Below are 57,671 nucleotides of genomic sequence, written 5' to 3' on the forward strand. Positions count from 1 at the left end.
TAAGACAAGGGCTTCCGTAAGGAAGCCCTTTTTTATTAAATGTGAGAGGTAAGAGGTGAGACGTAAGATGTGTGGAGTGGCCCCGATAAAGTAGACACTTAAGTTAAGCGGCAGCTGCGTAGGCATTGGGAGTTATTCCTCCCAGCGCCATGTGGCGCCGCACTTTCGGGTAATACTCGTCCGTATAATACCGGACTTCATCTGCCATTTCGTCTCTTCCGAGCATTCCTAATGGATGTGTCCATTCCTTCTTGAGCAGCGCGAAGAAGCTTTCCGAACAGGCGTTATCCCAGCAGTTACCTCGGCGTGACATGCTGATGGTGATTCCCCGTGTATTGAGCCATCTCATCACCTCTTCGCTCCGATACTGACTCCCCTGGTCCGAGTGGAACAACAGCTGTGTCCCATCTGGCAGCTGATGTTGCCATGCCTGCTCAAGGGCCTCCAGCACCAGCTGAGCGCTATTGATCGCACCCATGGCTCGGCCCACCACGCGGCGTGTGCCCAGGTCCAGGACTGCAGCAATGTAGAGCCAGCCTTCACTGCACCGGATTTGGGTGATATCTGATACCCAAACTCGGTTCGCTGACCCCACCGAGAACTGGCGATTCAGCAGATTCGGCAACACAGGCAAGGATGATGCTGGCTTTTGATATCCTGCTTTAGGAGCCGTGCATGAACGATAACCAGCGTCTTTCAGCAAGCCCTGAACCTGGTTCTTGCCGCAGCAGAACCCGGCATCCCGTGCTTCCAGCCACATCTTGCGATAACCCGGCACATTCTTCAGTTGCCTGGCTCGCTCGAGCAGGAAGGTGCTCAGCGTCCGTCGCTCGATGGTACGCGCTCCCGGCGAGTGCTGACGTGCTCGCCAGCGATAATATCCCGCTCGTGACACATCGAGTACTTCACACATTATCGAGACCCGCCAGCGTTGACTTCGGTGAGCCTCGATAAAGGCAAACCTTACTTGCCGTGCTTGGCGAAGTACTCTTGTGCCTTTTTTAGGATTTCGTTCTCCAGCTCTTTCCGCTCAAGCTGCTTCTTCAGCCGAGCCACCTCGCGCTCCAGCTCCTGCAGGCTTTTTTCTGGTCCGATGTTTTCAACTGCTTTGTCAGATGATTTCTTGGTCATGATCCACTCTCTGCGCCAGCGACTCAATTGGTTAGGATGGATCCCGAGTCTGCCAGCAAGCTGAGCTTGTGTCTCTGTGGTGGATAGCGAGGCCTCGACGGCCTCACGTTTGAATGCATCGCTAAAGTGACGGTGGGGTTTGTACTTCATAACACCTTCTCATTAAATGAAGGTGTCTACTTTTTTCGGGCCAGTCCAGTAAACTGTCTCACGTCCACACGTCTCACGTTAAAGTCATATTCCTTTAACGAATAAAAAATCACCCTTTATTCTTTATTGTTTTTCCTTGCCCTGGCTTAAGCTATGTCCACTCTGGAAAAGTGGAAGGCAATGTCATGCTTTTAAAAGAACTCGCAGCGGCCGCCAGCCCGCTGAATGAACAACAGGTGCACAAGCTCACCCAGGTGGCGGCCGAGCTCAACGCCACCCAGCTGGCGTGGGTCAGCGGTTATTTTTACGGCATCAGCCAGCACGGCCAGGCCATTGCGGCCGCGCCGGTGGCTGCCGCGCAGCCGGCAGGCAAGCTGACCATTCTCTACGCCTCACAAACCGGCAACGCCAAAGGCGTGGCCGAGGCGCTCAAGGCCCAGGCCGACGCCGCCGGCGTGGCCGCCGAGCTGTTCAATGTGGCCGACTACAAGATCAAGCAGCTGAAGAAAGAAACCCATGTGCTGATCGTGGCCAGCACCAACGGCGAGGGCGAAGCGCCCGACGACGCCATCGAGTTTCACAAACAGCTCAAGGCTGGCAAGGCCGGCAAGCTGGATGGCCTGAGCTACGGCGTGATTGGTTTGGGTGACTCTTCCTACGAGTTCTTCTGCCAGACCGGCAAGGATTTCGACAAGTACCTGAGCAAGGCCGGCGCCAAGCCGCTGCTGGCTCGCCTCGACTGTGACGTGGACTATGAAGGCCCCGCCGCCGAGTGGAGCCAGTCCGCCCTTGAGCTGCTCAAGGATGCCCTGGCCGGTGAGGCCGCCAACGAGGTGATCCCGGGCGCGCCCGCCACTCAGGGCGTGGCCAGCCTGTACAGCAAAAAGCATCCCTTTGTGGCCGAGCTGTCCACCAACCAGAAGATCACCGGCCGGGATTCCGACCGGGATGTGCGCCACATTGAGATTTCGCTGGAAGACTCCGGCCTGACCTACCAGCCGGGCGATGCGCTTGGGGTCTGGTTCAGCAACGACGAGGCGCTGGTCGATGGCTTGCTGCAACTGGTTGAGCTGTCCGGTGACACCCAAGTCAAGGTCGATGACAAGGCGTTGTCCCTGCGCGAGGCGCTGATCAACCACTACGAGCTGACTCAGGGTTATGCCAGCTTTGTGCAGGCCTATGCCGAACTGTCCGGCTCTGCCGCCCTGAAGGCGCTGCTGGATGACAAGGCCGCATTGCGCGAGTACTGCGCCAGTCACCAGATTAAGGACATTATCGCCGGGCAGCCGGTGGCGCTGACCGCCGAGCAACTGCTGGCTGCCCTGCGCCGGCTGACGCCGCGCCTGTACTCCATCGCCTCTTCCCAGGCGGAAGTGGACGAGGAAGTGCACCTGACCGTGGGCGTGGTGCGTTTTGATCACGACGGACAGCCCCGCGCCGGTGGTGCCTCTTCCTACTTGGCCGACCGGCTGGAAGAAGGCGGCAAGGTACGGGTGTTCGTCGAGCACAACGACAACTTCCGCCTGCCCGCCGACGACAACACCCCGGTGATCATGGTGGGGCCGGGCACCGGCATAGCGCCGTTCCGCGCCTTCATGCAGGAGCGGGATGCCCGCGGCGCCGAGGGCCAGAACTGGCTGTTCTTTGGCAACCCGCACTTCACCCAGGACTTCCTGTACCAGCTGGAGTGGCAGCGTTACGTCAAGTCCGGCCTGCTGAACCGAATTTCTCTGGCCTTCAGCCGGGATCAGGCCGAGAAGGTCTACGTGCAGCACAAGCTGAAGGAAGAAGGGGCCGAGGTCTATGCCTGGCTGGAGCAGGGCGCGCACTTTTACGTGTGCGGCGACGCCACCCGCATGGCCAAAGACGTGCATGAAGCCCTGATCGAGCTGGTGGCCGAACACGGCGGCAAGACCCGCGAGCAGGCCGAAGACTATGTGGATGCGCTGCGCAGCGCCAAGCGTTACCAAAGGGATGTTTATTAAGATGAGCGAGCAAAAACTGTCCGACAACGAACGCCTCAAGCGCGAGAGTAACTTTCTGCGCGGCACCATAGCGCAGGATCTGCAGGATCCGCTCACCGGTGGCTTTAACGGCGACAACTTCATGCTGATCCGCTTTCACGGCATGTATCAGCAGGACGACCGGGACATTCGCAACGAGCGCACCGCCCAGAAGCTGGAGCCGCTGCACAACGTCATGCTGCGCGCCCGCCTGCCCGGCGGCATCATCAAGCCCGAACAGTGGCTGGTGATCGACCAGTTTGCCGCCGATCACACCATGTACGGCAGCATTCGCCTGACCACCCGCCAGACCTTTCAGTTTCATGGCGTGCTCAAGCGTGACATCAAGCTGATGCACCAGACCCTGAACAAGACCGGCATTGACTCCATCGCCACCGCCGGCGACGTGAACCGCAACGTGCTGTGCACCAGCAACCCGGTGGAGTCGGAACTGCATCAGGAAGCCTACGAGTGGGCCAAGAAGATTTCCGAGCACCTGCTGCCCAAAACCCGCGCCTATGCCGAGATCTGGCTGGACGGCGAGCGGCTGGAAACCACCGACGAAGAGCCGATTCTGGGCTCCACCTACCTGCCGCGCAAGTTCAAGACGACTGTGGTGATTCCGCCGCACAACGACATTGATGTGCACGCCAACGATCTGAACTTTGTGGCCATTGCCGACAACGGCAAGCTGGTGGGCTTTAACGTGCTGGTGGGCGGTGGCCTGGCCATGACCCACGGCGATACCAACACCTATCCGCGCAAGGCCAGCGACTTCGGCTTTATTCCGCTGTCCCATACCCTGGAGGTGGCCGCCGCCGTGGTCACCACCCAGCGCGACTGGGGCAACCGCTCCGAGCGCAAGAACGCCAAGACCAAATACACCCTGGAGCGGGTGGGCGTGGATGCCTTCAAGGAAGAAGTGGAAAAGCGCGCCGGCATTAAATTCGAGCCGGTACGCCCCTACGAATTCACCAGCCGGGGCGATCGCTTTGGCTGGGTGGAAGGTATCGACGGCAAGCACCACCTGACCCTGTTTATCGAGAATGGCCGTATTCTGGACTATCCGGGCAAGCCGCTGAAAACCGGCATGGCCGAGATTGCCAAGGTGCATCAGGGCGATTTCCGCCTGACCGCCAACCAGAACCTGATCATCGCCGGGGTGCCGGCGGAGCAGAAAGCGCAGATTGAAGCCCTGGCCCGTCAATACGGCCTGCTGGACGACAGTGTGTCCGAGCAGCGTCGAAACTCCATGGCCTGTGTGGCGCTGCCCACCTGTCCGCTGGCGATGGCCGAAGCCGAGCGCTTCCTGCCGGAGTTCGTCACCGAGATCGAAGGCGTGCTGGCCAAGCACGGCGTGAATGACGACAGCATCATTTTCCGCGTGACCGGCTGCCCCAACGGCTGTGGCCGCGCCATGCTGGCGGAAATCGGTCTGGTGGGCAAGGCGCCCGGTCGCTACAACCTGCACCTGGGCGGCAACCGGGAAGGCACTCGCATTCCGCGCATGTACAAGGAAAACATCACCGACCGCCAGATCCTGGAAGAGATCGACGGTCTGGTCGCCCGCTGGGCCGCCGAGCGTGAAACCGGTGAAGGCTTTGGCGACTTCGTGATCCGTGCCGGCATTATTGCGCCGGTGGTCGACTCCGCGAGGGATTTTTATGCAGTCTAGTGTGTTGCCCGCTCTTGACGAGCTGACCAGCCTGTCGCGACAGGAGCAGGTCGAGGCCCTGGCGCCGCTCAATAAAGAGCTGGCCGCCATGAGCGCCCCCGAGCGGGTACGCTGGGCCCTGGACCATCTGCCGGGAGAGCCTGTGCTCTCCTCCAGTTTCGGTATTCAGGCGGCGGTGATGCTGCACCTGGTGACGCGAGCCCAAGCCGATATTCCGGTGATCCTCACCGATACCGGTTATCTGTTTCCCGAAACCTACCGCTTTATCGATGAGCTCACCGAGCGCCTGGGGCTCAACCTGAAAGTGTACCGGGCGGCGGAATCCGCCGCCTGGCAGGAAGCCCGCCATGGCAAGCTGTGGGAGCAGGGGGTGGAAGGCATCAGTCGCTACAACCATCTGAACAAGGTGGAGCCGATGCAGCGCGCCCTGCGTGAGCTGAATGCCGGCACCTGGTTTTCCGGCCTGCGCCGCAGCCAGTCCGACACTCGGGAAGGGCTTGAAGTGCTGGGTATTCAGAACGGGCTGTTCAAGTTCCTGCCGATCATCGACTGGAGCAACAAGGACGTGCACTACTACCTGAAGGACCATGAGCTGCCTTACCACCCGCTGTGGGAAGAAGGTTATGTGTCGGTGGGCGATGTGCACACCACCGCCAAGTGGGAGCCGGGCATGAGCGAAGCGGACACCCGCTTCAACGGCCTCAAGCGCGAATGCGGCCTGCACGAAATACCCGAGTCTGACGGCAGCGGTATTTGACAAGCCTGTGAGCCCTTGCCATGTCGAGCAAAGGGCTCACTCCACCGACACGCCGTAAACCCCTCCCTGGGGGCTCCGCTGCGCCATCCCTGGCGCAGAGGGTACGGTGGAGCGAATCCCTTTACTCTCCTTGTTAAGTCTCACGTTGTCTGTATGACTCGTTCCCACGCTCTGCGTTGGAATGCATGCCGCTTATCCTGATATTTTCACTGGCGCTCAAAGACTTGTTACCGGCGAAGTCGATGCCGAAGAGGGAGAGCAAAGGTGTCTGCTTCACGACCGATCAAATGCCATGGATGGCATTTGCCGAGCGGCCCAGGGAGGGGCTTGAAGCGTGTCGTGAAGTAGTGCCTTTGTACGACCGTCATGGGGAACTACAGATACTCTTAATGCATTAAAAGTATAAAAAATCATTTTTTATTATTATGTGGCTATATGGCCCGCGGTTTATAGTTGGCCTGTCTATCGTTACCCGCGGAGCCGGCCATGGAACACCTGCCTCTTTTTATCAGCATTGAACAACGCTCCTGCCTGGTGGTGGGCGGCGGCCCCGTGGCGGCACGCAAGGCCCGGCTGCTGCTGTCCCGCGGGGCCAGGCTGACCGTGGTGGCCCCCGAGCTCTGTGCCGAATTGAGCGCACAGCTGCCCGCCTTTGAGTGGCTGCAGACACACTTTGAAGAATCCCATCTCGACGGCCGCTTTCTGGTGGTCACCGCTACCGACAGCGCGGAGGTGAACGCGCTTGTGTATCAGCTCGCCAACCAACGCGGCATCCTGGTCAACAAGGCCGATGACAGCAAACGCTCGGCGGTGATTTTCCCTTCCGTGGTGGAGCGGTTTCCGCTGCAGGTGGCGCTCAGCACCGGCGGCAAGGCGCCCTGGCTGGCCCGGCTGCTGCGCGCCCGCATCGACGCCCTGCTGCCGTCCCACTGGGGTGCCCTGGCCGAGGTGGCCGGTCGTCTGCGTCAGCGGGTGAAAAGCAGCCTGGGCAACAGTGACGAGCGGCGCCGGTTCTGGGCCCGTACTCAGGACGACAACACCCTGAATGCCTTTCTCAAACACGGCAATCTGGCTGCCGCGGAAAAGTGGCTGCAACAGGAAGTACAGCAGCCTTCAAGGGGAGAAGTGATCCTGGTGGGCGCCGGTCCGGGAGACCCGGATCTGTTGACCGTCAAGGCCCTGAACGAGCTGCAAAAGGCCGAGGTGGTGCTGTTTGATCAACTGGTGTCCGACGAGATCCTGGCGCTGATCCGCCCGGAGGCGGAGCGGATCTCCGTGGGCAAGAAGGCGGGCAACCACAGTGTTCCTCAGGATCAAATCAACCAGCTGCTGGTGGATCATGCGCTGGCGGGCAAGCGGGTGGTACGCCTCAAGGGCGGCGATCCCTTTATGTTCGGCCGGGGAGCGGAAGAGCTGCAGACCCTGGTGGAGGCGGGCATTCGTTATCAGGTGGTGCCCGGCATCACCGCCGCCGCCGGTGCCACCGCCTATGCGGGCATTCCGCTGACCCACAGGGATCACGCCCAGAGCGCGGTGTTCATTACCGGTCACAGCAAGCAGGACGGCGAAGAGCCGGACTGGGCCAGCCTGGCCAGCGGCCGCCAGACCCTGGTGATCTACATGGGGCTGATGCGCTCGGCGCACATTCAGCAGCGCCTGCTGGAGCACGGCCTGAGCGCCACCACCCCGGTGGCCCTGATTGAGCGGGGCACCACGGCACAGCAGAAGGTGGTGCGCGGAGAGCTGAACTCGCTGAGTGAGTTGGCCGCTCGCGTAGAAAGCCCGGCGCTGATGGTGATTGGCTCGGTGGCGTCACTGGCCGACAGCCTTGCCTGGTTCAATACCGGTGCCGAATTCCACGACACGCCCCTTGAGCGCGCCGGTTAAGCCTTTCCTTCGCTTCCTTCCAGCTGGCCCAGCGGGGCCAGTAACTCCATCAAGTCCGTGACATATTCCCTGGGCGCCGCCTCTGTCATCAGGGCGGCGAGCTCGTTGCCGGTGCCGGTAAAACGGTAATACAGTAGCCGCACGCCTTTGCGTCTGGGGCTGAGTTGCAGCTTTCGGCCGCCCAGTACCAGCGTCAGTGGCTGGGCGGCGTTCAACTCTCCCGACTCCAGCTCGGTCTGGTGCAACAGCCCCAGCTCAAACAACTGCATCAGCCCCGCATAGGGCAGCCGGTATTTGCCCGGGCTCAGCTTTTGCTGGCGCAACCCCTGCCAGAGTCCCTTTTGCCGGTAGCCGAGGAGCAGCCGCAGGTTGTCGTCGCCGAAATGGCAGCCCAGCGCCCCGGCCCGTTGTAGCAGCAGAGCGTCTTTCTGGGTCATGCGCCGCAAGCAGGTCAGTGCCTGCACCGAGCAGCGGCCGGGCTGGGCGATTTCCCGGGCCAGTATGCTGGCCCAGAACTGCTGCATGGCGGGGTGACGGATATTTTCGGCCAGCGCCAGAAAATGGCTCAGCCAGTCGGGATCGGGCTCGCCGCCCACCTCGCTGCCGCATTGCTCATGGGCCTGGCGCACTATGGTCTCCAGGCTTTTCTGGCGGGCGGCTTCGTCCAGTTGCTGGCGCATGCGGTAACGTTCGCCAAAGCTGTGGGGCGAATCCCCGTGCAGCAGGCCGGCCAGCCCGCGCTGCTCGGCGAGCTCACGCAGCAGGTGTTTGCTGTTCTTGATCCTGGGATCCTGGGGGGCAGGTTTGGCGGTCATGGCGTCGATTCGGCTTGTTAATTATGTTTTCATCATGTTAAAATTCGGCTGCAATTTCGAAAGGAGCACCGAATGCAAAAAGACAAGTCCAGGATGACTTGGTTGCTTCTGTTCATTGGCTACGTCTCAAGCCTCGGGATCCTGGCCGTCATGATATAGGGCAACCGGTCAATCTGCATACAGCATAAGGCCCGTTCAGGGCCTTGTCATTACTGTTTATTCAAAGACCGGCTGACCGCCACACCAACAAAAAAAGAGCACCGAAGTGCTCTTTTTTTGTGTTTACAAGGCGAGGTTATCAGGCCTTGTTGTAACGCTCGGCAGACGCCAGAATTTCGGCTTCGGCGGCGGCCTTGTCTTCCCAACCGTCTACCTTCACCCACTTGCCCGCTTCCAGCTCCTTGTAGCGCTCGAAGAAGTGCTTGATCTGGGCCTTGAGCAGCTCGGGCACGTCGTTGATGTCCTGAATGTGATCGTATTCCTTGGTCAGCTTGCTGTGGGGAACGGCGATCACCTTGGCGTCTTCACCGGACTCGTCGGTCATCTTCAGCACGCCCACCGGACGGCAGCGGATCACGGCACCGGGCACCAGCGGGTGCGGGGTGGGCACCAGCACGTCGACCGGGTCACCGTCCAGAGACAGGGTCTGGTTCACGTAGCCGTAGTTGCAGGGGTAGAACATGGGAGTGGCCATGAAACGATCCACGAACACGGCGCCGGTGTCCTTGTCGACTTCGTACTTGATGGGATCGGCGTTCTGGGGAATTTCGATAACAACGTAGATATCTTCGGGCAGGCTCTTACCGGCCGGTACCAGGTTCAGGCTCATGACGTTTCCTTGTGTATGGTCAGTTGCGGACTTGTGAATCGAGTGTACCACCGCGGCCGCTTTGCATCTGTTATACAAATGGGTAACGGCGATGTCAGGCCGGCATTATAACCGGGCTGTCGTGTCAATCGCCAGACGCAGTGCCCAAAGTGCCGGCACATTGCTAGAATGGCTGCAATTTTCAACGCCGAAGGCAGTCTCATGCATATTCATATTCTCGGTATTTGCGGCACCTTTATGGGCGGGCTGGCGGTACTGGCCCGCCAGCTTGGCTACCAGGTCACCGGCAGCGACGCCAATGTCTATCCGCCCATGAGCACCCAGCTGGAGCAGCAGGGGATCGAACTGATCGAAGGCTATGATCCAGGCCAGCTGGATTCAGGCCCGGATCTGGTGGTGATCGGCAACGCCATGAGCCGGGGCAATCCCTGCGTGGAGGCGGTGCTCAACCGGCGCATTCCTTATACCTCCGGCCCCCAGTGGCTGCTGGAGCACGTATTGCAGGGGCGCTGGGTGCTGGCGGTGGCGGGCACCCACGGCAAGACCACCACCTCCGGCATGCTGGCGCATATTCTGGAAGACTGCGGCCTGAAGCCCGGCTTTTTGATCGGCGGCGTGCCCGGCAATTTCGAGGTATCTGCCCGGCTGGGCGAGGCGCCCTTCTTCGTGATAGAGGCGGACGAGTACGACAGCGCCTTTTTCGACAAGCGATCCAAGTTTGTGCACTACCGTCCCAGCACCCTGATCCTCAACAACCTCGAGTTTGATCACGCGGATATCTTTCCGGATCTGGCGGCGATCCAGCGGCAGTTCCATCATCTGCTGCGCATGGTGCCCGGCCATGGCCGGATCCTGATGCCCACCCATACCTCGGCGCTGGAAGTCGTCAAGGACATGGGCTGCTGGAGCGAGCTGGAATACGTGGGCGACGACGGTCTCTGGCGTGCCGAGCTGCTGGCCGCCGACGGCAGCCGCTTTGCGGTCTGGCTCGACGGCGAGCGGGCAGGGGAGGTGAACTGGTCCTGCATGGGGCTGCACAACGTCAACAATGGCCTGATGGCGCTGGCCGCCGCCCGTCATGCCGGGGTGCCGGTGGCCGACGGCATCGCCGCCCTGTGCGGCTTTGTGCCCCCCAAACGGCGCATGGAGCAAAAGGGCGAGGTGGCCGGTATTCGGGTGTGGGACGACTTTGCCCATCATCCCACCGCCATCGCTACCACCCTGGCCGGGCTCAAGGCCCGCAGCGAGGGGCGCCGTGTGCTGGCGGTGCTGGAACCCCGCTCCAACACCATGAAAATGGGCGTGCATCAGCAGGAGCTGGCCGAGTCTCTGCAACAGGCAAACGCCACCTACCTGTTTCAGCCACCGGAGCTTACGTGGGATCTGCAGGCGGTGGCCGATGCCTGTCCGCAAGGCCGGGTGTTTGACGACCTGAACGGGCTGATTGCCGCCCTGGTGAGCGAGGCGAAGGCCGGTGACGAAATTCTGGTAATGAGCAACGGCGGCTTCGGCGGCATTCACGGCAAGCTGCTGGCGGCGCTGGAGGCGGCTCATGGCTGAATACGCCCGTCATCAGCAGCTCACCCTGGCCCTGAGTGGTGCCTCGGGCGCGCCCTATGCCCTGGCGTTGCTGCAGTGCCTGGTCAGGGCCGGCATGCAGGTGCACCTGCTGGTGTCCAGCGCCGCCCGGGTAGTGCTGGCCACCGAGCAGGGCGAGCAATGGCCGGGCAAGCCGGAGCTACTGGCCGCCTACCTGTGTGAGCGTTACGGCGCCGGGCCCGGCCAGATAAGGGTCTACGGCAAGGAAGAATGGTTCTCGCCGGTGGCGTCCGGCTCGGGCGCACCCCGGCGCATGGTGATCTGCCCCTGCTCCATGGGCACGGTGGCCTCCATTGCCAGTGGGGCCTCCGACAACCTGATTGAGCGGGCTGCCGACGTGGTGATCAAGGAAAAAGGCCAGTTGATCCTGGTGCCCCGCGAGTCGCCCTTGTCCGAGATCCATCTGGAAAACCTGCTCAAGCTGGCGCGCATGGGCGTGACCATCATGCCGGCGGCACCGGGCTTTTATCACCAGCCCAAATCGATCGACGATCTGGTGGACTTTATGGTGGCGCGGATCCTGGATCACCTGGGGCTGGATCAGGATCTGGTCAGCCGCTGGGGGTATGGCGCAAGCCAAGCTTGAAGCTGGAAACTTGAAGGTGGCCTGAAGTCGCCAGAAAGTCTGCAATGCGAAGCAACAGTGGGGTTGCGCTACGCCGACACGCTTCAAGCCCATCCATGGGACGCTCGAAAATGCCATGGCATTTTATGGTCGGCTACGGCAATCCCCACTGCTGCTTCGGGCAATCTCGGTGTTGTCTGCATGCGGTCAGTCAGCGGCAAGCGTGCTAAGGAGGACAAAGGGTGTCTGCTTCGCCGTGCCCTCTGCGCCAGGGCCGAAAATTGCTCCTGCATTTCCGGCATTTCCCCCATCCATGGCGGTCAGATGCGCAGCGGAGCCGACATGGGGCGAGCTTGCTCGCCGTGATGAAATGTATCAACCCGACCGAGCATCCAGTGAATGCTCGCAGCGGGTTGAGCCATTGAATGGCAAGCCTTTACGGCGTGCCTTCGAGCAGTGTGCTTTGGCCGACGGTAGTGCACTGCTCTGCAAACGATAATGTTTGTGACTGAGGGCAAGCTTCCAGCTCCCATGCAGATGGGACGGAATTCCGCTAAAATACCGCTTTAATCACAGCCGGGTGTCAGTCACCCGAACGGAGCAGTAACAATGAAACACCGAGTGGATGTGCTGATCGGCACCGATGAGGTCAATGCCAGAACCAGGGCCCTGGGTGAGCAGATTAACAGCCACTATCAGGGCGTGGACGAAGTGGTGATGGTGGGCCTGCTGCGGGGCTCCTGTGTCTTTATGGCCGATCTGTGCCGCCAGCTCACCGTGCCGGTACGGCTCGACTTCATGACCGCCTCCAGCTATGGCAACAGCATGGACAGCAACCGGGACGTACGCATCCTCAAGGATCTGGACGACGAAATCCACGGCAAGCACGTGCTGATTGTGGAAGACATCATCGACACCGGCTACACCCTGAGCAAGGTGAAGGAAATACTGTCCCTGCGTAACCCGGCCTCACTCACCATCTGCACCCTGCTCGACAAGCCCGAGCGGCGCGAGGTACAGGTGCCGGTAGACTGGGTCGGCTTTACCATTCCCGATGAATTCGTGGTAGGTTATGGCATCGATTATGCCCAGTTGTACCGCAATCTGCCCTACATCGGCAAAGTGGTGCCGCTGGAATAACGCACTCTCTTTGTTTCGAACCAATTCAATTTCTTCATATGCCTGGTCCCTGCCCAGGCATATGTTTTTCATTTGGAGCAAACATGACCAAAGCACTGGAGATCCAGGGCCTGCGTAAAACCTACGCCGGTGGCGTGGAAGCGCTCAAGGGGATTGATCTCGGGGTGGAAGCGGGAGACTTCTACGCCCTGCTCGGCCCCAACGGCGCCGGCAAGTCCACCACCATCGGCATTATTTCCTCCCTGGTCAACAAGAGCGGCGGCACCGTTAAAGTGTTTGGCCACGATATCGATACCGAGCTGGAGCAGGCCAAGGCCTGCATCGGGCTGGTGCCCCAGGAGTTCAACTTCAACCAGTTTGAAAAAGTCCGCCAGATTGTGGTCAACCAGGCCGGCCTTTATGGTGTGGAGCGCAAGGAAGCTCTGAGCCGCGCCGAGCGTTACCTCAAGCAGCTGGACCTGTGGGACAAGCGTGATCTGCCGGCGCGTACCCTGTCCGGCGGCATGAAGCGCCGGCTGATGATCGCCCGGGCCCTGATGCACCAGCCCAAGCTGCTGATTCTGGATGAGCCCACCGCCGGGGTGGATATCGAAATCCGCCGGGCCATGTGGGATTTCCTCAAGGAAATCAATGCCGAGGGCATCACTATCATCCTTACCACCCATTACCTGGAAGAGGCCGAGATGCTGTGCCGGCACATCGGCATCATCGACAAGGGCCGGCTGGTGGAAAACACCACCATGAAGGGCTTGCTGGGCAAGCTCAACGTGGAAACCTTTATTCTCGATCTGGCCGCCGACTGCCGGGAGCCGTTTCTGTCGGGTTTTAACTGGCAGATGGTGGACGACCACACTCTGGAAGTGGAAGTGAAAAAGGAGCAGGGGCTCAACGGCGTGTTTGACCAGCTCAACGAGCAGGGCATTCGCGTGCTGAGCATGCGCAACAAGGCCAACCGGCTGGAAGAATTGTTCGTGACACTGGTCGAGCAGGGGAGAAAAGCATGAGCACCAGACAGTATTACATCGCCTTCAACAGCATACTGCACCGGGAAATCGTGCGTTTTACCCGCATCTGGGTACAGACCCTGGTGCCGCCGGCCATTACCATGACCCTGTATTTCGTGATTTTTGGCAACCTGATCGGCAGCCGCATTGGCGAGATGGGCGGTTATTCCTACATGGCCTTCATCGTTCCGGGGCTTATCATGATGTCGGTGATCACCAACTCCTATTCCAACGTGGCCTCGTCGTTTTTCAGCAGCAAGTTTCAGCGCAACGTGGAGGAGCTGCTGGTGGCCCCCGTGCCCACCTACGTGATTATCGCCGGCTATGTGGGCGGTGGCGTGGTACGGGGCCTGCTGGTGGGGCTGATTGTCAGCCTGGTGTCGCTGTTCTTTGTGGACTTGCAGGTCAGCCACCTGTTCAGCGTGATTTTCACCGTGTTCCTCACCGCCGTGCTGTTTTCCCTGGCGGGGCTGCTCAACGCCATCTTTGCCCGCACCTTTGACGACATCAGCATTATTCCCACCTTTGTGCTGACCCCGCTCACCTACCTGGGCGGCGTGTTTTACTCCATCGAGCTGCTGCCCGGCTTCTGGCAGGGCGTGTCCCACGCCAACCCGGTACTCTATATGGTGAACGCCTTCCGCTACGGCTTTCTGGGCATTACCGACGTGCCCCTGACCGTGGCCTACGGCATTATTATCGGCTTTATTGCCGCCTTTTACGCTGCCGCCTGGTACCTGATCCACACCGGCCGCGGCCTGCGGCACTGAGCCGCTCGCGTCTGTAATGCCGTTGCATTCGGACAAAGGGCACTGCTTCGCCGACACGCCGTGACCCCCTCCCTGGGGGCTCCGCTGCGCCCTCCCTGGCGCAGAGGGTGCGGCGAAGCAGACACCCTTTGTCCTTCTTGGACACTCGGAGCTGATTGGCAGCATGCAGGCAACGCCGATGTTGCCCGAAGCAGCAGTGGGGATTGCCGTAGCCGACCATAAAATGCCACGGATGATGAGATGGACACCTCTTGGGTAAGCAGCGTCGTAATGCGCCATATTTGGGTTGAAGCTCAAATAACCACAAAAGGTGTCCACTATGAACATTACGCTCATTGGTCTCGATTTGGCAAAGAATGTGATTCAGATTTGTGGTGTTAATCAAGCTGGCAAAGCGGTATTCAATCGCAGCGTGACCCGTCACAAGGTACTGGAGCTGCTTAGTCAGTACCCTCAGGTACCCATTGCAATGGAAGCCTGCAGTGGCTCCAATTACTGGGGCAGAGCCCTGCAGCAGCGGGGTCACCCAGTGATGTTGCTGCCACCTCAGCACGTGAAACCCTTCGTTAAGGGCAACAAGAACGACCGTAATGATGCCTTTGCTATCTGTGAGGCGGCACGCCGCCCCAATATGACGTTTGTCCAGCCGCGTACGCTGGAGCAGACCGACATCAGCCTGGTACACCGGCTGCGAGAGCGCCGCATCGGCGAGCGAACCCGGTTGATTAATCAGTTACGGGGCTTGCTCAATGAGTACGGCATCGTTCTGGCTGGCGGTAAAGAGACGTTAACGCAGGCCATGCCCTTGCTGCTGGAGGATGCCAGTAACGAACTGACGCCACGGGCTCGGGTCTATTGTCGTGACATCTTGGAAGAATGGCAGCAACTGGATGAGGCTATTCGGTGCCTGGATAAAGACATCGAACAGCAATGTCGCGATAACGAGGCCTGCGCCCGACTCACTGACATTCGAGGTGTGGGCCCGGTGACCGCGACCGCCATGGTCGCCTTTGTCGGCAACGGCAGTCAGTACCGCAATGCCCGGCACTTCTCCGCCAACCTGGGGCTGGTACCGAAAGAGCATTCCAGTGGTGGCAAGCAAAAGCTGGGCAGCATCACCAAGCGCGGCAATGGGTACTTGCGCAAGCTGTTGATACAAGGTGCCTGGTCGATTATCCGGCACCAGAACAAGGCGACAGACCGGTTATCGCAGTGGGTCAAACAACTGGTCGAGCGCCGAGGAAAGCAACGTGCGGCGGTCGCCACGGCCAACAAGCTGGCACGGATTATCTGGGTCATGCTGTTCCGGCAGGAGCGCTATCGGGCAGCCTGAGCTGACCTAAAGAAACCGAATTAACCCTCGTTTGGCAGGAAGGAAAACAAGAGGTTATCACCCCGACGAAACGCGATGTGGAAAACGTGAATGAGGCAACAGGTTAAACCGGCCCTTGCAAACGCCGAGAAAATGTCAGGAGTCTGAACTCCGTAGGGACGATAGGCAGCAAGGGCGCGGTTCTCATTAGGGCCAGAGTGAGCCAATGACTCCCTCATCAAGACAGGCCGAATATACGGGTGCAGTTAATCCTGGTCGCCAAAACACGGAAACCCCACTGGCGAAAAGCGAGGTGTCCATATATGGCATTTTCGAGCGTACATGGGGCGAGCTTGCTCGCCGTGACGAAGTAAAAAGCCTGAACGAACATTAAATATGTTCGCAGCAGGCTTTTTAATGAGTGGCCTTCAATGAAGCGTGTCGGCGGAGCGCAACCGCATTGATGCTTTGTTGCACGACTTTTCCGGCTCGTTTAAGCAAAAAGGCAGCCATTCGGCTGCCTTTTGTTGTTTACTGCGGTGAAAACCGGTGATCAGGCCAGTTGCAGCGGAATGTTCTTGCTGGTGCGCACGATATTGTTGCCGGCGTCCAGGTAGACCAGATTCGGATCGTAGGATTCGATCTGCTGCTCGGTCATGGGGGCGTAGGCGCAGATGATGATACGGTCCCCCACGGCGGCCTTGCGGGCGGCGGCGCCGTTCAGGGAAATCATCTTCGAGCCCCGCTCGCCGGCAATGGCGTAGGTGTGAAAACGCTCGCCGTTCTCGATGTTGTAAATGTCGATCTGCTCATATTCACGAATATTCACGGCATCCAGCAGATCCTGATCGATGGCGCAGGAGCCTTCGTAATTCAGCTCGGCGTGAGTGACCCGGGCCTGGTGCAGTTTGCCCCTGAGCATGATGCGTTGCATGTCCATGTTTAGCTTGTCTCCGTAGTTACCGCCCTGGAGGCGCAAGGAGCAGTGCTGGCCGGCGTTCAGCCGAGCCGCACTACCTGGTTGTCTATCAGTCTGGCCTTGCCCAGAAAGGCGGCCATCAAAATTACCACGGCCCGGCTGTGTTCGGTCAGCCCGGTCAGGGTGTCGGCATCCACCATGTCGATGCCATCAGTACGAAAACCGGCGTTATCGAGCCGGGCGCGGCCCTCGGCGGCCAGTTGCTCGAGGTCGCGCTCGCCGGCGGCTAGCCGTTCTGCCAGCCAGTTCATGGTGGCGGCCAGTTCTGGGGCCAGAGCCCGCTCGGCGTCGGTCAGGTAACCGTTGCGGGAGCTCAGCGCCAGGCCATCCTCGGCGCGTACCGTGGGCACACCGATGATCTCCACCGGCAGGTTCAGATCGGCGGTCATTTTACGGATCAGCGCCAGCTGCTGGTAGTCCTTTTCCCCAAAGCAGGCCAGGTCGGGCTGTACCAGGTTGAACAGTTTGCACACCACAGTGCTGACACCGTCGAAATGCCCCGGACGCAGGGCGCCTTCCAGCACCTCGGACACCCCGGGCACGCTGACCCGGGTCTGTTGCTGCTGGCCATTGGGGTACATCAGCTCCGGCGTGGGGGTAAACACCAGCTCCGCCAGCTCGCCCAGGCGCTCGCAGTCCTGGGCCAGGGTGCGGGGATAGGCGTCCAGATCCGCCGCCCGATCAAACTGCAGGGGGTTGACGAAAATGCTCACCACTACTTTGTCGGCCCGTTCCCGAGCCCGGCGCACCAGCTCCAGGTGGCCGTCGTGCAGGTTGCCCATGGTGGGCACAAAGCCAATGCGCAGGCCGGCGCGGCGCCATTCGGTGATGGTGGCTCTCAGCTGCTCAATGGTACTGACCAGTTGCATGGCAATTCCTCAGTTGAAACTGTGCTCGGGGCCGGGAAAGCGGCCCTCGGCCACCTCGGCCACATAGGTCTCGATGGCGGCCTTCACATTGCCGCTGCCGGCCAGAAAGTTCTTGGTGAATTTGGGCACATAGCCGCTGGTCAGCCCCAGGGCGTCCTGCATCACCAGTACCTGGCCGTCGGTGCCGGCGCCGGCACCGATGCCAATCACCGGAATGGACAGCAGGCGGCTGATGTCGGTGGCCAGGGCGGTGGGCACACATTCCAGTACCAGCAGCTGAATGCCGGCGGCTTCCAGCGCTTTGGCGTGATGCTTAATCTGCTCGGCCTGATCCGCTTCGCGGCCCTGCAGCTTGAAGCCGCCGAACACATGCACCGATTGGGGCGTCAGCCCCAGGTGGCCGCACACCGGCACGCCCTGGCGGGTCAGTTGCTGCACGGTGTCGGCGAGCCAGTCGCCCCCTTCCAGTTTCACCATGTGGGCACCGGCGCGCATCAGGGCGGCGGCATTGGCGCAGGCCTGCTCCGGCGTGCTGTAGCTCATGAACGGCATATCGGCGACGATGAATGCCTTTTCGCAGCCGTTGGCCACACAACGGGTATGATAGGCCATGTCGTCCACGGTCACGCCCAGGGTGCTGCTTTCACCCTGCAGCACCATGCCGAGGGAGTCGCCAATCAGAATGGCGTGCACCCCGGCCTGTTCAAACAGGGTGGCAAAGGTGGCGTCGTAAGCGGTGATCATGGCGATCTTTTCCCCGGCCTGCTTCATGGCCTGCAGCCGGGCGGTGGTGATTTTGCTCATCTTGGGTTCCTGTTACTGCTCGGGCAGCGGGAGCATGCCGTTAAGCGGGCACTGTTGCAGCAGGGAGGAGAGGGAGGTACCGCAGGGAAGAACCAGGCCCGGGGCCAGATCCGCCAGTGGGTAGAGTACGAATTCCCTTTGCTTCATGCCGTAGTGGGGCACGGTCAGACGCTCGTCGTCGATGCGCTGCTCGCCATAGAGCAGCAGGTCGAGATCGAGCGCCCGGGGGCCCCAGCGTTCGTCCTTGCGCACCCGGCCTTCCCGTTGTTCGATGGCCTGGAGGGCATCGAGCAGGGCGTGGGGCGCCAGCTCGGTGTCAAACACCGAGACGCTGTTGAGATAGTCCGGCTGATCTGCGGGGCCCATGGGCCTGCTGCGGTACAGCCGGGCATGGCGCAGGCTGCCGGGGGTGGCCAGGGCCTGCAAGGCCTGCCGAGCGGCCCGAATGCGCGCCAGGGGCTCATTCAGGTTGGCGCCCAGGGCCACAAAAACGGTGGTCACGACTCCTTTCTCCGGCGCGGTCGGCGACGGGGGCGCTTGCGTGGTTTGCGCTCGCCACGCTCGTCGTTATCCTGGCGGGCGTTGCGGCTTGGCTGCTGGCGTTCTGCCGAATCGCGGTCCACCGGGTGGCGCTCCACCGGGTTGGCCTGCTGGAACTCGGTCCACCATTCGGCCAGCTCCTTCAGGCGCGGATCCAGCTCGGCCCGCAGCAGCAGAAAGTCGTAGCCGGCGCGGAATTTGGGATGCTCCAGCAGGCGGAACGGGCGCTTGCCGGCGCGCTTGGTCAGCCGGTCCTGCAATTGCCAGATGTCCCGCACCACAGTGCTGAAGCGGCGCGGTATGGCCACGCTTTTCACCTGGCGGCCAATCACGTCGTCGGCGGCCAGCATAAAGGCATCGTGATAACCAAGGCCCCCTTCGTTGACGAACTCCTGGGTACGGGTTTCCACCGGTCCCCACAGCAGGGCGGCATAGAGGAAGGCGGGGGTCACCCGCAGATCCTGGGCGATACGCTCGTCGGTGTTGGCCAGGGCCAGCTCGATAAAGCGACCGTAGCGGTTGTTGCCCCGGCCCATGACTTCGGCGGCTTCCGGAAACAGCGGTGCAAACAGGCCGTAGTGCTGCAACTGGCGGTAGGTTTCGACGCCCTGGCCGGCCAGCAGCAGCTTGAGGGTTTCCTCAAACAGCCGGGCGGCGGGAATGTCCGTCAGCAGCGGCGCCAGTTCCCGAATGGGGGCCTCTGTGCGCGGGCTGATGGACAGCCCCAGCTTGGCGGAAAAACGCACCGCCCGCAGCATGCGCACCGGATCCTCCCGGTAGCGGGTCTCCGGGTCGCCAATCAGCTCCAGGCGACGGGCTTCCAGATCCTTCAACCCGCCGGCAAAACCGTGCACGGTGAAGTCGGCAATGTTGTAGTAGAGGGCGTTGACGGTGAAATCGCGACGCTCGGCGTCTTCCTCTATGGTGCCGTAAACGTTGTCACGCAGCAGCATGCCTTCCTTGGAGCGGGAAGACAGCTGCTTGCTGGTGTTGACGCTGTGGTGATGGCCGCGAAAGGTGGCGACTTCGATCACGTCCCGGCCGAACAGCACATGGGCCAGGCGAAAGCGGCGACCCACCAGCCGGCAGTTGCTGAACAGCCCCTTGACCTGCTCGGGCGTGGCGCTGGTGGCCACGTCAAAGTCCTTGGGCTGACGCCCCAGCAGCAGGTCGCGCACGCCACCGCCCACCAGGTAGGCATCAAAGCCCGCCTTGTTCAGGCGATAGAGCACCTTGAGGGCGTTTTCACTGATTTGTCGGCGCGAAATACCGTGCTGGTCGCGCGTCAGTATCACGGGTTGCAAAGGCAACGCCTCCTGTTGTCGGGTCAGCAGCTTTTTACAAAAGCCGGCAATCTGGGAAAAAATGGGACACCTCGCGGGGCTCGGGGTTGAAAAATCGGCGCACTATGATAGCGCAGGGCGCTGGAAATGCGAACTGTCGGCGTCATCCAGCGCGATTTGCGGCCCTTTCGGTACCCGCTGCAACTGCCAGTGGGGCACGGCCCAGGCCAGCAGCTCCGCCGCCCCGGCGTTAAACAGTTCCGCCGGCGGTTGCTGGCCAAGAAAGGCCAGGGCCTGCCACAGGGCGGGGCCCGGTGCCCGCCTGTCGAGCGGCGGCGCGTGGTTCTGCTTTGACAGCTTGTGACCCTGGTGCACCGCCAGCGGCAGGTGCAGCCAGCCCGGTTCGGGGGCGCCCAGCAGCCGGTAAAGGGCAATCTGGCGCACCGTGGGCTCCAGCAGATCGGCCCCGCGTACCACCTCGGTAATGCCTGCATCCATGTCGTCGATCACCACCGCCAGGTTGTAGGCATAAAGGCCGTCGCGCCGGCGCAGAATAAAGTCTTCCTGTGCCAGCGCGGCCGCCACTCGTACCTCGCCCTGCAGCCGGTCGTGAAAACCATACACCGGCGCCGTCATTTTCAGCCGCACGGCGGCGCCCTGCGCCGGCAGGCCCAGCCCGCGGCAGTGGCCGTTGTAAAGCCCCCCGGCGGCGGCAATTTGTTTGCGGGTGCAGTGGCAGTGGTAGGTCAGACCACGGCTGGCCCAGTCGTCCAGCAACTCCTGATACCGGTGATGGCGCCGGCTCTGATAGACCAGTTCGCCATCCCAGTGCAGGCCAAAGGCCTCCAGGGTGCGCAGAATATCGTCGGCGGCGCCGGGCACTTCCCGGGGCGGATCCAGATCTTCAATGCGCACCCGCCATTGTCCCGCCTGGCGGCGAGCCTGCAGGTAACTGCCGAGAGCGGCAATCAGGGAGCCAAAGTGAAGGGGACCGCTGGGAGAGGGGGCGAAGCGCCCTGTGTAGCGGTCGGGCGCTGTGGTATTCATGGCGTGAAGGGCCGGTCAGTAACCGGCCATCTGCTTTTCCTTGATCTCAGCCAGGGTCTTGCAGTCGATGCACAGATCGGCGGTGGGGCGGGCTTCCAGCCGGCGAATGCCGATTTCCACGCCGCAGTGCTCGCAAAAGCCGAAGTCATCGTCTTCGATTTTCTGCAGGGTCTTTTCGATCTTCTTGATCAGTTTGCGTTCCCGGTCACGGGCGCGCAGCTCAAGGGCGAACTCTTCTTCCTGGGCGGCCCGGTCAACCGGGTCGGGGAAGTTGGCCGCTTCGTCCTTCATGTGGCCCACGGTACGATCCACTTCTTCGCGCAATTGATTGCGCCAGGCGCCCAGAATTTTGCGGAAGTGCGTTTTCTGCTCTTCGTTCATGTATTCTTCGTCGGGCTTGGCCTGGTAGGGCTCCACACCGGCAATAGCCAGAATACCGAGAGATTTTTTGGTTTCGACTGCTGGCATTCCGTATCTCCTAAAAAGCAAATATTGCGCCAACCAAATTTGAGAAGCGGCTATCTATAGCAGAAAGCATATTGGCAAAGCAATTTTACCGTGCGGTTTCTGCGAAAGTGGTCCCTGCACCACTTCGAAGGGTCAACAGGAGCCACCGACAAACCCAAGAGGCGGTCTCTCTTTGTGGTGAGCTCACCAGATGGGGGCGAGCCTTGCGCTTTTCAAGGCTGGAGCCCCGAACCTTGCTACGGTTACCATTTCATGTCATTCCCACAACTATAGGTATTATTTTGCGTTTTTCCTCTCCCCTGGGCCACGGCCGGCTGATTCAGCGCTATAAACGCTTTCTGGCCGATATTATTGTCGATGAGCGGGAACTGACCCTGCATTGCCCCAATACCGGCCGCATGACCGGGTGTGCCGGGCCGGGCTGGGCGGTGTATTACTCCACCTCCGACAACCCGAAACGCAAGTATGCCCATACCTGGGAGTTGTGCCGGGATGACGCCGGCCACCTTATTTGCGTGAACACCAGCCGGGCCAACCAGCTGGTGGCGGAGGCGCTGAGTGAGCAGCGCATTCCGGCCCTGGCGGGCTATAACAGGGTGCGTAGCGAGGTGCGCTACGGCGCCGAGCGCAGCCGCATCGACTTTCTGCTAAGTGGCCCCGACTTGCCCGACTGTTATGTGGAGGTGAAGAGCGTAACCCTGCATGAAGGAGAAGGGCGGGGCTTCTTTCCCGATACCCAGAGCCTGCGGGCACAGAAGCATGTGCGCGAGCTGATGGAGTGTGCTCAGGCCGGTCACAGGGCGGTGATGCTGTTTTGCGTGCTGCACACCGGCATTGCGCGAGTCAGCCCGGCCGAACACCTGGACCCCAAATATGCCGCGCTGGTGCGCGAGGCCGTGGCCGCCGGCGTGGAATGTCTGGCCTGGAAAGCGGATATTTCTCTCGAGGGCATGACCCTGTCCCAGCCGGTGCCGGTGGCGGTTTAAACACCAAGGTGCCGTGAAAGCCGCCTTCGGGAGCGGGGGCAGCGCTGCGATAACCGGGTTGCCTCCTTCGACACGCTTCAAGCCCTTCCTTGGGACGCTCGGCACATGCCATCCATGGCATGTGACGGTCGAATACGGCAATCCCGGTTATCACCGCGAATCACCTCTGTGCTGTTTGTGGTTACCCAGTCCCTAATCCCTCTTCAAGAGCCAGCGCTTAAGGCATTCATACACCGGCCCCTGGTCGGTGAGGGTGGAGCGGTACAGACACAACGCCTGGGGCCGGTAAGGGACCGGGGTGATGACGGGCAGATCATGGGTTTTGCAGTGGCGAAACAGGGTGATGTGAGGACGGTAGGCCTTGTGAGGCTTGCCAATGCCCAGGGCCCGGCATTTCAGCTCCACCGTCTCGGCCAGGGTCATTAACGCCGGCGGCGGCTGGCTCGGCCCCAGCCACACCACGCCGGCCCGGGGAAAGCAGCCCAGCCGGTCCAACTCCAGTTCAATACCGGGCAGGGGCAGGCGGTCCAGTTGTGTGAGCAGTGAGGACTGCTGCTCCGGGCTGCACTGGCCGAGAAAGTGCAGGGTCAGGTGCAGCTGGTGCGGTGGAATGCGCCGGCCGGGCAGGGCCAGCCGGTGTTGCAGTGCTTCAAGTGCCGGGGCCAGCTGCTCGGCGGGAAAGGCCAGGAACAGCCGGTTGTCATCATTTGCCATGATTGCTTCTCGCCTGGTTGTCCGTTGCTTTCGTGGCCATCATGAACCGGCGCTCAGCACACCGGCGTGTTCAGTATTGGTGGTGGCGTCGCTCCCCACCAGCTCCCTGTGGCCGTGGTATTGCAGCGCCTGCTCGGGGGAAAGCGGCCGGGCAAACAAAAAGCCCTGGCCGTAATCACAGCCGATGGCCTTGAGCCGTTGCATTTGCGGCCCGGTTTCAATGCCTTCGGCCACCACCTTGAGCTCCAGTTTGTGCACCATGGCGGTAATGGCTTCCACCATCTGCTGATCAACGGGGCAGGTTTCCAGCTCCTGAATAAAGGAACGGTCGATCTTCAGGGCATGGACCGGCAACTGGCGCAGTTGTGACAGCGAGGAGTAGCCGGTGCCGAAGTCATCGATGGAAATGCGAATCCCCAGGCGCTTCAGGCGCTCAATCAGGGCCATGGCCAGATCGACGTTTTCCATCAGCAGGGACTCGGTAATTTCCAGCTCCAGCCAGCCGGGCGGCACCTGCCAATGCTGCAGCAGGGCCGCCACCCTGTCCGCAAAGTCGGCCTCTCGCAACTGGCAAACACTGAGGTTGACCGCCACCGGCCGAACGGTGCGGCCGGCCTGCTGTTGCTGGCGCACAAAGCCACAGGCCGCTTCTATTACCCAGTAGCCAATGGGCACAATCAGGCCGGTCAGCTCGGCCACCTCCATAAAGCTGTCCGGCGCCAGCGTGCCCCGCACCGGGTGATGCCAGCGCAGCAAGGCCTCGAACTTTACTAGCCGGCCATTGGCCAGGGAGACGATGGGCTGGAACACCAGAGCAAATTCCTGCCGGCGAACGGCCTGACGCAATTCTTCCTCGAGCTGTATCGAATACAGCGCCTGCTCCTGCATGTCGGTGTTGTAAAAGGAAAGTTGGTTTTTACCCGCCCGTTTCGAGACATACATGGCCAGATCGGCGTTACGCAGCAAGTCGCCACTGCTGGTGCCGTCCTTCGGGGCCAGGGTAATGCCAATACTGGTGCCCACCACCGCCTCGTGCTGGGCCAGCGGCACCGGTTTGCTGAGGTTGCGAATGATTTTTTCCGCCACCCGGCGCGCGTTGCCGGCGCTTTTGATGTGTACCAGCACGACCGCAAATTCATCCCCTCCCAACCGCCCGACGATGTCGGTTTTCCGGACCGTGGCGGTGAGTCGCCGGGCTACTTCCATCAGCAACCGGTCGCCGTCGGTATGCCCGGTGGCATCATTGATGCGCTTGAAGTCATCCAGATCCAGGTACATCAGCGCCAGGGGCTCATCTTCCCGCTGGCTGTTCAGAATCGCCTGATCCAGCTGTTCGGTGAAAAAGCGCCGGTTGGCCAGGCCCGTGAGCTCATCATAAAAGGCCAGCTGCTCCAGCTGGGCGGTTTGTTGTGCCACCAGCTCCCGCAACCGCGCCGGCTCCCGCAGAATACGGTATATCAGCAGCGCGAACACGGTCGCGGTGATCAGGCTGAGGAGAATGCCCACCCCAATCTGCCAGGCGAAGCTGGCGGGCCGGCTCATGGCGAGGGTCCACTCGCCATTGGGCACACCGATGCGCTTGGTCACTCGCTGCTTATCCAGCGGCCGGGCGGAGTGGGCAAAGACGTCCACCTTGCCGGTGTCGGGATGCAGGCGGGACAGTTCAAAGGCGTAGCCTTTTTGCTGCAGTTGATCCAGCTCGGTAAAGGCCAGCAGGTCATCCAGATAAATCAAGGCCGTGGCAAAGCCCCAGAAACTCGACTCGCCGTTTTGTTCCAGAAACACCGGGTTTCTGCCCACCATGCCCATTCGGCCCTGTACCAGCATAAAGGGGCCGGCCAGGGTCAGGGTCTTGCTCCTGATGGCCTCCCAGGCTTCCTTTTTACGTTTGTCACTCACCAGCAGATTATGGCCAAGGCCCTTTTCATTGCCTGCCAGCGGGTAGGTATACCGGGTGATGCCCTCGGGCGCGAGCTGAAGGCTGGATACGCCGCCCAGGGTCTGCATCACCTCTTCGGCGAACTTGTCGAAATCCCTGAACTGGCCGTGGCTGCGGCGTACTTCCTGGGCAAGGATATAGGTCGATGACAGCGAGCGGTTCAGGCGCCGCTCGATGGCGGCGGCCTGCACACCCACCACTTCTTCCATCAGCAGCCGCTGTTCCTTGCGGTCTGCGAGAATATTCAGGTGGGTGTAATACGCCCCGGCGGCGAATACGCACACAAATACCATCAGGGTATAAAGGCGGCAGGGCCTGAATTTAAGCATTGATGTCTCTTACCTGGCTTGAGAAGCGTTTGAGTTTGGTGGTTTCACGGCACCAGGCACGACCACACAACAATGCCTAAATCAGCGTAATAAACCGTCTTGGATTACCTGCAAACCACTATACAGCGGTTCTGCTGGAGTGGGGAACCACCGGCGCGGGACGAACCACGGCCGCATAGTCCTTTTCGCGGACTTTTGGCACAATACAGCGGTTTTTCAAGTCAGCCGAGTACGCGCGTGAACCAGCTACCCATCACAGAGGCATTGCCTCAATTGCAGCAAGCCCTGGCGGCCAGCCAGATCATCGTTGAGGCGCCCCCCGGCGCCGGCAAGTCCACCTGGCTGCCGCTGTGGCTGTTGCAACAGGCCGCCATTCCCGGTCGCATCATCATGCTGGAGCCCCGCCGGCTGGCGGCCCGCGCCATTGCCCAGTACCTGGCCGCCCAGCTGGGTGAACAGCCCGGCCAGACCGTGGGCTACCGCATGCGCGGCGAAAGCCGCACCGGCAAGCAGACCCGGCTGGAGGTAGTCACCGAAGGGGTGCTGACCCGCATGCTGCAGGCGGATCCCGAGCTCGGCGGCGTGTCCTTGCTGATTTTCGACGAGTTTCACGAGCGCAGCCTGCAGGCGGACCTGGCCCTGGCTTTTGCCCTGGAATGCCAGGCGCTGCGCGATGATCTCAAGATCATGGTGATGTCGGCCACCCTCGACGGCCTGGCCCTCGATACTCTGCTGCCCGAGGCCGAGCTGGTGGTGAGCCGGGGCCGCAGTTTTCCGGTGGCGCTGGAATACCGGCCCCGCAACCAGCACAGCCCGCTGGAAGAAAGCCTGGGCCGGGCGGTACTTGACGCCCTGGGGCGCGAAGCGGGCAGCCTGCTGGCCTTTCTGCCCGGGGAGCGGGAAATTCGCCGGGCCGAGGAGTGGCTGCGCGAGCGGCTGCCTGAAGACGTTGAACTCAGGCCCCTCTATGGTCGTCTTTCCCTTGCGGAACAGCAGGCGGCCATTGCGCCGGCGACGGACGGGCGGCGCAAGGTGGTGCTGGCCACCAATGTGGCGGAAACCTCGCTCACCATTGAAGACATTCGCCTGGTGGTGGACTCGGGGCTGGAGCGCCAGGCCCGGTTTGATCCCGACGCCGGCCTGACCCAGCTGCACAGCCGGCTTATCGGTCAGGCTTCGGCCACCCAGCGTGCCGGCCGGGCCGGGCGTCTGCAACCGGGCACCTGCATTCGGCTGTGGAGCAAAGAGCAACAGGAGCGGCTGGCGCCGCGCCGGCCGGCGGAAATCGAGCAAAGCTCGCTGGCCGGTTTTGTGCTGGAATGTGCCGCCTGGGGGGCCGAGCCCGAGCAGTTGCCGCTGCTGACCCCACCGCCGGCGCCGCTGCTGGCGGCGGCCCGGGCCGAGCTGGAAGCCCTTGAACTGCTGACCGGCAACCAGCTCACCGCCCTGGGCCGCCGGGTCTGGCAGCTGGGCACCGAGCCCTGGCTGGGTCAGCTGTTGCTCACCGCCCTCGACTGGCAGCAGCGGGGCCACGACGGCGCCCTGGCCGATGCCGCCTGGTTGCTGGCGCTGCTGGAGGAGGGGCGTCCCGGTGATGGACCGCTGTCGGGCCAGTTGCTGGCGGCCAGAGGTCGTCTCAAGGCCGCCGCCCGGCGCTGGTTTGAACGGGCCGGACAGCCCATGGCCGAGCCGGTGGGCACCTATGTGGGACCGCTGCTGGCCAATGCCCGGCCTCAGTGGGTGGGGCAGTTACGCAAACTCAGACGTTATGGCCTGGCCGGCGGGCTCAGCGCCGATCTGCCCGATGGCAGCCCGCTGACCGGCAAGGAGTGGCTGGCGGTCGCGGCATTGAGCCGGGGCGAGCGGGGAGTGTTCATTCAGGCCGCCGAGCCGGTGGCACTGACCCAGTTGCAGCGTTTTGTACCGGAGCGGTTCAGCGAGCGCGAGCAGCTGGAATGGGACGACGCTGCCAACCGGGTGCGGGCCGAGCGCCACTGGTGCTTTGGCCGGCTGGTGCTGAGAAGCACGCCGCTGGACTCGGTCAGCCCCGAGCAGCGGGCGCAATGTCTGTTGCAGGAGCTGCAAAAACGGGGCTGGAGTGCCCTGCCCCTGGACGAAAGGGCCCGGCAAATCTGGCTGCGCCTGAAGCTGGCCGGACAAAAACTGGCCGACCGGGGATTTTCCCCTTGTGATGAAGACGCCTGGCTGGCCGAGGCGGAACACTGGCTGGGGCCGCACCTGCACGGGCTCGGCCGCTGGGACGAGCTGACCAAACTCGACTGGAGTGCCATTTTGCTGAGCCGGCTGGACTGGTCACAGCGGCAATTGCTGGATACCCTGCTACCCGGCCATCTTGAACTCGCCACCGGCACGCGGGCGGCGATTCGTTACCGGGCAGAGGAAGATCCGGTGTTGCCGGTGAAACTGCAGGAAATGTTCGGCCAGGCCGGCTCGCCGCTGCTGGCCGAGGGCCGGGTGCCGCTGGTGCTTGAGCTGCTGTCGCCGGCCCGCCGGCCGCTGCAGCTGACCCGGGATCTGGCCGCCTTCTGGGCAGGAGCCTACCAGGAGGTAAAAAAGGAAATGCGCGGACGCTATCCCAAACACCCGTGGCCCGATGATCCCGCCAATACGGCGCCAACCTGGCACACCAAAAAACACATGAAGCACTGATTATGGCAAAAAAGACAACCCGCAAGACCCGTAAAAAGCCGGTCAAAAAGCAGCGCCGGTTCGGCTGGGGGCTGATGCTCAAGCTGGCCCTGGTGGGCGCCGTGCTGGTAGGCACCTTCGGCATCTATCTCGACAGCCAGGTGCGCGCCCGCTTTGAAGGGCAGAAATGGGCGCTGCCGGCGCTGGTGTACAGCCGGCCGCTGGAACTGTTCCCGGGGCAGAAGCTGTCCCATGCGCAAATGCTGCGCGAGCTGCAACTGCTCAACTACCGCAAGGTGGCCAGCCCGTCACGGCCCGGTGAGTATGCGGTCAGCCGCAACCGCATCGACATCCACCGCCGGCCGTTCAACTTTGCCGATGGTGCCGAGCAGGCCCGCACCCTGCTGCTGAGCTTTGACGGCCAGCGCCTGAGCCGCATGCAGAACCCGGACAACGGCCGGGAGCTGGGCTATGCGCGCATGGACCCGGTGCTGCTCGACCGGCTCAGCGTGGAGGAGCGGGAAGACCGGCTGCTGGTGCGCCTGAACCAGGTGCCTGAGTTGCTGGTGCAGGCCCTGATCACCGTGGAAGACCGGGATTTCTACCAGCATGATGGCGTATCGCCGCTGGCGATACTGCGGGCGCTGGTGGTCAACATCAAGGCCGGGCGCACCGTGCAGGGCGGCAGTACCCTGACCCAGCAGCTGGCCAAGAACTTCTTCCTCAGCCAGGATCGCAGCCTGTGGCGCAAGGTGCAGGAAGCCTACATGGCCCTGATCATCGACTTTCGCTACGACAAGGACGAAATCCTCGAGGCCTACCTGAATGAGGTCTACCTGGGACAAAATGGCTCCAAGGGAGTCTTTGGTTTTGGCCTGGCCAGTTATTTCTATTTCGGCCTGCCCATCAACGAGCTGAATCCGGATCAGATGGCACTGCTGGTGGCCCTGGTGAAAGGGCCGTCGTTTTACGATCCCTGGCGCAACCCGGAGCGGGCCCGGGAGCGGCGCGATCTGGTGCTGCGGCTGCTGGCCAACGAAGGCCACATCGACCGGCAGACCTATGAAACGGCCAGTGGCCGGGATCTGGGCTTGATTGAGCGGGGCCGCATGGGTTATGGCCGTACCCCGGCCTTTATGGGCCTGCTGAAAGACGAGCTGAAAACCCGTTTTGGCCCCGAGTTTCTGAACCAGAACGGCCTGCGTATTTTTACCAGCCTGGATCCCATTGCCCAGCATGCCGCCGAACAGGCGGTGGCGGAGCAGATCAAGCAATTGCGTGAGCGCACCAAACGCCAGGATCTGGAGGCCGCCATGGTGGTCTCCAACTGGCGCAAGGGCGAGGTCAGTGCCGTGGTGGGTGGCGCCGATCCTTCCTTTGCCGGCTTTAACCGGGCGCTGTCGGCCCGTCGTCAGATAGGCTCGCTGATCAAGCCGCCGGTGTACGCCCTGGGGCTGGAAAACGGCTACAGCCTGGCCAGCCTGCTCAAGGACGAGCCGGTCACCCTGCGCAGCGAAGGCGGCCAGGTGTGGCGGCCCAAGAACTATGACCGCCAGTATCGCGGCAGCGTGTTGCTGGTGGATGCCCTGGCCAAGTCCCTCAACGTGCCCACGGTGAACCTGGGCATGGCGGTGGGGCTCGACAAGATAGTCGACGGCCTCAAGCGCATGGGCGTGGAGCAGCCGGTGCCGCCTTATCCGTCCCTGATGCTGGGCACCCTGGAGCTGACCCCCCTTGAGGTGAACCAGCTGTATCTGACCCTGGCCAATCAGGGCCTGTATCAGCCGCTGACCTCGATTCGCGCCATTCAGGACGAAGACGGCGAGCTGGTGTACCAGCACACGGCCAGGGCCAGGCAGGTGCTGGAGCCGGAAGCCGGCTACCTGGGGCTCTATGCCATGACCCGCACCGTGGCCGGCGGTACCGCGGCCCATCTGGCGGCGCGTTTTCCCAACCGGGTGATGGCGGGCAAGACCGGCACCACCAACGATCTGCGTGATGCCTGGTATGCCGGCCTCGACAACGAGGAGCTGGTGACCGCCTGGGTGGGTCGGGATGACAACGGCGTGACCGGGCTGACCGGCGCCAGTGGGGCCCTGCGGGTGTACAGCCGCTACCTGGATGGCCGTGGCGTCGACTCCCTGGAGCTGACGCCGCCGCCGGGCATTGATCAGGTGAACTTTGCCCTTCGCGACGGCCAGCCGGCGGATCCCCGCTGCGAGCCGACCCGTCTGCTGCCGGCCCGTACTCAGGGCCTGCCGCCCATGCGCGGTTGTCAGCCGTCCTTGCCCGAGCTGCCTTCCGGCGAGCAGGTCGGCGGCTGGCTGCGGGATATTTTCGACTTCGCCCGCTGAGCAGTGCTGGGGTGGGGCAGGGAGGCCTCACCCTGTGTCTCGCTTACCCCTTCCCATCTGCATTTCCTTCCTCACTGCAACAGGTGAAAGCGGTTGACTCCGTATATGCTCAATAGAACAGACGGAGGTGAGCGCCATGTTTGCTTTTCATCATGTGACCCTTAACGTGCGAAACCTGGATGCGGCCGAAGGGTTTTACAAGGGGCTCGGCTTTGAGCCCGATTATCGCTGGCAGGATGAGCAGGGTGAGCTCCAGATCTGTCATTTGCGCCTGGGGCAGGCGCGACTGGAATTGTATTGTTTTCGTCCGGCGGATGAGCCGGAGCTGTCGGCGCTGCCGCCCTGGGCCCATGGGCACCGACTGGGGCTCAGACATTTTGCCCTGCAGGTGAACGATCTGGACGACGCCCTGAGCAGTCTGCACGGGGCCGGGTTGCTGGCGGACAAGCCGTCACCGGTGCCGGGGCAGACCTGCGAACGTTATGTGTTCATCATGGATCCGGATGGCAACAGCGTGGAGCTGCTGGAGGCACCGCTGGTAGAGATACAGCGGCCGGAGTAGGGCGCAAGCACGAAGCACCAACAGGGTTACCTCCACCGACACGCTGCAAGTACATCCATGTGGCGCTCGGCACATGCCGTCCCTGGCATGTGACGGTCGGTTACGGCAATCCCTGCTGTTGCTTCTTAGGGTCGACTGTTAGTTAGCCTTTCAGCGCGGCAAAGGCCTTGTCGGCGGCGGCAAGGGTGTTGGCAATTTCCTGATCACCGTGGGCCAGAGACATAAAGCCCGCTTCAAAGGCGCTGGGCGCCAGGTAGACGCCGTGGTCCAGCATCAGGTGGAAGAAGCGCTTGAAGGCATCCAGATCGCAGCGGGTGACCTGCTCGTAGCTGCTGATGTTGTTCTCCTCGGTAAAGAAGAAACCAAACATGGCGCCGACCCGGTTGGTGGTAAAGGGAATGCCGTGTTTGTCGGCGGCGGCCTGCAGGCCGTCTACCAGCGCCTGGGTTTTTTGCTCCAGGGCCTCGTACACGCCGGGCTGGCTGATGGCGTTGAGGGTCGCCAGACCCGCGGCCATGGCCACCGGGTTGCCGGACAGGGTGCCGGCCTGATACACCGGGCCGGTGGGGGCCAGGTGCTCCATGACATCGCGGCGGCCGCCAAAGGCGCCCACTGGCATACCGCCGCCGATGATCTTGCCCAGGGTGGTGAGATCGGGCTTGATGCCAAAGCGCGCCTGGGCGCCGCCCAGAGAGGCGCGGAAACCACACATCACTTCGTCGAAAATCAGCAGGGCGCCGAACTCGTCGCAGATACTGCGCAGGCCTTCGAGGAAACCGGGCGCCGGCGGAATGCAGTTCATGTTGCCGGCCACCGGCTCCACGATAATACAGGCGATGTCGGCCGGGGCGGCTTCAAAGGCGGCGCGCACCGAGTCCAGATCGTTAAAGGTGCAGGTCAGGGTGTGCTTGGCAAAGTCGGCGGGCACGCCCGGCGAGTTGGGCTGGCCCAGGGTCAGGGCGCCGGAGCCGGCCTTCACCAGCAGACAGTCGGCGTGGCCGTGGTAGCAGCCTTCAAACTTTAGGATCTTGTCCCGGCCGGTAAAGCCCCGGGCCAGGCGAATGGCGCTCATGGTGGCCTCGGTGCCGGAGTTGACCATGCGCACCTGCTCCATGGACGGCACCAGCTGGGAGACCTTCTCGGCCATGGTGACCTCCACCCCGGTGGGGGCGCCAAAGCTCAGGCCGCGGGACACGGCTTCGATCACCGCTTCTTTCACCACGGGGGCGTTGTGGCCCAGGATCATCGGACCCCAGGAGCCGACGTAATCGATATAGCTGTTGCCGTCCACATCATACATGCGGGCGCCGTCGGCGCGCTCGATAAAGCGGGGCGTGCCGCCCACGCCGCTAAAGGCGCGAACCGGCGAGTTGACGCCGCCGGGAATAACGCGGCGGGCCTGGTTAAAGAGGTCATCAGACTTGGACATGCACATAATCCTTGGTGTTCATGGTCGCGAAAGGCCACGCTCAGGGCGGCCGGTGTAGCCCGACTATAACAAAATCCGCACAGGCCGAGAATCACGCCACTTCGCACAATACTTGAACTGTTTGGTCGGGTATTGGATAATTTTGCCGACACCGACATAAACGAGGTAGTGATGAGCGAAGCAGTCCCCCTGCCGATCCAGATGAGCGATGCGGCAGCCAACAAGGTCAAGTCCCTGATCGCCGAAGAGGAAAACCCCAATCTCAAGTTGCGGGTATACATCACCGGCGGCGGCTGCTCCGGTTTTCAGTACGGCTTTACCTTTGACGAAAACAGCAACGACGGCGACACCGTGATCGAAAAGAACGGCATCGTCATGGTGGTGGATGCCATGAGCCTGCAATACCTGGTGGGCGGTACCGTCGACTATGTGGAAGGCCTGGAAGGCTCCCGTTTTCTGGTCACCAACCCCAATGCCACCAGCACCTGCGGCTGTGGCTCTTCCTTCAGCATCTGAGGCCATTCATGTCCCTGTTTGACTGGTTTGGCGGCGCAAGCCAAGCCGCCGAGTCGGCCCCGGCGGTCACCAGCGCCGAACGGCTGGCGCTGTATCAGAAAGAGTGGTGCCCCTATTGCCAGCGGGTCAAGGCCGTGATCCGCGAGCTGGGTCTTGAGCTGACTGAATACGACACCAATGATCCCGAGCACCTACAGGCGCTGATGGCCGGTGGCGGCCAGCGCATGGTGCCCTGCCTGCGCATTGAGCAGGATAACGGCGACTATTTCTGGCTGTATGAGTCGGCGGATATTGCTGCTTACCTGCGCCTGCATTTTGGCAAGGCGTCATGAACGACTTTGTGCTGCATGAACGCCTGGCCGCCGACTGTGTGGTGCTGGGCGATCTGCCCTTAAGCCGAGTGCTGCTGGCCCGGGACGGCCGTTACCCCTGGCTGATTTTGGTGCCCCGCCACGCCGGGCTGCGGGAAATTCACCATTTATGCGAGGCCGACCAGCAGCAGCTGATGCGCGAGTCCTGCGCCCTGGGCCGGTTGATGGAAACCGTGCTGTCGCCCGACAAGCTCAACGTGGCGGCGCTCGGCAACCTGGTGCCCCAGCTGCACCTCCACCATATTGCCCGCTTTACCGGCGATGACGCCTGGCCCGGCCCAATCTGGGGGCGGTTTGAGGCTCAGCACTACGACAACGCCGAGGCCGAAGCCGACCGCTGGCGCGAGCGGCTGGCCAGCCTGTCGGACTTTGTGCCAGCCCAATAAAAACGGCCCGCGTTCTGCGGGCCGTTTTGTTTCCTGCCTCCGTGCAATGCGAAGTACCTGAGTGGCCTGTTCGCAGCATGCGGTTCGATTGGTATTTGATGGCGGTTACTTAATTCTTCGCCAGCATCACCTCGCCGATACGGGTCAGCTGGGCCAGCCGTTGCTTGGCCTTGGGCTTGAAGCGGGCCAGCTCGCCGGCGGGCAGCCTGGCGGCCTGGGGCAGTTTCACCGTTTTCGGATCCTGATGCACGCCATTGACCAGGAACTCGTAGTGCAGGTGCGGGCCGGTCACCCGACCGGTGGCCCCAAGCGTGCCGATTTGCTGCTCCTGCTTCACGCGCTGCCCTTTTTTCACCATGCGTTTGTCCAGGTGCAGGTACTTGGTGACATAGGTGCTGTCGTGGCGAATAAACACATAGTTGCCGTTAAAACGGTTATAGCCCGACTCGGTCACCACCCCGCTGCCGGCCGCGACGATGGGGGTTCCGACCCGGGCAGCGTAGTCGATGCCCCGGTGCGGACGCACCTGGCCGGTCACCGGGTGCAGCCGGCGCGGATTGAAGTTGGAGCTGATATGGCTGAAGTTCACCGGCGCGCGCAAAAAGCTCTTGCGCATGGCCCGGCCGTCCGGTGAGTAGTAGTTGCCGTCGTCGTGGCGCACCGCCTGGTACACTCGCCCCTGATTAACGAACTCGGCGGCCAGAATGTCGCCGGTGCCCACACGAAAGCCGTCCTTGTAGGTTTCCTCAAACAGCACGGTGAAATGATCTCCGGCCCGAATATCGAGGGCAAAGTCCAGATCCCAGGCAAACATGGCCGCCAGGTTCATGATCTGGGGAGCGCTGAGGCCGGCGGCGATCCCGGCATTCCAGAAGCTGGAGTGCACCCTGGCTTGGGCAAAGCGGGTACGGTTTTCCAGCTCGGCGCTGTGCACGCGGCTTTGCAGGCCGCTGCCGGTCTGGCGGATCTCCAGGGTGCGGGCCGCATCCAGGGAGTAGAGCAGGGCGGCAAAGTCCCCCTGGCGGTTGAAGCGGAAGGTGAGCTTGTCGCCGGGGTGCAGGGTATGCAGGGGATCGGCTTCCTTCAGCCGGCTGATGTCGTGCAGCAGGCCGGAAGGCAGCCCCTGACGGGCGAAAATGAGCGACAGGGCGTCACCGGGGCGCACCTGGACCACCCGCTCCTGGGCATCGGGGCGCGACTCGGTAAAGGGAATGTTTTCCACCTGCAGTGCCAGGGGCTGGCGCTTGCCAATCACGGTATTCTCGGCGCTGTCACGGCTGGCCAGGGCCGACTCGGTGGGGGCCAGCGCCAGCAGCAGAAGGCTGGCGCCCAGGGTGGAAATGGCAATGCGGTGGCCGCGGGGCAGTATTCTGAACAGTCTGATCATGGGCATGTTCGGGCTCTTCCCTGAAAACTGGCAAAAATTCTACAGTCTTTCCAATTTATTCGCCATTCCAGTAATATGGCATGTTTCTTAATGATATCGCCTGACCTTCCTTGTGTGCCCCGGCCTGAATCAAGGGAGACCCCACTCAGGCCTGCCGAACAGGAGTGAAGTCGTCATGTCCCAGCTGGAAGCGGCGCTTGCAGAAATCAAGCGCGGTGCCGAAGAAATACTGGTTGAAGAAGAGCTGATTGCCAAGCTGAAGGAAGGTCGCCCGCTGCGGGTGAAACTGGGCATGGATCCCACCGCCCCCGACATTCACCTGGGCCATACCGTCATTCTCAACAAGCTGCGCCAGTTCCAGGATCTGGGCCATGAAGTGCTGTTGCTGATCGGCGACTTTACCGCCCAGGTGGGGGATCCGTCCGGCAAGAACAGCACCCGTCCGCCGCTGACCCCCGAGCAGGTAGCCGACAATGCCAGAACCTACGCCGAGCAGGCATTCAAGGTGCTGGATCCGGCCAAAACCGAAATCGTGTACAACTCCAGCTGGCTGGGCGAACTGGGTGCCACCGGCATGATTCGGTTGGCATCCAAGCTGACCGTGGCGCGCATGCTGGAGCGGGACGACTTCAAAAAGCGCTACGCCGCCGGCCAGTCCATCGCCATTCACGAGTTCATGTACCCGCTGCTGCAGGGCTATGACTCGGTGGCGCTGAAGGCCGATATCGAGCTGGGTGGTACCGATCAGAAGTTCAATCTGCTGATGGGCCGCGAGCTGCAAAAGGACGCCGGCATGTCGCCCCAGGTGGTGCTGACCATGCCGTTGCTGGAAGGTCTGGACGGCATCAAGAAAATGTCCAAGTCCGCTGGCAACTACATCGGGGTGGACGAAGCCCCGAACGAGATGTTCGGCAAGATCATGTCACTGTCCGATGAGCTGATGTGGCGTTACTTCGAGCTGCTGTCCCGCCGCAGCCTGGACGAGCTGGCCGCCCTCAGGCAACAGGTGGCCGAGGGCGCCAACCCGCGGGATACCAAGATCCTGCTGGCCAAGGAAATCATCACCCGCTATCACAGCGAAGCGGCGGCGGAGCAGGCCCATCAGGACTTTGTGCAGCGTTTCCAGAAAAACGCCATTCCCGACGATCTGCCGGAGGTCACCCTGAACGCCGGGGTGGAAGGCATTGGCATCGCCAACCTGCTGAAGGACGCGGGTCTGGTGGCTTCCACCTCCGAAGCCCTGCGCATGATCAAGCAGGGTGCGGTCAAGGTGGACGGTGACAAGCTGGAAGACGGCAAGCTGCAGGTGCAGCCCGGCCAGGCGGTATACCAGGTGGGCAAGCGCAAGTTCGCCAAAGTCACCGTGGCCTGATCCTGACGCTTGAACCATGCAAAAGGGCAGCTCGAATGAGCTGCCCTTTTTTCATGTTGGACGTTTGACGTCTTACGTTTGACGTCTCACCCCTTACCCCTCACGTCCTCGCCTTCACCGCGTCAGCGAAAAGGCGGGCAGTGACAGGTGCCAGCGAATGGCGGCCACCCGCAGCACAAAGGTGCCCAGCATGCCGAGCCCGGTGGCCAGCAGGGTAGGCAGGCCCAACGCCAGGGAGCCGGTATAGAGAATGCCACCCAGGATGCAGGCGGTGGCGTAGATTTCCCGCTGCAGCACCATAGGCACTTCCCGGGCCAGCACGTCCCGAATCATACCGCCGGCCACCCCGGTGATCACGCCCATCACTACCGCCACCATGCCCGAGGTGCCGTGGTTCAGGGCCTTGTCGGCGCCGATCACGGTAAACACCGCCAGGCCAAAGGCATCGGCCAGGGGCAGCATGTACCAGGGCAAGCGGCGCGGCAGCCGCACAAGATAAAGTCCGATCAGGGCGGTGACCAGGATCACCCAGAGGTAAACGCTGTCGGCCACCCAGAACACCTGCTCGGCACCGATGATCAGATCCCGTATGGTACCGCCGCCAATGGCGGTGACCGCCGCCAGCACGATTACCCCAAAGCCATCCATGCGCAAACGGCCCGCCACCAGTATGCCCGAAAAGGCGAACACGGCGGTGCCGAACAAATCGCTCCAGTAAAACACCGAATCAACCAGCGGCAACACTTGTTTTTACCTCAAGAAAAAGGGCCGCCATTGTATAGAGGCGGCACACGGAACTCAATGCACCTGGAGTTTATGTTCCCGGGCCAGATCCAGTTGCCGGCACAGGGCGGCAATGCCGCCGGGAGTGCGGGGCGTAAAACGGTGCAGGGTGTCGACATCCACGGCAAACAGCTGATTGCGGCTCACCGCCGTCAGCGTGGGCCAGTCTTTCCAGCGCTGCATGGCCTGGGGACTTTCCGCCAGTATCACCTCGGGGTTTTGTGCCAGCACAAATTCCGGGTCGATCTGGGGATAGGGGGTGGGGCTGTCGGCGGTAATGCTGACACCGCCGCACAGGGTGACCGCCTGGCCCATCCAGGTATGCCGGCTGGCGGACATCAAGGGTACTTCATTGAGCTGGTAAAACACCCGGACCGGTACGGCATCCTGGTAGCGCCGGCGCAGGGCATCAAGGGTCCGTCGATAGTGCTCGGCCACCTGCCGGGCCTGTTGCTGGTGTCCGGTCAGCCGGCCAAAACGGGCCAGCTCGTCACCGAGGTCTTCCAGCCGTTTGGGCTCGGAGTATTCCACCGGAATGCCCAGTTGCACCAGAGGGGCGACCTGCAGCGACTGGGCGCTTTGCCAGGCGATGATCAGATCCGGCTCCAGCGCCAGAATGCGCTCCAGATTAACGGAGCGGTAGTTCGCTATTTGGGGCAGGTCTGCCACCGCTTCCGGGTAGTCGCTGGCACTGTCGACGCCCACCACCTGATCCCCGGCGCCGATGGCAAACAGGAGCTCGGTAATATGGGGCGCCAGGCTGACGATACGACGGGCCTCGCCCCATGCCAGCCCCGGTAGCAGTAACAGGCACAGCAGTAATCTAGCCATAAAACAGCGGCACCAGGGTCAGGGTCCAGGCGATGGACAGCCAGAACAGCGGCGCCAGTACCAGCCTCAGCAGCAGGGCGTGCACCTGGCCGGCCTGAATCTGGCTGCCAGCCCCCAGCTTGGGGTAATAATCCGTGGCCTGGGTATAACGGCGCGGCCCGCCCAGGCCGGCCCCCACCCCGCCGGCGGCCACCGCCAGTAGCCGGCCGGCGGCGGGAAAGGCCCACAGTCCGCCCTTGGGCCAGGCGGCCAGGGCCCGGCGGGAGCCCGGGTACAACAACAGGGTCAGCGCCATGGCATGGCAGGGCAGCCAGGCCATGGCCCGGTACAGCCATGAGGGCAGGGTGCCAAAGTCGCGCCACTCGGCCAGCTTGCAGGGCCAGGCCTGCACTGCCAGACGCAGCAGGGCAAAGATCAGGGCGGCATAAATCCCCCCGGCCAGGAACCAGCAGGCCAGGGCGAAGTCCGCGGCCAGGCGCAGCACCGCCACTTCCGCCACCGCCTTGCGAAGGCCCAGCTCCGACAGCGGATCGGTCTGGCGTAGGCACAGCGGGGCCAGGGTCAGCCGGGCCAGATTGCGTTGCTCGGGTAGTTGCTTAAGGCATTGCGGCAGCCGCCGGCTGAGCCTGCCCGCATCAAAACAGGCCCACAGCAGCAGGACTTCCAGCAAGGCCGGCCAGGGCGCCAGCTCGGCCAGCGCCCACCAGGCCGCCAGCAGCGGCAACAGGGTCACCAGCAGCAGGCCAGCCCCCGCTGCCCGCAAGTAGCCCGGGCCGTAACCGGGCCTGTTCAGCCGCCGGCCCAGCCGGGCGAGCCCGGCCGTCAGCAATGGCTGCAGCTTGTCGGCGGGTTGCAGCAGGCTGAGCAGCAGCGCCAGGGTCAGCAGGCTGAGAGGATGCTCAAGCAGATAGGCCATGGCTTAGCCGGGCAGGCGCTGAACCATGGCCCGGACCATGGCCGAGGAATGGCGGGCGGCCACGTCCAGAAAGGCTTCAAAGGATTCGGCCTGCTCCTTGCCGGCGATGTCCGACAGGGCGCGCACCACCACAAAGGGCACCTTGAACTGATGGCACACCTGGGCGATGGCGCCGGCTTCCATTTCGCAGGCCTTCATGGCCGGAAAATCGGTCACCGCCTTGTGCAGCTGATCTTCCCGGTGCATAAACTGATCACCTGTACAGATAAGCCCCACGGCGGAGTGAATGTCGTCCTGGCCGGTGAGGCATTCCCGGGCCAGCTCGATCAGCGCCGGATCGGCGGTAAAGGCCGGGGGTTGCTGGGCCATCTGGCCCATTTCGTAACCAAAGGCGGTCACGTCCACGTCGTGAAAGCGCACTTCGCTGGACACCACCACATCGCCCACGTGCAGGGCCGGATCAAAACCGCCGGCGGAGCCGGTGTTAATTACGCATTTGGGAGTAAAGCGCTCCAGCAGCAGGGTGGTGGCGATGCTGGCGGCGACCTTGCCGATGCCGGAGCGGGTGATCACCACCTCCTTGCCGGCAAGGAGGCCCTGGTAGAATTCACAGCCGCCCACGGAGGTGGTGGTGGCGTTTTCCAGCTGGGCGCGCAGCTCGGCCACTTCCTGCTCCATGGCCCCGATAATTCCGATAGTCATAACAATGAGTTCCGCAAAAATGATGGCCGCAAGTGTACCACCATCACCTTAAAAGGCCGATTGCAGAGCACCTAAAATCGTTTGTTGGATGTGGATTTGTGGATTGCGAAGCATCAGTGCCCCGTATTCGACGAAATTGCACGATATCTCAAACGCTTATCGGCGAAGTTAAAACAAAAAGGCCGCTCGGTGAGCGGCCTTTGCACATGAAGACAATCGAACTTACACGCCGATATAGTCCATGATGCCCTCGGCGGCCTTGCGGCCTTCGGCGATGGCGGTGACCACCAGGTCAGAGCCGCGTACCGCATCGCCGCCAGCGAAGATGCGCGGGTTGCTGGTCTGGTAGGCAAACTCGGCCTGCTCGGGGGCGATCACCCGGCCCCACTGGTCGGCCTCGATGCCGAACTCCTTCAGCCAGGGCTGCTCATGGGGCTGGAAGCCAAAGGCCATGATGACGGCGTCGGCGTCCAGCACCTGCTCGGAGCCGGGCACGGCCTCGGGGCGGCGGCGGCCGTTGGCGTCGGGCTCGCCCAGCTGGGTGGAGACCACTTCCACGCCGGTGACCTGGCCATTGTCGCCCACCCGAATGCCGGTGGGCTGCAGGTTGAACATGAAGTTCACCCCTTCTTCCCGGGCATTCTGCACTTCACGGCGGGAACCGGGCATGTTGACCTCGTCCCGGCGGTAGGCACAGATGACGTTGTCGGCGCCCTGGCGAATGGAGGTGCGCACACAGTCCATGGCGGTATCGCCGCCACCCAGCACCACCACCTTCTTGCCGGCCATGTCGATGTAGTCGGCGGCCTGCTTCTCGAAACCCAGCACCCGGTTGGCGTTGGAGATCAGGAAGGGCAGGGCGTCGTACACGCCGTCGGCGTTCTCGTTGGCAAGGCCGCCGCGCAGGTACTTGTAGGTACCCACGGCCAGGAAGACGGCGTCATAGTCGTCCACCAGGCTCTGGAAGGACACGTCCTTGCCCACCTCGGTATTGAGGCGGAATTCCACCCCCATCTCGGCGAACACTTCCCGGCGGCGGCTCATCACCGATTTTTCCAGCTTGAACGACGGAATGCCGAAGGTCAGCAGACCACCGATTTCCGGATAGCGATCAAACACCACCGGGGTGACGCCGTTACGGGCCAGAATGTCGGCACAGGCCAGGCCGGCGGGGCCGGCACCGATGATGGCGACCTTTCTGTCGGTCTTCACCACCTGGGACATGTCCGGGCGCCAGCCCATCTCGAACGCCTTGTCGGTGATGTATTTCTCGATGTTGCCGATGGTCACGGCACCGAACTCGTCGTTCAGGGTGCAGGAGCCTTCACACAACCTGTCCTGCGGGCACACCCGGCCGCACACCTCGGGCAGGCTGTTGGTCTGGTGACACAGATCCGCCGCTTCCATGATGCGTCCCTCGTTGGCCAGCTTCAGCCAGTTGGGAATGTAGTTGTGTACCGGGCACTTCCACTCGCAGTAGGGGTTGCCGCAGTCCAGACAGCGGTCGGCCTGCATCTGGGCCTGGCTGTCGGAAAAGGGTTCGTAGATTTCCACGAACTCGATTTTACGGGTGCCGATGGGCTTCTTGGGCGGATCGACACGTTGTACGTCTATAAACTGAAATACGTTCTGGCTCATCACAATCTTCCTTTACTGCGCGTGGACCCGAAGCTCGGCGGCGGAGCGGCTCTGGTGGCCCAGCAGGGATTTCACATCGCTGGACTTGGGTTTGACCAGCTTGAACTTGGGCAGGTAACGGTCGAAGTCGGCCAGTATTTCCTGCGCCCGATCGCTGCCGGTTTCCTGCAGATGTTGGGTGATGATGCCGCGCAGGTGCTCCTGATGGATCACCAGCTCGTCCAGCCCCAGCAGCTCAACCAGCTCATGGTTGGTCTTGAGCTCGAAATTGTCGTCTTCGTCCAGCACATAGGCGAAACCGCCGGTCATGCCCGCGGCGAAGTTCACGCCGGTGCGGCCCAGTACGGTGACAATGCCGCTGGTCATGTACTCGCAGCCGTTGTCGCCCAGGCCTTCCACCACGGCGATGGCGCCGGAGTTGCGTACCGCGAACCGCTCGCCGGCGCGGCCGGCCACGTACAGGTAACCGCCGGTGGCGCCGTACAGGCAGGTGTTGCCCGCCAGGGTGGCGTCCTTGGAGGCAAAGGCCACGCCCACATGGGACTTGATCACCAGCTTGCCGCCGGTCATGCCCTTGCCCACATAGTCGTTAGCGTCGCCGGTGAGGATCATCTCCAGGCCGCCGGCGTTCCATACCCCAAAGCTCTGGCCGGCGGTGCCGTCCAGGTGAATGCGGACGGGATCCGCCGCCATGCCCTGGTTACCGTGGCGTTTGGCGATTTCGCCGGACAGACGGGCCCCTACGGAGCGGTCGGTGTTGCGAATGGCGTAATAGAAGTCGCCGCCGCGCTTGCTTTCGATGGCGGGCAGGGCGTCTTCGGTTATTTTCAGGTTGAGCACCCCCTTGTCGAAGTTGGGGTTGCCGGTCTGACAGAACACACCCAGACCCGGCTTGGGCTCGGGTTTGGCCAAAATGCCAGACAGGTCCAGCTTCTGCTGCTTGGCGGTGAGGCCGGGCAGGGCTTCGAGCAGATCGGTGCGGCCGATCAGGTCGGTCAGCTTGGCCACGCCCAGTTGCGCCATCAGCTCGCGGGTTTCCTCGGCGATGAACTTGAAGTAGTGCTCCACCATTTCCGGCAGGCCAAGGAAGTGATCCCTGCGCAGCTTTTCATCCTGAGTGGCCACGCCGGTGGCGCAGTTGTTCAGGTGACAGATACGCAGGTACTTGCAGCCCAGGGCCACCATGGGGCCGGTACCAAAGCCGAAGCTTTCGGCACCCAGAATGGCCGCCTTGACGATGTCGAGACCGGTCTTCAGGCCGCCGTCCACCTGCAGCCGGACCTTGTGGCGCAGGCCGTTGGCCACCAGTGCCTGTTGGGTTTCGGCCAGGCCCAGCTCCCAGGGAGAGCCGGCGTACTTGACCGAGGTCAGCGGGCTGGCGCCGGTGCCGCCGTCGTAACCGGAAACGGTGATCAAGTCCGCATAGGCCTTGGCCACGCCGGTGGCGATGGTGCCCACGCCGGGCTCGGACACCAGCTTCACCGACACCAGGCAGTCCGGATTGATCTGCTTGATGTCAAAGATCAGCTGGGCCAGATCCTCGATGGAGTAAATGTCGTGGTGCGGCGGCGGCGAGATCAGGGTCACCCCTGGCACCGCATAACGCAGCTTGGCGATTTCGGCGGTCACCTTGTGGCCGGGCAGCTGGCCGCCCTCGCCGGGCTTGGCGCCCTGGGCCACCTTGATCTGAATGACCTCGGCGTTCATCAGGTAGTGCGGGGTCACGCCAAAGCGGCCGGAGGCCACCTGCTTGATCTTGGAGTTCTTCAGGCTGTTGAAGCGGCGGGGATCCTCGCCACCCTCGCCGGAGTTGCTCTGACCGCCCAGGCGGTTCATGGCCACGGCCAGAGACTCGTGGGCTTCCGGCCCAAGCGCGCCGATGGACATGGCGGCGCTGTCGAAACGGGGGAACAGCTCGCTGGCCGGTTCCACCTCACTCAGGTCAATACCGGCACCGGCGGGCTTGAGGGTCAGCAGATCCCGCAGGGTGGCCACCGGACGCTCGTTCACCAGTTTGGCGTAGACCTTGTAGTCCTCGTAGCTGCCGGAGCGCACCGCCTTTTGCAGGCTGGTGACCACGTCCGGGTTGTAGCTGTGGTATTCGCCGCCGTGCACGTACTTGAGCAGGCCGCCCTGGTTCAGGGGCTTGCGGGCAATCCAGGCCAGCTTGGCCAGGTTGAACAGGTCCTGCTGGAAGTCCTCAAAGGCGGCGCCCTGAATACGGCTGGACACCCCCTTGAAGCACAGTTCCACCACCTCGTCGTGCAGGCCGATGGCTTCAAACAGCTGGGAGCAGCGGTAAGAGGCAATGGTGCTGATGCCCATCTTGGACATCACCTTGTACAGGCCCTTGTTGATGCTGTTGCGGAAGTTCAGCAGCGCCTGGCGCAGGGGCATGTTCAGCACGCCGTCGGCCACCTGGCGGGCCAGGGTCTCGTAGGCCAGATAGGGGTAGATGGCGGTGGCGCCAAAGCCCAGCAGCACGGCGAACTGGTGCGGATCCCGGGTGCTGGCGGTTTCCACGATGATGTTGGAGTCGCAGCGCAGGTTGGCTTCGACCAGGGTGCGCTGCACCGCGCCCACCGCCATGGCGGCAGGGATCGGCAGGCGATCCTGGCGAATGGCGCGGTCGGACAGCACCAGCAGCACGGCGCCGTCGCGCACTGCGGTGGTGGCTTCTTCGCACAGCCGCAACAGGGCGGCTTTCAGGCCTTCGGCCGGATCAAAGTTCAGATCCAGCACGCAGTGCTTGTGGTGAGTCTGATCCAGGCCCATCAGCTGATGAAAATCGGAATACAGCAGAATGGGTGACTCAAACTGAACCCGGTGAGCATGGCCATGGGTCTCGTTGAACACGTTCTGCTCCCGGCCGATCAGGGTGGCCAGGGACATAACGTGGTTTTCCCGCAGCGGATCGATGGGCGGGTTGGTCACCTGGGCAAACATCTGGCGGAAGTAGTCGTAGACGGAGCGGGCCCGGCTGGACAGCACCGCCATGGGGGCATCGTCCCCCATGGAGCCGACCGCTTCCTGGCCGTTTTCGCCCATCACCCGAATGACCTGGTCCAGCTCTTCCATGGAATAGCCGAACAGTTTCTGATAGGTACGTAGCTGTTGCTCGTCCAGCTCGCCCTGGCCGGCCTGTTCGTCGGACAGGTCTTCAAAGCGCTCCAGCTTGCGTCTGTGCTTGTTCATCCACTCCTTGTAGGGGTGGCGGCCCTTGAGGTCGTCATCGATTTCAAAGCTGTTCCAGATCTTGCCGCTGGCGGTGTCCACCACGAACAGCTCGCCCGGGCCGACCCGACCCTTTTCCAGCACTTCGTCCGGGGTGTAGTCCCAGATGCCGATTTCGGACGCCAGGGTAATGAAGCCGTCCTTGGTGCGCACATAGCGGGCCGGACGCAGGCCGTTGCGATCCAGCGCACAGGCGGCAAAGCGGCCGTCGGACATCACGATGCCGGCAGGGCCGTCCCAGGGCTCCATGTGCATGGAGTTGAAGTCGTAGAAAGCGCGCAGGTCTTCGTCCATGGCCGGGTTTTTCTGCCAGGCGGGCGGGATCAGCATGCGCATGGCGCGGAACAGGTCCATGCCGCCGGCCAGGAACAGCTCCAGCATGTTGTCGAGGCTGGAGGAGTCGGAGCCCGAGGTGTTCACATAGGGCGCGGCGTCCTTCAGATCCGGCAGCAGCGGCGAGGCAAACTTGTAGGCCCGGGCCTGGGCCCACTGGCGGTTACCGCCGATGGTGTTGATTTCACCGTTGTGGGCCAGAAAGCGGAACGGCTGGGCCAGGGGCCAGCGCGGCTGGGTATTGGTGGAAAAGCGCTGGTGGAACACGCAGATGGCGGACTGCATGCGAATGTCGGCCAGATCCAGGTAGAACCTTGGCAGATCCGCGGGCATGCACAGGCCCTTGTAGGTCATCACCAAGTTGGACAGGCTGACCACATAGAAAAAGTCGTCACTGATGCGCTTTTCAATGCGGCGGCGCACGATATAGAGGCGGCGCTCAATGTCCTTTTCGGCCCAGCCGGTGGGGGCGTTGACAAACACCTGCTCAATGCGTGGCAGCGAGGCCTTGGCGATTTCGCCCAGCACGCCCGGGTTCACCGGCACCTCGCGCCAGCCCACCAGGCTCAGGGTTTCCCGCTCCAGCTCTTCATTGATGAGCTGGCGGTGTTGCTCGGCCAGGGCGGCATCGGGGTTGAGGAACAGCATGCCGACCGCGTATTTGCGGCCCAGGTTCCAGCCCTTGTCTTCCGCCACGGCGCGAAAGAAGCTGTCGGGTTTCTGCATCAGCAGGCCGCAACCGTCACCGGTCTTGCCGTCGGCGGCGATACCGCCCCTGTGCTGCATGCGGTCCAGTGCCGAAATAGCGAGACGAACAAGCTTGTGACTGGTTTCGCCTTCGGTATGGGCGATCAGACCAAAACCACAGTTGTCCTTCTCCAGCGTCGGGTCATAAAGAGACATTGCATTCCTCCATTGCTCGGGCCCGGTGGTCGAGCGACTGCTTTTTATCAGCGCATTCTGCTTTGAAGCGTCCGTTGCCATAAGTGGCTAAATTACAAAAATATCGGTATTTTTTTGTGAGGTCAATTAAATAAATACTTTGCGTGAATATCTTTTCAGTCGCTCTTTTCAGTGATTTTTTAATGGAAAAGCGTTTTATTCAGGCTTAAATGCCAGTATACAAGGGTTTTTCGGCCTGTTGTCTTTATTTTTGTTCCTTCGGCGCCGGGCGGGCGATGCATTTTTATTTGTAGTTTTATTACCACCTTTTATGGTGAAAGTATTGACCTGACTCATGCCTTCTCTTGGCGCAAGGTCTGCCCCAATAGGGTGCAGCAGGTGAAAAAATGATGTTAATCAGCTTGTTATGAGTTCAATTTTGGTGCACTCAAGGAATTTCGGATAGCTGCATTTGACACCATATGGGGCAAGGTGGCACTGAGTTACGTCAAATGCTCCGTTATGGACCGGTGCCGGCCCTTCCGCTCACGCCCGCACCGTGCCGTTTTGGTGCAACGCCGGGCATCGGCGGTGCAGTACCCCTTGCTGCCCACGGGGCAAAGCGGCGCATACTTCACTGGCGGACTACATGACAGGCTACTTCGGAGCCGGTATCCTCTTTTCCTTGCCGTTGCCGACAGGATAAAAGCCGATGAAACCCGTTAAGACCTGGGCCCAGTACTATGTGGATCTGATGACCAAGCTGGGCATAGTGCGCTTCAGCATGCTGCTGGCCGCCTGCATTATATTGCTGGCCATCTTTATTCAGGTGGGGGTGACCCTGTTTCTGCGCGGCTCGGTGGAGTCTGTTGACCTGGTGCGCTCCATTTTTTTCGGCCTGCTGATCACTCCCTGGGCGGTGTATTTCCTGTCGGTGGTGGTGGATCAGCTGGAAGACTCCCGCCAGCGGCTGAGCCGGCTGGTGCAACGGTTGCAGCAAATGCGGGAGCGGGATCAGGAGTTGCACGCCGAGCTGCAGGAAAAAATCGAACAGCTCAACCGCCAGATAGAAGAAACCCGCAAGGCCCAGGCCGCCCGCCAGCAGGCCATTGAGGATCTGGAAAATGAAGTGTTTCAGCGGGAAAAGGCGCAGATGGAATCCCAGGAGCGCTCGGCGCTGCTGCGCTCCTTTATCGATACTTCCCCCGATCTGGTGTATTACCGCAATGAGCTGGAGGAATTCTCGGGCTGCAACAAGGCCATGGAAAACCTGCTCGGCCGCCAGGAAAAGGAACTGATCGGCCTGACCCCCTACGACGTCTATCCGGCGGACGTGGCCGACAAGGTGGTGGAGACCGACAAGGAAGTGTTCGCCCGCAATGAAAGCCAGACCTACGAGCAGTGGCTGCAATATCCGGACGGCCGCCGGGCCTGTTTTGAGCTGCGCAAGGTGCCCTTCTTTGACCGGGACGGCAACCGCCTGGGCCTGCTCGGCTTTGGCCGGGACATTACCGAGCGCAAGCGCTACCAGGAGGAGCTGGAAAAGGCCAGCCGGGACAAAACCACCTTTATTTCCACCATCAGTCACGAGCTGCGCACGCCGCTCAACGGCATTGTGGGCCTGAGCCGCATTCTGCTGGCCACGGAACTGAGTACGGAGCAGCGCCAGCACCTCAAGACCATTCACTTCAGCGCCGTGACCCTGGGCAATATTTTCAACGACATCATCGATCTGGACAAACTGGATCGCAGCCGGCTGGAGCTGGCCCCCGAGCCCATGGACTTTCCCGGCTTTCTGGACGACCTGGAAAGCCTGGCCCGGCTGCAGGCGGAGCAAAAGGGACTGTACCTGCACTTTGACCGGGACGGCGACATTCCCGAGTGGATCCTGGCCGACGGCACCCGGCTGCGCCAGGTGCTGTGGAACCTGGTGGGCAATGCGGTCAAGTTCACCGACGACGGCGGCGTCACCATTCGCTGTATGGCGGACGAGCTGGTGCCGGGGGAGGTGACCCTGCGCTTTGATATTGAAGATACCGGCATTGGCATTCCCGCCTCGCTGCAGCAGAAGATTTTCGCCCTCTATTTCCAGATCGAGGGTAACAAGCATGCCACCGGTACCGGCATTGGCCTGGCGGTGTCGCAACAGTTGGTGGACGCCATGCACGGCAGCATCGAGCTCGACAGCGAGCCGGGCGAAGGCTCCTGCTTCAGTGTCACCATTACCGTACCCACCACCCAGGCACCCAAGGACGATCCGGTGCTGGCGCACTTGCCCTGCCTGTCGGTGCTGCTGGTGGAAGACGTGGAGCTCAACGTCACCGTGGCCTGCGCCCTGCTGGAAAAACTGGGCCACAGCGTCAGCGTGGCCCGGGACGGCGGCGAGGCCTTTGCGCTACTGGCCGAACGCGACTTTGACCTGGTGTTCCTCGACATTCAGCTGCCGGACATGACCGGCTTCGATATTGCCGCCCGGCTGCGGGAAGAGGCCAGGGAGCAGGGCACGGTACTACCGCCGCTGGTGGCCCTCACCGCCAACGTGATCAGCGACAAGCAGAAATACTTGGCCGGCGGCATGGACGATGCCATCAGCAAACCCTTGTCGTCCAAGGCCATCAAGGGGGTGTTGGCGCGCTTTTTCGGCCACAAGCCGCCCTGTAACCAGGCGGCATTGGCGGCGTCGCAGTCGCCCGAACCGGCGGGCCACGACGGCGAGCCGGTGCTGGATACGGTTTTTCTGCAGGACTACGTGGACACCGTTGGGGCCGCGGCATTGCTGTCGAGTGTGGATCTGCTGGCCTCCATGGCCGAAGGCTACCTGGGCCGGCTGAACGACGTTACCGCCGAGCGCCGCCAGCAGGAAATTGTGGAAGAAGCCCACAAGATCAAGGGCGCGGCGGGCTCGGTAGGGCTCAAGCGGGTTCAGCTGCTGGCCCAGCAGATCCAGAGCCCGGAGCTGCCCGACTGGTGGCAACGGCTCGATGACCGGGTGGCCGAACTCAACCGCCTGCTGGCGCCGGATCTGGCGGAGCTGCGCCATTGGCTGGAGCAGCGGGCATGAGCCGCTATGCCGCCTTTATTCGCGCCGACCGGCTGCGGCCCGAGCCGAAGGCAGAAACGCCGGAGCAGGCCATTGAAGCGGATCGAGCCCGTATTGTGCAGAGCTCGCCGGTGCGCCGACTGCAGCAAAAAACCCAGGTGTTTCCATTGGATGTGAAGGCCTCGGTGCGCAGCCGCCTGACCCACTCCCTGGAGGTCAAGGAAACCGGGCGCCAGCTGGCGTTGCGGGTGGTGGCCGGGCTGGAGCCTGAAGTGGAGCGGGAGCCCCTGATCAGCCTGGTGGAAATGGCCTGTCTGCTGCACGACGTGGGCAATCCGCCCTTTGGCCACTTTGGCGAGGCGGTGATCATCGACTGGCTGAGCCGGCATCTGCCGGCGCTGTTTCGCCGGGCCGTGGGCCGCCCTTCCCGCCAGTGGCCCATGCTGCTGGCGGATCTGCGCCAGTTCGAGGGCAATGCCCAGAGCCTGCGCCTGCTGCACAGCCTGCAGGACATGAACCTGACCCTGAGCCAGCTGGCGGCGGTGCAGAAATACGTGCGCGGTGCCTATCAGCCCAAAACCGGTGGCCGCTGGCAGCAAAAGCCCGGGCACTTTTTCAGTGAACGTCCGCTCATTCAGCAAATTCGTCAGCTTTTTCCCACCACCGCCCGGGGCCGTCATCCGCTGGCCTTTCTGATGGAGGCGGCAGACGACATGGCCTATGGCGTAGCGGATCTGGAAGACGCGGTAGACAGGGGCGTGCTCAGCCTGGCCGAGCTGGAACTGGCCCTGCTGAATGACGGTAATGATTACCTGAAGCAACTGTGGCAGCAGGCGAGGGTAGCGGAGCCGGGCTTTTTCGGCCGCTTTCGCCAGCGGCTGGGGGCCGATCTGCTGCCGCTGGTGAGTGAGCAGTACCTGGCCCATCAGCAGGCCATTCTTGACGGCGAACATGATCAGCCGCTGCTGGCGGTGGAGCAGCCCCCGGCCCAGGCCTTGCACTGGCTGAAAAGCTTTGCCCATGACCATGTGTTCCGCCGACGGGAAGTGGAGTCCCTGGAGCTGGCGGGCTTTGCCGCGCTCAAGGGGGTGCTGGAGGCCTTTGCGCCGCTGCTGGCGCTGTCGGCGGCGGAGTTTACCGCCCTGGAGCGTCGCCAGGACGCCAACGGTCAGGTACTGCGCCGGCTGTTTCACCGGCTGCCGCCCCGGCACCTGGCCGCCTATCGCCGCGACAGCGAACAGGCGCCTTTTTTTGAAAGCGGGGCCGAGCGGGAGTGGTATTTCCGTGTGCGGCTGCTGCTGGATTTTATCAGTGGCATGACCGACACCTACGTGCTGGAAGAATTCCGGCTGCTGGGTGGCCTGCAGGGCTGAACTGTGCGGATGCACTGTGCGGAGTCAGGGAAGGTCGCTGCATCAGCGGGCATGACTGTGCCGGGGCAGGGCGGTGTTCGCGGACGCCGCCGGGCCGGCGCTGAAGGATTATTCGTCGAGGCGGCGGTAGTCGGTATTGGCGAAGCTGGCGCGGGTCTGACTTTGCAGCAGGGTCAGCAGCAGCATGGCGCGGCTGTCGCCGTCCGCTTCCTGATAGATGGCCTCCATGCCCGCAAAGGGACCGTCCTTGATCACCACCTTGTCACCGCATTTGGGCAAGTCACTCAGCCGCTCACTCAAACGCTGGTCGCCGGTGCGGCACATCAGATCAAGGATCAGTGCCTCGGGCACCACACAGGGAAGCTCGCCAAAGCGCACCAGGTTGCGAATGCCCCGGGTTGAACGCAGGGTGGCGCAGCTGGTCACTTCCAGATCGGTACGCAGAAACACATAGCCAGGAAACAGCGCTTCGTTGCGGATCACCCGTTTGCCACGCACTATCTTCCTGACCTCGATAAAGGGGCAGAAGGTCTCGATGTGCTGGTTGTCGAGGTTCAGCAGGGCCCGCTCTTCTTCCCGTGGTCGGCAGTGGGCCAGATACCAGTGCTGCATAGTTCCTTCCCGGATCACGCTGTCAAACACGCATTATGGCAGCAACAAAAAAAAAGGGCCACGGCGTGCCGTGACCCTGCTGACAAAGTGAGCGGGGCTTACCAGCCCTTGACCACGCCGCCTTTGAACAGCTCCAGTGCCGCCTGATAGACCTCTTCGCTCTGGTAGGCCTTGACGAAGGTCTGAATGCGCTCGTCGTTCTGGTTGTCCTGGCGGGATACGATCAGGTTGACGTAGGGAGATTCCTTGTCTTCCACGAACAGGCTGTCGCGGCCGGGCAGCAGGTCGATTTGTGACGCATAGGTGGTGTTGATCACCGCAAAGGCCACGTCATCCAGAGAGCGGGGCAGCTGGGGTGCTTCCAGCTCGACGATGTCGAGGTTTTTCGGATTGGCGGTGATGTTCAGCGGGGTCGCTTCCAGACCCACGGCGTCGTCCACTTCAATCAGGCCCTGCTGCTCCAGCAGCAGCAGGCTGCGGCCCAGGTTGGTGGGATCGTTGGGCACGGCCACCTTGGCGCCGTCGGCCAGTTCGTCCAGAGATTTGATTACCTTGGAATAGGCGGCGATGGGATAGACGAAGGTGTTGCCTACCGGTACCAGCTCATAGCCGCGATCGGCGATTTGCTTGTCGAGGTAGGGCTTGTGCTGAAAGGCGTTGATGTCGAGGCTGCCGTCGTTCAGGGCCACGTTGGGAGTGACGTAGTCGCTGAAGGATACCAGCTCCACGTCCAGGTTGTACTGCTCCTTGGCCACTCGGGCGGCGACCTCGGCCACCTGCTCTTCGGCACCGGCGATCACGCCCAGGCGCAGCGGCTTGGCAGCTTCTGCTTCGGCGGTGGCTTGTTCGTTCTGTTCACCGCAGCCGGCCAGGGTCAGGGCCGAGGCCAGCACGCCCAGGGTGGCGAATGATTTCAATCCTGCTTTCATGATGCACTCCTTGATAAAAGAAAACTCAGCGACGATCCACATGAGCCACCAGCCGTTCGCCGGCGCTCTGAATGATTTGTACCAGTACCACCAGTATCACCACGGTGATCAGCATGATCTGCGGGTCAAAGCGCTGGTAGCCGTAGCGAATGCCCACATCCCCCAGGCCACCGCCGCCCACGGCCCCGGCCATGGCGGAATAGTTGACCAGGGTCACCAGGGTAATGATGATGCCGTTGAGCATGCCGGGCAGGGCCTCGGGCAGCAACACCTTGTACACGATCTGCAGCCGGCGGGCGCCCATGGCCTGGGCCGCTTCCACCAGTCCGGACGGCACCTCCATCAGCGCCCCTTCCATCAACCGGGCCACAAAGGGAATGGCGGCCACGGTGAGCGGCACCACGGCGGCCCAGGTGCCGATGCTGGTGCCCACCACCAGCCGGGTAAAGGGAATGATGGCCACCAGCAGAATGATGAAGGGCACCGAGCGGCCGATATTCACCACCGTACCCAGGATTTTGTTAAAAGCCTTGTTTTCCCAGATCTGGCCGGGCTTGCTCACATGCAGGGCAATGCCCAGCGGCAGGCCCAGGGCACAGGCAATGGCGCCCGAGCCAAAGGTCATGATCAGGGTCTCCCAGAGTGCCGAGAGCAGCAGGTTAATCATGGCGTCGGACATAACCGAGTAACTCCACCTGAATTTTGTGTTCCTGAAGATAAGTGATGGCGGCCTGAGTCTGCTCGGGCTGGCCATCGAGCTCCGCCAGCATAAAGCCGAACTTGACCCCGCCGGCGTACTCGATGTCGGCGCTGAGAATGGTGACGTCGACGTGCAGTTCCCGGCTGAGAATGGAGATCAGCGGGGTGTCCACGGTGTCCCCGGTAAAGCCCAGCCGCACCAGGGGCAGGGCACCGGCCACCGGATCGGGTGACAGTCGGGCCTGGTATTCATCGGGAATTTCCAGATGAATGGTGGAGGCGATAAAGCGCCGGGCCAGCTCGGTTCTGGCATTGGCAAAGAACCAGGCCACTTCCCCCTGCTCCACCAGCTCGCCGTCGTTGATGATGGCCACCCGGTCGCAGATGGACTTGACCACCTGCATTTCGTGGGTGATCAGCAAAATGGTCAGGCCCAGCCGCTGGTTGAGTTCTTTCAGCAGCGCCAGGATCGATTGAGTGGTTTGCGGGTCGAGCGCCGAGGTGGCCTCGTCGCACAGCAGCACCTTGGGCGCCGGCGCCAGCGCCCGGGCAATGGCTACCCGCTGTTTCTGGCCGCCCGAGAGGGCCTTGGGATAGGCGTTGGCGCGGTGGGACAGGCCGACCAGCTCCAGCAGCTCATTCACCCGCTGTTTGATGTCGGCCCTGGAGGCGCCGGCCAGCTCCAGGGGCAGGGCGATGTTGTCGAACACGGTGCGGGATGACAGCAGGTTGAAGTGCTGAAAAATCATGCCGATGTTGCGGCGGGCGCGGGACAGCTGGGTGCCGCTCATGGCGGTCAGATCCTGGCCATCCACGTACACCTGGCCCTCGGTCGGGCGCTCCAGCAGGTTGACGCAACGGATCAGGGTGCTCTTGCCGGCCCCGGATTCGCCGATAACGCCCATGATCTGGCCGGCGGCAACCTCCAGATCGATGTTGTTCACGGCGTGAACGGCGGATTCGCCCGCTCCGTAGCGCTTGGTGATATTGGTCAGTTTGATCATCGGAGGATGGGCCTTCCGGTATGGTTATCCACTGCATAGACAGCGTAAGAACAGGGACAAGTCATGAAACCATGACGAATAGCAGAGGATGCTAAGCCGTCTGGACGTCCGAGTCAACGAGTATTTCCCTCCTCGGGGCGACAAGGAAAAAGGCGCGCTTTGCCAATGCATTGATATAGGATGAAAAAGAGCACCATAACCCGTAAGCTGACAAGGATCCTGCGGCCAGTGTGCCGAGTGCCTTTCATTCTGTTTCAGGGAACGAATACAAGGAAAACGATGGGCCAGTATTTTCTGCGTCGATTATTGCTGCTGATCCCCACCTTTCTCGGCATTACCCTGGTGGTGTTTGCCATTACCCGCTTCGTGCCGGGGGGGCCGGTGGAGCGCATGCTGATGGAAAGCCAGCTGGCGGGCAGCGAATACAGTCAGAGCAGCCGGGGCGGCCAGGTGCTGTCTTCCGAGCAAATTGACGAACTCAAGGCCTTTTACGGCCTCGACAAGCCGGTGGCGGAAGCCTATCTGGACTGGCTGGGCAAGCTGGTGCGGCTGGACCTGGGCGATTCGACCCGCTATTACCTGCCGGTGTGGGAGCTTATCAAGGAGCGGTTGCCGGTGTCGGCCTTTTTCGGCATCTGTACCTTTTTGCTCAGTTACCTGGTGTCCATTCCGCTCGGTATTCTCAAGGCCCTGAAGCACAACAGCCGCTTCGACAGCATCAGCTCCATGCTGATCTATGCCGGCTATGCGCTGCCGGCCTATGTGGTGGGCATTTTCCTGCTGACCATTTTCGCCTTTCAGCTGGGCTGGTTTCCCATGGGCGGGTTTGTGGGCGACGACTTCTATTACCTGGAGGGATTCTGGCCCAAGACCTTCAACCTGTTTCATCATGCCCTGCTGCCGCTGATTGCCTATGCCATCGGCGACTTTGCGGTGCTGACCATGACCATGAAAAACAGCCTGATGGAAAACCTCTCCGCCGACTATGTACGTACCGCCGTGGCCAAGGGGCTGCCCTTTCGCCAGGCGGTTACCCGCCATGCCCTGCGCAACAGCCTGATCCCCATTGCCAGCCACTTTGGCAACGTGATTTCGGTGTTTTTCGCCGGTTCTTTTCTGATCGAGGTGATCTTCAATATCGACGGCCTGGGCCTGCTGGGTTACGAGGCGGTGGTGGAGCGGGATTACCCGGTGGTGATGGGCATACTGGCGGTGACCTCGTTACTGATGCTGGTGGGCAACATCCTGTCGGATATCTGTGTGGCGCTGGTGGATCCGCGAGTGAGGTTCGATGGCTAGGCTGCTTTCCGATGTGACTCGAAAAAAGCTGCGCCGCTTTCGCAGTATCAAGCGCGGCTATTACGCCTTTGTGCTGTTCATGATCATGGTGCTGCTGTCGCTGGCCGCCGAGCTGTGGGTCAGTAACCGGGCGCTGCTGGTGAAGTATGAAGGCCGGCTGTATTTTCCTACCTATGGCGCGGTGATCCCGGGTAACACCTTTGATCTCGGCTACCAGTACGAAACCAACTACCGGGAGCTGAAACACGCTCTGGCCGGGCAGCCCGGCAACTGGGTGCTGTTGCCGCCGGTGCCCTGGAGCCCCTATGAGCAGGACTACAGCGGCGACAGTTATCCACCGACGGCGCCCGATGCCGGCAGTCGTCACTATCTGGGTACCGACAGCTCGGGGCGGGATATCGTCGCCCGCCTGGTGTACGGCTTTCGCACCGCGGTGGGCTTTGCCTTTATCGCGCTTACCGCCAGTTATGGCATCGGCGTGCTGCTCGGCTGCCTGATGGGGTTTTGGGGAGGGCGCTTTGACTTGTTATTCCAGCGTTTTATCGAAATCTGGTCCCAGGTGCCGTTTCTGTACGTGATCATGATACTGGTGTCCCTGACCCAGCCCAATTTCGCACTGTTCGTGGGCATCAACGTGCTGTTTGGCTGGATGGGTATTACCTGGTACATGCGCACCCTGACCTACAAGGAAAAGGCGCGGGACTATGTGCTGGCGGCCCGGGCCCAGGGAGCCGGTACCTGGCGCATTATTGTGCATCATATTCTGCCCAATACCCTGATGATGATCGTCACCCTGGCGCCCTTTACCGTGGTGGCCAATATTTCCCTGTTGACGGCCCTCGACTACCTGGGTTTCGGGTTGGCACCGCCGACCCCCAGCTGGGGCGAGCTGCTGCGTCAGGGGGTCAATCATCTGGACTCGCCCTGGATAGTGGGCTCTGTGGTGGTGGCGGTGTCGCTGGTGCTGATCACCGTTTCCTTTATCGGCGAGGCCATTCGTGAGGCCTTTGACCCCAAACACTTCTCTCGTTACGAATAGGCAGGGACTGCGATGAACAAACTGCTGGCGATACTGACTTCCTTTGGCCTGGCCCTGTGGGTGCAGGCGGCGGAGCTGCCCGACAACCTGGCATGGGAAACCAACCACGAGGATCCCATTTTTGCCTCACCCGAGGCCAGGCGGGGCGGCCAGTTCAATATGACGTTGATGACCTTTCCGCTGACCTTCCGTACCGTGGGACCGGACTCCAACACGGCGTTCCGTTCCTTTATTCTGGAAAATCAGCTCGGCCTCTACGCCCTGCACCCGGAAACCGAAAACCCCATTCCCGCCCTGGCCACCCACTGGGCCTTTGGCGACGACAACCGCACCATGTATTTCAAACTCAATCCGGCGGCGCGCTGGTCCGATGGCGAGCCGGTCACCGCCGACGACTTTGTGTTTGCGCTGGAGTTCATGCGCTCCAAGGTGATACGGGCACCCTGGTACAACAATTATTTCACCGAAGAACTCACCGACGTCACCAAGTACGACGACCACACCATTTCGGTGACCGCCGGCAGCCCCAAGAGCCGGCGCGAGCTGCTCAATACCGTTGGCCTGGTGCCCCAGCCCGAGCATTACTATGAAATGACCGACGACTGGGTGCGCCGCTATAACTGGGAAGTGGTGCCGGTGACCGGCGCCTATGTGATTAGCGACGTCAAACGGGGCCGCTCCATTACCTTCAAGCGACTGGACGACTGGTGGGGCAATGATCTTACCTACTACCGGCACCGGTTCAATGTGGATGAAATCCGCCTGACCGTGGTGCGGGATCTCAACATTGCCTATCGCCATTTTCTGCGGGGCGATGTGGATACCTTTGGCCTGATCTTGCCGGAATGGTGGCACGACAAGACCAGCACCCCCGAATACCGCAACGGCCTGATCAAACGCATCTGGTTCTACAACGATACCCAGCAGGGGGCTCAGGGACTGCACCTCAATACCGCCCATCCCCGGCTTTCGGATGTGCGGGTGCGCAAGGGTATTGCCCATGCCATCAACATGCAGCGCATGCTCGACACCATACTGCGCGGCGACTATGAGCGCATGCACAGCTTTGGCAGCGGTTATGGGGATTTCACCGATTACGAGATTCAAGCCCGGGAGTACGACATTCAGCAGGCAAGGGCGCTGTTTGCCGAGGCCGGTTACGATCGGCAGGGCCCGGGCGGCATTCTGATGAACGCCAGTGGCGACCGGCTCAGCCTGGCGGTGACCTATACCACCCAGGAACACACTGCCCGGCTGGCCATTTTGCGGGAAGAGGCCCGCAAGGCGGGGCTGGATCTGCAGCTCAACCTGGTGGACGGCGCCACCGGCTTTAAGGTGATGCTGGAGAAAAAACACGAGGCGGCCTGGCTGGGCTGGAGCGGTGGTGGCCTCTATCCCCAGTATTGGGAGTTTTTCCATTCCGCCAACGCCAACAAGCCGCAGACCAACAACCTGTTCAATATCAGTGACGACGCGCTGGATCGGTTGATCGAGACCTATCGTCGCACCATGGATCTCGACGACAAGGCCGCGATCTCCCGGCAAATCCAGCGTCGGGTGCATGAGCTGGCCCTCTTTATTCCCGGCTACCAGGTGCCCTATACCCGGGAAGCCTACTGGCGTTATGTCAAACTGCCCGAGGCCAGGGGCACGCGCCGCTCCCCCTCCCTGTTCTGGCCAATGGAAGGCTATCCCCACAGCACCGGTGGTCTGTTCTGGATTGACCAGGCCGAGCA

47 protein-coding genes (1 of these 47 only partly in view) are annotated in these 57,671 nt (G+C 61.9%); 23 read left to right on the forward strand and 24 right to left on the reverse strand.

The genetic code is table 11. The features are described from left to right. Positions 1–103 precede the first annotated feature (103 nt). Positions 104–1,281 (reverse strand): IS3 family transposase gene (locus tag GU3_RS03820; RefSeq protein ID WP_148265847.1). Its coding sequence is split into 2 segments (ribosomal slippage): positions 104–990 and positions 990–1,281, totalling 1,179 coding nucleotides; the frame shifts between segments, so codons are not numbered across the junction. Positions 1,282–1,466: 185 nt separating this feature from the next. On the opposite strand from GU3_RS03820, the gene GU3_RS03830 reads away from it, so the two are divergent. The 4 genes from GU3_RS03830 (at position 1,467) to cysG (ending at position 7,603) form a co-directional block, all read left to right on the forward strand. After that, complete coding sequence (locus GU3_RS03830) at positions 1,467–3,266, forward strand: assimilatory sulfite reductase (NADPH) flavoprotein subunit (protein WP_014291237.1); 1,800 nt, start codon at positions 1,467–1,469, stop codon at positions 3,264–3,266. Further along, the gene (cysI, locus tag GU3_RS03835) at positions 3,256–4,959 is read left to right on the forward strand and encodes an assimilatory sulfite reductase (NADPH) hemoprotein subunit (protein WP_193372536.1); all 1,704 of its coding nucleotides are present in this window, start codon (positions 3,256–3,258) and stop codon (positions 4,957–4,959) included. Before GU3_RS03830 ends, cysI begins: the two co-directional genes overlap by 11 nt. Beyond that, complete coding sequence (locus tag GU3_RS03840; protein WP_041542909.1) at positions 4,949–5,716, forward strand: phosphoadenylyl-sulfate reductase; 768 nt, start codon at positions 4,949–4,951, stop codon at positions 5,714–5,716. The genes cysI and GU3_RS03840 overlap by 11 nt, the downstream gene beginning before the upstream one ends. Before the next feature lie 486 nt (positions 5,717–6,202). Further along, a complete protein-coding gene (cysG, locus tag GU3_RS03850) occupies positions 6,203–7,603 on the forward strand; it encodes a siroheme synthase CysG (RefSeq protein ID WP_014291241.1) in 1,401 nt (466 codons plus the stop codon). Here the strand turns inward: cysG and GU3_RS03855 are convergent. Next, positions 7,600–8,418 carry a TIGR03899 family protein gene (locus GU3_RS03855; protein ID WP_014291242.1) on the reverse strand — a complete coding sequence of 273 codons (819 nt, stop codon included), beginning with the start codon at positions 8,416–8,418 and terminating at the stop codon, positions 7,600–7,602. The two genes, cysG and GU3_RS03855, sit on opposite strands and share 4 nt — an antisense overlap. Before the next feature lie 298 nt (positions 8,419–8,716). Further along, positions 8,717–9,247 (reverse strand): inorganic diphosphatase, encoded by a 531-nt coding sequence (ppa, locus tag GU3_RS03860; RefSeq protein ID WP_014291243.1) that lies wholly within the window; start codon positions 9,245–9,247, stop codon positions 8,717–8,719. A gap of 201 nt (positions 9,248–9,448) precedes the next feature. Between ppa and mpl the strand changes: the two genes are divergently transcribed. From mpl to GU3_RS03890, 6 genes are all read left to right on the forward strand, one after another. Continuing rightward, positions 9,449–10,807 (forward strand): UDP-N-acetylmuramate:L-alanyl-gamma-D-glutamyl-meso-diaminopimelate ligase, encoded by a 1,359-nt coding sequence (mpl, locus tag GU3_RS03865; RefSeq protein WP_014291244.1) that lies wholly within the window; start codon positions 9,449–9,451, stop codon positions 10,805–10,807. Beyond that, positions 10,800–11,432: a flavin prenyltransferase UbiX gene (locus GU3_RS03870; RefSeq protein ID WP_014291245.1), complete on the forward strand. Its 633-nt coding sequence runs from the start codon at positions 10,800–10,802 to the stop codon at positions 11,430–11,432. Before mpl ends, GU3_RS03870 begins: the two co-directional genes overlap by 8 nt. Positions 11,433–12,020: 588 nt before the next feature. Next, a complete protein-coding gene (gene hpt / locus GU3_RS03875) occupies positions 12,021–12,551 on the forward strand; it encodes a hypoxanthine phosphoribosyltransferase (protein WP_014291246.1) in 531 nt (176 codons plus the stop codon). Between the two features lie 83 nt (positions 12,552–12,634). After that, positions 12,635–13,555, forward strand: a complete 921-nt coding sequence (locus GU3_RS03880) for an ABC transporter ATP-binding protein (RefSeq protein ID WP_014291247.1) — start codon at positions 12,635–12,637, stop codon at positions 13,553–13,555. Further along, positions 13,552–14,325 (forward strand): ABC transporter permease, encoded by a 774-nt coding sequence (locus tag GU3_RS03885; protein ID WP_014291248.1) that lies wholly within the window; start codon positions 13,552–13,554, stop codon positions 14,323–14,325. The genes GU3_RS03880 and GU3_RS03885 overlap by 4 nt, the downstream gene beginning before the upstream one ends. Before the next feature lie 319 nt (positions 14,326–14,644). Further along, the gene (locus tag GU3_RS03890; RefSeq protein WP_014291249.1) at positions 14,645–15,658 is read left to right on the forward strand and encodes an IS110 family transposase; all 1,014 of its coding nucleotides are present in this window, start codon (positions 14,645–14,647) and stop codon (positions 15,656–15,658) included. A gap of 532 nt (positions 15,659–16,190) precedes the next feature. On the opposite strand, the gene panD is transcribed toward GU3_RS03890, so the two are convergent. The 7 genes from panD to dksA form a co-directional block, all read right to left on the reverse strand. Then, positions 16,191–16,571, reverse strand: a complete 381-nt coding sequence (panD, locus tag GU3_RS03895) for an aspartate 1-decarboxylase (RefSeq protein WP_014291250.1) — start codon at positions 16,569–16,571, stop codon at positions 16,191–16,193. A gap of 65 nt (positions 16,572–16,636) precedes the next feature. Further along, positions 16,637–17,485, reverse strand: coding sequence for a pantoate--beta-alanine ligase (gene panC, locus GU3_RS03900; RefSeq protein WP_014291251.1), 849 nt, complete (start codon positions 17,483–17,485; stop codon positions 16,637–16,639). A gap of 9 nt (positions 17,486–17,494) precedes the next feature. After that, a complete protein-coding gene (gene panB, locus GU3_RS03905) occupies positions 17,495–18,289 on the reverse strand; it encodes a 3-methyl-2-oxobutanoate hydroxymethyltransferase (protein WP_014291252.1) in 795 nt (264 codons plus the stop codon). 12 nt (positions 18,290–18,301) lie between these two features. Beyond that, the gene (folK, locus tag GU3_RS03910; RefSeq protein WP_014291253.1) at positions 18,302–18,790 is read right to left on the reverse strand and encodes a 2-amino-4-hydroxy-6-hydroxymethyldihydropteridine diphosphokinase; all 489 of its coding nucleotides are present in this window, start codon (positions 18,788–18,790) and stop codon (positions 18,302–18,304) included. Next, a complete protein-coding gene (gene pcnB, locus GU3_RS03915) occupies positions 18,787–20,133 on the reverse strand; it encodes a polynucleotide adenylyltransferase PcnB (RefSeq protein ID WP_014291254.1) in 1,347 nt (448 codons plus the stop codon). The genes folK and pcnB overlap by 4 nt, the downstream gene beginning before the upstream one ends. A 102-nt stretch (positions 20,134–20,235) precedes the next feature. After that, positions 20,236–21,159, reverse strand: a complete 924-nt coding sequence (gene gluQRS, locus GU3_RS03920; RefSeq protein ID WP_014291255.1) for a tRNA glutamyl-Q(34) synthetase GluQRS — start codon at positions 21,157–21,159, stop codon at positions 20,236–20,238. Positions 21,160–21,174: 15 nt separating this feature from the next. After that, positions 21,175–21,627 carry an RNA polymerase-binding protein DksA gene (gene dksA / locus GU3_RS03925; RefSeq protein ID WP_014291256.1) on the reverse strand — a complete coding sequence of 151 codons (453 nt, stop codon included), beginning with the start codon at positions 21,625–21,627 and terminating at the stop codon, positions 21,175–21,177. Positions 21,628–21,908: 281 nt separating this feature from the next. Between dksA and sfsA the strand changes: the two genes are divergently transcribed. After that, positions 21,909–22,613, forward strand: coding sequence for a DNA/RNA nuclease SfsA (gene sfsA, locus GU3_RS03930; RefSeq protein WP_014291257.1), 705 nt, complete (start codon positions 21,909–21,911; stop codon positions 22,611–22,613). A gap of 192 nt (positions 22,614–22,805) precedes the next feature. Here sfsA and thpR read toward each other — a convergent pair whose 3' ends face one another. After that, complete coding sequence (gene thpR, locus GU3_RS03935; RefSeq protein WP_014291258.1) at positions 22,806–23,327, reverse strand: RNA 2',3'-cyclic phosphodiesterase; 522 nt, start codon at positions 23,325–23,327, stop codon at positions 22,806–22,808. Between the two features lie 39 nt (positions 23,328–23,366). Beyond that, positions 23,367–25,595 (reverse strand): EAL domain-containing protein, encoded by a 2,229-nt coding sequence (locus GU3_RS03940; RefSeq protein ID WP_014291259.1) that lies wholly within the window; start codon positions 25,593–25,595, stop codon positions 23,367–23,369. A gap of 237 nt (positions 25,596–25,832) precedes the next feature. On the opposite strand from GU3_RS03940, the gene hrpB reads away from it, so the two are divergent. The 3 genes from hrpB to GU3_RS03955 all read left to right on the forward strand — a co-directional run bounded on the left by hrpB (position 25,833) and on the right by GU3_RS03955 (position 31,160). Continuing rightward, complete coding sequence (gene hrpB / locus GU3_RS03945; protein ID WP_041542913.1) at positions 25,833–28,265, forward strand: ATP-dependent helicase HrpB; 2,433 nt, start codon at positions 25,833–25,835, stop codon at positions 28,263–28,265. Positions 28,266–28,267: 2 nt separating this feature from the next. Further along, the gene (mrcB, locus tag GU3_RS03950) at positions 28,268–30,598 is read left to right on the forward strand and encodes a penicillin-binding protein 1B (protein ID WP_014291261.1); all 2,331 of its coding nucleotides are present in this window, start codon (positions 28,268–28,270) and stop codon (positions 30,596–30,598) included. 136 nt (positions 30,599–30,734) lie between these two features. Further along, positions 30,735–31,160, forward strand: coding sequence for a VOC family protein (locus GU3_RS03955; protein ID WP_014291262.1), 426 nt, complete (start codon positions 30,735–30,737; stop codon positions 31,158–31,160). Positions 31,161–31,302: 142 nt separating this feature from the next. On the opposite strand, the gene hemL is transcribed toward GU3_RS03955, so the two are convergent. Continuing rightward, positions 31,303–32,589, reverse strand: a complete 1,287-nt coding sequence (gene hemL / locus GU3_RS03960; protein WP_014291263.1) for a glutamate-1-semialdehyde 2,1-aminomutase — start codon at positions 32,587–32,589, stop codon at positions 31,303–31,305. A gap of 171 nt (positions 32,590–32,760) precedes the next feature. Here hemL and erpA point away from each other — a divergent pair, with 171 nt between their 5' ends. From erpA to GU3_RS03975, 3 genes are read left to right on the forward strand one after another with little or no spacing between them, the layout of a single operon-like run. Further along, positions 32,761–33,105, forward strand: a complete 345-nt coding sequence (gene erpA / locus GU3_RS03965) for an iron-sulfur cluster insertion protein ErpA (protein ID WP_014291264.1) — start codon at positions 32,761–32,763, stop codon at positions 33,103–33,105. Positions 33,106–33,113: 8 nt separating this feature from the next. Continuing rightward, positions 33,114–33,437, forward strand: a complete 324-nt coding sequence (locus GU3_RS03970; RefSeq protein WP_014291265.1) for a glutaredoxin — start codon at positions 33,114–33,116, stop codon at positions 33,435–33,437. Beyond that, positions 33,434–33,862 carry an HIT domain-containing protein gene (locus GU3_RS03975; protein WP_014291266.1) on the forward strand — a complete coding sequence of 143 codons (429 nt, stop codon included), beginning with the start codon at positions 33,434–33,436 and terminating at the stop codon, positions 33,860–33,862. The genes GU3_RS03970 and GU3_RS03975 overlap by 4 nt, the downstream gene beginning before the upstream one ends. A gap of 109 nt (positions 33,863–33,971) precedes the next feature. On the opposite strand, the gene GU3_RS03980 is transcribed toward GU3_RS03975, so the two are convergent. Beyond that, positions 33,972–35,255: a peptidoglycan DD-metalloendopeptidase family protein gene (locus GU3_RS03980; RefSeq protein ID WP_014291267.1), complete on the reverse strand. Its 1,284-nt coding sequence runs from the start codon at positions 35,253–35,255 to the stop codon at positions 33,972–33,974. Between the two features lie 169 nt (positions 35,256–35,424). Between GU3_RS03980 and tyrS the strand changes: the two genes are divergently transcribed. Next, on the forward strand, positions 35,425–36,621 hold the full coding sequence (gene tyrS, locus GU3_RS03985) for a tyrosine--tRNA ligase (protein ID WP_014291268.1): 1,197 nt from the start codon (positions 35,425–35,427) through the stop codon (positions 36,619–36,621). 114 nt (positions 36,622–36,735) lie between these two features. Here the strand turns inward: tyrS and GU3_RS03990 are convergent, their stop codons facing one another. From GU3_RS03990 to gltB, 6 genes are all read right to left on the reverse strand, one after another. Continuing rightward, positions 36,736–37,365, reverse strand: coding sequence for a trimeric intracellular cation channel family protein (locus GU3_RS03990; RefSeq protein ID WP_014291269.1), 630 nt, complete (start codon positions 37,363–37,365; stop codon positions 36,736–36,738). A gap of 54 nt (positions 37,366–37,419) precedes the next feature. Then, the gene (locus GU3_RS03995) at positions 37,420–38,235 is read right to left on the reverse strand and encodes a cobalamin-binding protein (RefSeq protein WP_014291270.1); all 816 of its coding nucleotides are present in this window, start codon (positions 38,233–38,235) and stop codon (positions 37,420–37,422) included. Continuing rightward, positions 38,228–39,151, reverse strand: coding sequence for a cobalamin biosynthesis protein (locus GU3_RS04000; protein ID WP_014291271.1), 924 nt, complete (start codon positions 39,149–39,151; stop codon positions 38,228–38,230). The genes GU3_RS03995 and GU3_RS04000 overlap by 8 nt, the downstream gene beginning before the upstream one ends. A gap of 3 nt (positions 39,152–39,154) precedes the next feature. Then, entirely contained in the window at positions 39,155–39,853 is a 699-nt protein-coding gene (gene mtnN, locus GU3_RS04005; RefSeq protein ID WP_014291272.1) for a 5'-methylthioadenosine/S-adenosylhomocysteine nucleosidase, read from the reverse strand. 222 nt (positions 39,854–40,075) lie between these two features. Further along, positions 40,076–41,491, reverse strand: a complete 1,416-nt coding sequence (locus GU3_RS04010; RefSeq protein ID WP_014291273.1) for an FAD-dependent oxidoreductase — start codon at positions 41,489–41,491, stop codon at positions 40,076–40,078. A gap of 12 nt (positions 41,492–41,503) precedes the next feature. Further along, complete coding sequence (gene gltB / locus GU3_RS04015; RefSeq protein ID WP_014291274.1) at positions 41,504–45,961, reverse strand: glutamate synthase large subunit; 4,458 nt, start codon at positions 45,959–45,961, stop codon at positions 41,504–41,506. Between the two features lie 691 nt (positions 45,962–46,652). Between gltB and arcB the strand changes: the two genes are divergently transcribed. Together arcB and dgt are read left to right on the forward strand one after the other, a co-directional pair. Beyond that, positions 46,653–49,001 carry an aerobic respiration two-component sensor histidine kinase ArcB gene (gene arcB / locus GU3_RS04020; RefSeq protein WP_014291275.1) on the forward strand — a complete coding sequence of 783 codons (2,349 nt, stop codon included), beginning with the start codon at positions 46,653–46,655 and terminating at the stop codon, positions 48,999–49,001. Further along, positions 48,998–50,353: a dGTPase gene (gene dgt / locus GU3_RS04025; protein WP_014291276.1), complete on the forward strand. Its 1,356-nt coding sequence runs from the start codon at positions 48,998–49,000 to the stop codon at positions 50,351–50,353. Before arcB ends, dgt begins: the two co-directional genes overlap by 4 nt. A 108-nt stretch (positions 50,354–50,461) precedes the next feature. Here dgt and rfaH read toward each other — a convergent pair whose 3' ends face one another. The 4 genes from rfaH to metN all read right to left on the reverse strand — a co-directional run bounded on the left by rfaH (position 50,462) and on the right by metN (position 53,597). Further along, complete coding sequence (rfaH, locus tag GU3_RS04030) at positions 50,462–50,965, reverse strand: transcription/translation regulatory transformer protein RfaH (RefSeq protein ID WP_014291277.1); 504 nt, start codon at positions 50,963–50,965, stop codon at positions 50,462–50,464. 98 nt (positions 50,966–51,063) lie between these two features. Beyond that, positions 51,064–51,894: a methionine ABC transporter substrate-binding lipoprotein MetQ gene (gene metQ, locus GU3_RS04035; RefSeq protein ID WP_014291278.1), complete on the reverse strand. Its 831-nt coding sequence runs from the start codon at positions 51,892–51,894 to the stop codon at positions 51,064–51,066. 25 nt (positions 51,895–51,919) lie between these two features. Then, complete coding sequence (locus tag GU3_RS04040; protein ID WP_014291279.1) at positions 51,920–52,573, reverse strand: methionine ABC transporter permease; 654 nt, start codon at positions 52,571–52,573, stop codon at positions 51,920–51,922. Further along, positions 52,554–53,597 (reverse strand): methionine ABC transporter ATP-binding protein MetN, encoded by a 1,044-nt coding sequence (metN, locus tag GU3_RS04045; protein ID WP_014291280.1) that lies wholly within the window; start codon positions 53,595–53,597, stop codon positions 52,554–52,556. The genes GU3_RS04040 and metN overlap by 20 nt, the downstream gene beginning before the upstream one ends. A gap of 279 nt (positions 53,598–53,876) precedes the next feature. Here metN and GU3_RS04050 point away from each other — a divergent pair, with 279 nt between their 5' ends. The 3 genes in view from GU3_RS04050 to GU3_RS04060 are tightly spaced (at most 12 nt apart) and all read left to right on the forward strand, a layout consistent with a single transcriptional unit that may run on beyond the window. Then, entirely contained in the window at positions 53,877–54,896 is a 1,020-nt protein-coding gene (locus GU3_RS04050) for an ABC transporter permease subunit (RefSeq protein WP_014291281.1), read from the forward strand. After that, entirely contained in the window at positions 54,889–55,935 is a 1,047-nt protein-coding gene (locus tag GU3_RS04055) for an ABC transporter permease (RefSeq protein WP_014291282.1), read from the forward strand. Before GU3_RS04050 ends, GU3_RS04055 begins: the two co-directional genes overlap by 8 nt. Positions 55,936–55,947: 12 nt before the next feature. After that, on the forward strand, positions 55,948–57,671 hold the 5' portion of the coding sequence (locus GU3_RS04060) for an extracellular solute-binding protein (RefSeq protein ID WP_014291283.1). The gene runs 79 nt beyond the window's last position; only the first 1,724 of its 1,803 coding nucleotides appear in the window; it begins with the start codon at positions 55,948–55,950; the stop codon falls past the right edge of the window.

Origin of the sequence: Oceanimonas sp. GK1, assembly GCF_000243075.1 — a bacterium.
GTDB lineage: Bacteria > Pseudomonadota > Gammaproteobacteria > Enterobacterales > Aeromonadaceae > Oceanimonas.

What these genes read in the sequence shown, in the direction of transcription:
- GU3_RS03980 (WP_014291267.1), bottom strand. Translation starts at nt 35,255, where the DNA reads ATGCCCATGATCAGACTGTTCAGAATACTGCCCCGCGGCCACCGCATT.
- gluQRS (WP_014291255.1), bottom strand. Translation starts at nt 21,159, where the DNA reads ATGAATACCACAGCGCCCGACCGCTACACAGGGCGCTTCGCCCCCTCT.
- mtnN (WP_014291272.1), bottom strand. Translation starts at nt 39,853, where the DNA reads ATGACTATCGGAATTATCGGGGCCATGGAGCAGGAAGTGGCCGAGCTG.
- GU3_RS03840 (WP_041542909.1), top strand. Translation starts at nt 4,949, where the DNA reads ATGCAGTCTAGTGTGTTGCCCGCTCTTGACGAGCTGACCAGCCTGTCG.
- GU3_RS04010 (WP_014291273.1), bottom strand. Translation starts at nt 41,491, where the DNA reads ATGAGCCAGAACGTATTTCAGTTTATAGACGTACAACGTGTCGATCCG.
- panC (WP_014291251.1), bottom strand. Translation starts at nt 17,485, where the DNA reads ATGCAACTGGTCAGTACCATTGAGCAGCTGAGAGCCACCATCACCGAA.
- dgt (WP_014291276.1), top strand. Translation starts at nt 48,998, where the DNA reads ATGAGCCGCTATGCCGCCTTTATTCGCGCCGACCGGCTGCGGCCCGAG.
- hpt (WP_014291246.1), top strand. Translation starts at nt 12,021, where the DNA reads ATGAAACACCGAGTGGATGTGCTGATCGGCACCGATGAGGTCAATGCC.
- GU3_RS04050 (WP_014291281.1), top strand. Translation starts at nt 53,877, where the DNA reads ATGGGCCAGTATTTTCTGCGTCGATTATTGCTGCTGATCCCCACCTTT.
- metN (WP_014291280.1), bottom strand. Translation starts at nt 53,597, where the DNA reads ATGATCAAACTGACCAATATCACCAAGCGCTACGGAGCGGGCGAATCC.
- metQ (WP_014291278.1), bottom strand. Translation starts at nt 51,894, where the DNA reads ATGAAAGCAGGATTGAAATCATTCGCCACCCTGGGCGTGCTGGCCTCG.
- GU3_RS04040 (WP_014291279.1), bottom strand. Translation starts at nt 52,573, where the DNA reads ATGTCCGACGCCATGATTAACCTGCTGCTCTCGGCACTCTGGGAGACC.
- GU3_RS03855 (WP_014291242.1), bottom strand. Translation starts at nt 8,418, where the DNA reads ATGACCGCCAAACCTGCCCCCCAGGATCCCAGGATCAAGAACAGCAAA.
- GU3_RS03975 (WP_014291266.1), top strand. Translation starts at nt 33,434, where the DNA reads ATGAACGACTTTGTGCTGCATGAACGCCTGGCCGCCGACTGTGTGGTG.
- panD (WP_014291250.1), bottom strand. Translation starts at nt 16,571, where the DNA reads ATGCAACGCATCATGCTCAGGGGCAAACTGCACCAGGCCCGGGTCACT.
- erpA (WP_014291264.1), top strand. Translation starts at nt 32,761, where the DNA reads ATGAGCGAAGCAGTCCCCCTGCCGATCCAGATGAGCGATGCGGCAGCC.
- GU3_RS03830 (WP_014291237.1), top strand. Translation starts at nt 1,467, where the DNA reads ATGCTTTTAAAAGAACTCGCAGCGGCCGCCAGCCCGCTGAATGAACAA.
- arcB (WP_014291275.1), top strand. Translation starts at nt 46,653, where the DNA reads ATGAAACCCGTTAAGACCTGGGCCCAGTACTATGTGGATCTGATGACC.
- cysI (WP_193372536.1), top strand. Translation starts at nt 3,256, where the DNA reads ATGTTTATTAAGATGAGCGAGCAAAAACTGTCCGACAACGAACGCCTC.
- GU3_RS03890 (WP_014291249.1), top strand. Translation starts at nt 14,645, where the DNA reads ATGAACATTACGCTCATTGGTCTCGATTTGGCAAAGAATGTGATTCAG.
- GU3_RS03880 (WP_014291247.1), top strand. Translation starts at nt 12,635, where the DNA reads ATGACCAAAGCACTGGAGATCCAGGGCCTGCGTAAAACCTACGCCGGT.
- rfaH (WP_014291277.1), bottom strand. Translation starts at nt 50,965, where the DNA reads ATGCAGCACTGGTATCTGGCCCACTGCCGACCACGGGAAGAAGAGCGG.
- hemL (WP_014291263.1), bottom strand. Translation starts at nt 32,589, where the DNA reads ATGTCCAAGTCTGATGACCTCTTTAACCAGGCCCGCCGCGTTATTCCC.
- panB (WP_014291252.1), bottom strand. Translation starts at nt 18,289, where the DNA reads ATGAGCAAAATCACCACCGCCCGGCTGCAGGCCATGAAGCAGGCCGGG.
- dksA (WP_014291256.1), bottom strand. Translation starts at nt 21,627, where the DNA reads ATGCCAGCAGTCGAAACCAAAAAATCTCTCGGTATTCTGGCTATTGCC.
- gltB (WP_014291274.1), bottom strand. Translation starts at nt 45,961, where the DNA reads ATGTCTCTTTATGACCCGACGCTGGAGAAGGACAACTGTGGTTTTGGT.
- GU3_RS03940 (WP_014291259.1), bottom strand. Translation starts at nt 25,595, where the DNA reads ATGCTTAAATTCAGGCCCTGCCGCCTTTATACCCTGATGGTATTTGTG.
- GU3_RS03885 (WP_014291248.1), top strand. Translation starts at nt 13,552, where the DNA reads ATGAGCACCAGACAGTATTACATCGCCTTCAACAGCATACTGCACCGG.
- mpl (WP_014291244.1), top strand. Translation starts at nt 9,449, where the DNA reads ATGCATATTCATATTCTCGGTATTTGCGGCACCTTTATGGGCGGGCTG.
- GU3_RS03955 (WP_014291262.1), top strand. Translation starts at nt 30,735, where the DNA reads ATGTTTGCTTTTCATCATGTGACCCTTAACGTGCGAAACCTGGATGCG.
- GU3_RS04000 (WP_014291271.1), bottom strand. Translation starts at nt 39,151, where the DNA reads ATGGCCTATCTGCTTGAGCATCCTCTCAGCCTGCTGACCCTGGCGCTG.
- GU3_RS03870 (WP_014291245.1), top strand. Translation starts at nt 10,800, where the DNA reads ATGGCTGAATACGCCCGTCATCAGCAGCTCACCCTGGCCCTGAGTGGT.
- GU3_RS03970 (WP_014291265.1), top strand. Translation starts at nt 33,114, where the DNA reads ATGTCCCTGTTTGACTGGTTTGGCGGCGCAAGCCAAGCCGCCGAGTCG.
- mrcB (WP_014291261.1), top strand. Translation starts at nt 28,268, where the DNA reads ATGGCAAAAAAGACAACCCGCAAGACCCGTAAAAAGCCGGTCAAAAAG.
- tyrS (WP_014291268.1), top strand. Translation starts at nt 35,425, where the DNA reads ATGTCCCAGCTGGAAGCGGCGCTTGCAGAAATCAAGCGCGGTGCCGAA.
- GU3_RS04055 (WP_014291282.1), top strand. Translation starts at nt 54,889, where the DNA reads ATGGCTAGGCTGCTTTCCGATGTGACTCGAAAAAAGCTGCGCCGCTTT.
- ppa (WP_014291243.1), bottom strand. Translation starts at nt 9,247, where the DNA reads ATGAGCCTGAACCTGGTACCGGCCGGTAAGAGCCTGCCCGAAGATATC.
- thpR (WP_014291258.1), bottom strand. Translation starts at nt 23,327, where the DNA reads ATGGCAAATGATGACAACCGGCTGTTCCTGGCCTTTCCCGCCGAGCAG.
- cysG (WP_014291241.1), top strand. Translation starts at nt 6,203, where the DNA reads ATGGAACACCTGCCTCTTTTTATCAGCATTGAACAACGCTCCTGCCTG.
- GU3_RS03995 (WP_014291270.1), bottom strand. Translation starts at nt 38,235, where the DNA reads ATGGCTAGATTACTGCTGTGCCTGTTACTGCTACCGGGGCTGGCATGG.